At 62.6% G+C, this 57671-nt stretch carries 44 protein-coding genes and 5 tRNA genes (2 of these 49 running past the window's edge); 30 read left to right on the forward strand and 19 right to left on the reverse strand.

All coding sequences use genetic code 11. The annotated features are described in order from the left end of the window. Nucleotides 1-359, reverse strand: partial view of a hypothetical protein gene (locus HU772_RS07245; RefSeq protein WP_186662510.1) — the 5' portion only. 40 nt of this gene lie to the left of the window's left edge; only the first 359 of its 399 coding nucleotides appear in the window; it begins with the start codon at nucleotides 357-359; the stop codon falls past the left edge of the window. Between the two features lie 134 nt (nucleotides 360-493). On the opposite strand from HU772_RS07245, the gene earP reads away from it, so the two are divergent. Next, nucleotides 494-1627 carry an elongation factor P maturation arginine rhamnosyltransferase EarP gene (gene earP, locus HU772_RS07250; RefSeq protein ID WP_186662511.1) on the forward strand — a complete coding sequence of 378 codons (1134 nt, stop codon included), beginning with the start codon at nucleotides 494-496 and terminating at the stop codon, nucleotides 1625-1627. 48 nt (nucleotides 1628-1675) lie between these two features. Continuing rightward, a complete protein-coding gene (efp, locus tag HU772_RS07255; protein ID WP_060483780.1) occupies nucleotides 1676-2245 on the forward strand; it encodes an elongation factor P in 570 nt (189 codons plus the stop codon). A gap of 217 nt (nucleotides 2246-2462) precedes the next feature. Here efp and HU772_RS07260 read toward each other — a convergent pair whose 3' ends face one another. The 3 genes from HU772_RS07260 to HU772_RS07270 all read right to left on the reverse strand — a co-directional run bounded on the left by HU772_RS07260 (nucleotide 2463) and on the right by HU772_RS07270 (nucleotide 4490). Then, a complete protein-coding gene (locus HU772_RS07260; protein ID WP_134693075.1) occupies nucleotides 2463-2891 on the reverse strand; it encodes an organic hydroperoxide resistance protein in 429 nt (142 codons plus the stop codon). A 131-nt stretch (nucleotides 2892-3022) separates the two neighbouring features. Next, on the reverse strand, nucleotides 3023-3478 hold the full coding sequence (locus HU772_RS07265; RefSeq protein WP_186662512.1) for a MarR family winged helix-turn-helix transcriptional regulator: 456 nt from the start codon (nucleotides 3476-3478) through the stop codon (nucleotides 3023-3025). A 55-nt stretch (nucleotides 3479-3533) separates the two neighbouring features. Next, complete coding sequence (locus tag HU772_RS07270) at nucleotides 3534-4490, reverse strand: LysR family transcriptional regulator (protein WP_186662513.1); 957 nt, start codon at nucleotides 4488-4490, stop codon at nucleotides 3534-3536. 116 nt (nucleotides 4491-4606) lie between these two features. Between HU772_RS07270 and HU772_RS07275 the strand changes: the two genes are divergently transcribed. After that, complete coding sequence (locus HU772_RS07275) at nucleotides 4607-5356, forward strand: sulfite exporter TauE/SafE family protein (protein WP_186662514.1); 750 nt, start codon at nucleotides 4607-4609, stop codon at nucleotides 5354-5356. 38 nt (nucleotides 5357-5394) lie between these two features. Here HU772_RS07275 and HU772_RS07280 read toward each other — a convergent pair whose 3' ends face one another. Beyond that, nucleotides 5395-6246, reverse strand: a complete 852-nt coding sequence (locus tag HU772_RS07280) for a LysR substrate-binding domain-containing protein (protein WP_186662515.1) — start codon at nucleotides 6244-6246, stop codon at nucleotides 5395-5397. A gap of 96 nt (nucleotides 6247-6342) precedes the next feature. On the opposite strand from HU772_RS07280, the gene HU772_RS07285 reads away from it, so the two are divergent. Together HU772_RS07285 and HU772_RS07290 are read left to right on the forward strand one after the other, a co-directional pair. Next, nucleotides 6343-6561 (forward strand): DUF1127 domain-containing protein, encoded by a 219-nt coding sequence (locus HU772_RS07285; RefSeq protein WP_028691731.1) that lies wholly within the window; start codon nucleotides 6343-6345, stop codon nucleotides 6559-6561. An 89-nt stretch (nucleotides 6562-6650) separates the two neighbouring features. Then, nucleotides 6651-7919 carry a winged helix-turn-helix domain-containing protein gene (locus HU772_RS07290; protein WP_186662527.1) on the forward strand — a complete coding sequence of 423 codons (1269 nt, stop codon included), beginning with the start codon at nucleotides 6651-6653 and terminating at the stop codon, nucleotides 7917-7919. Here HU772_RS07290 and HU772_RS07295 read toward each other — a convergent pair. Continuing rightward, the gene (locus HU772_RS07295) at nucleotides 7900-9246 is read right to left on the reverse strand and encodes a class II 3-deoxy-7-phosphoheptulonate synthase (protein ID WP_186662516.1); all 1347 of its coding nucleotides are present in this window, start codon (nucleotides 9244-9246) and stop codon (nucleotides 7900-7902) included. The genes HU772_RS07290 and HU772_RS07295 overlap by 20 nt on opposite strands. 117 nt (nucleotides 9247-9363) lie before the next feature. Here HU772_RS07295 and HU772_RS07300 point away from each other — a divergent pair, with 117 nt between their 5' ends. After that, entirely contained in the window at nucleotides 9364-10119 is a 756-nt protein-coding gene (locus HU772_RS07300; RefSeq protein WP_186662517.1) for a spermidine synthase, read from the forward strand. A 432-nt stretch (nucleotides 10120-10551) separates the two neighbouring features. After that, nucleotides 10552-12228, forward strand: a complete 1677-nt coding sequence (locus HU772_RS07305; RefSeq protein WP_186662518.1) for a DEAD/DEAH box helicase — start codon at nucleotides 10552-10554, stop codon at nucleotides 12226-12228. A gap of 112 nt (nucleotides 12229-12340) precedes the next feature. Here HU772_RS07305 and HU772_RS07310 read toward each other — a convergent pair whose 3' ends face one another. Further along, nucleotides 12341-13093, reverse strand: coding sequence for a DODA-type extradiol aromatic ring-opening family dioxygenase (locus HU772_RS07310; protein WP_186662519.1), 753 nt, complete (start codon nucleotides 13091-13093; stop codon nucleotides 12341-12343). 99 nt (nucleotides 13094-13192) lie between these two features. Between HU772_RS07310 and HU772_RS07315 the strand changes: the two genes are divergently transcribed. After that, nucleotides 13193-13843, forward strand: a complete 651-nt coding sequence (locus tag HU772_RS07315; RefSeq protein ID WP_186662520.1) for a thiopurine S-methyltransferase — start codon at nucleotides 13193-13195, stop codon at nucleotides 13841-13843. Nucleotides 13844-14031: 188 nt separating this feature from the next. Here the strand turns inward: HU772_RS07315 and htpX are convergent, their stop codons facing one another. Together htpX and HU772_RS07325 are read right to left on the reverse strand one after the other, a co-directional pair. Continuing rightward, entirely contained in the window at nucleotides 14032-14919 is an 888-nt protein-coding gene (htpX, locus tag HU772_RS07320; RefSeq protein ID WP_134693086.1) for a protease HtpX, read from the reverse strand. Nucleotides 14920-15156: 237 nt separating this feature from the next. Next, entirely contained in the window at nucleotides 15157-16368 is a 1212-nt protein-coding gene (locus HU772_RS07325; protein WP_186662521.1) for a pyridoxal phosphate-dependent aminotransferase, read from the reverse strand. 167 nt (nucleotides 16369-16535) lie between these two features. Between HU772_RS07325 and msrB the strand changes: the two genes are divergently transcribed. Both msrB and HU772_RS07335 read left to right on the forward strand, forming a co-directional pair. Next, complete coding sequence (gene msrB, locus HU772_RS07330; protein WP_134693088.1) at nucleotides 16536-16931, forward strand: peptide-methionine (R)-S-oxide reductase MsrB; 396 nt, start codon at nucleotides 16536-16538, stop codon at nucleotides 16929-16931. Nucleotides 16932-16944: 13 nt separating this feature from the next. Next, nucleotides 16945-17433 carry a glutathione peroxidase gene (locus HU772_RS07335; RefSeq protein ID WP_186662522.1) on the forward strand — a complete coding sequence of 163 codons (489 nt, stop codon included), beginning with the start codon at nucleotides 16945-16947 and terminating at the stop codon, nucleotides 17431-17433. On the opposite strand, the gene HU772_RS07340 is transcribed toward HU772_RS07335, so the two are convergent. Beyond that, a complete protein-coding gene (locus tag HU772_RS07340) occupies nucleotides 17423-19777 on the reverse strand; it encodes a response regulator (RefSeq protein WP_186662523.1) in 2355 nt (784 codons plus the stop codon). The two genes, HU772_RS07335 and HU772_RS07340, sit on opposite strands and share 11 nt — an antisense overlap. Before the next feature lie 156 nt (nucleotides 19778-19933). Between HU772_RS07340 and HU772_RS07345 the strand changes: the two genes are divergently transcribed. Both HU772_RS07345 and HU772_RS07350 read left to right on the forward strand, forming a co-directional pair. Beyond that, nucleotides 19934-20821 carry an ATP-binding protein gene (locus tag HU772_RS07345; protein WP_186662524.1) on the forward strand — a complete coding sequence of 296 codons (888 nt, stop codon included), beginning with the start codon at nucleotides 19934-19936 and terminating at the stop codon, nucleotides 20819-20821. Further along, entirely contained in the window at nucleotides 20822-21304 is a 483-nt protein-coding gene (locus HU772_RS07350) for a GAF domain-containing protein (protein ID WP_186662525.1), read from the forward strand. Nucleotides 21305-21380: 76 nt separating this feature from the next. Here HU772_RS07350 and HU772_RS07355 read toward each other — a convergent pair whose 3' ends face one another. Further along, nucleotides 21381-22148, reverse strand: coding sequence for a hypothetical protein (locus HU772_RS07355; protein ID WP_186662526.1), 768 nt, complete (start codon nucleotides 22146-22148; stop codon nucleotides 21381-21383). Nucleotides 22149-22519: 371 nt separating this feature from the next. On the opposite strand from HU772_RS07355, the gene HU772_RS07360 reads away from it, so the two are divergent. From HU772_RS07360 to HU772_RS07380, 5 genes are all read left to right on the forward strand, one after another. Beyond that, nucleotides 22520-22595: transfer RNA gene (locus tag HU772_RS07360), tRNA-Glu, on the forward strand. A gap of 4 nt (nucleotides 22596-22599) precedes the next feature. After that, nucleotides 22600-22675: transfer RNA gene (locus tag HU772_RS07365), tRNA-Gly, on the forward strand. 92 nt (nucleotides 22676-22767) lie between these two features. Beyond that, nucleotides 22768-22843 (forward strand) — tRNA-Glu (locus tag HU772_RS07370). Nucleotides 22844-22848: 5 nt separating this feature from the next. Further along, nucleotides 22849-22924 (forward strand) — tRNA-Gly (locus tag HU772_RS07375). Nucleotides 22925-23005: 81 nt separating this feature from the next. Next, nucleotides 23006-23081, forward strand: a tRNA-Gly gene (locus HU772_RS07380). 75 nt (nucleotides 23082-23156) lie between these two features. Here the strand turns inward: HU772_RS07380 and HU772_RS07385 are convergent. The 4 genes from HU772_RS07385 to HU772_RS07400 all read right to left on the reverse strand — a co-directional run bounded on the left by HU772_RS07385 (nucleotide 23157) and on the right by HU772_RS07400 (nucleotide 35725). Then, entirely contained in the window at nucleotides 23157-28070 is a 4914-nt protein-coding gene (locus tag HU772_RS07385; RefSeq protein WP_217858762.1) for an RHS repeat domain-containing protein, read from the reverse strand. Nucleotides 28071-28185: 115 nt separating this feature from the next. Then, nucleotides 28186-31827, reverse strand: a complete 3642-nt coding sequence (locus tag HU772_RS07390) for a hypothetical protein (RefSeq protein ID WP_186662793.1) — start codon at nucleotides 31825-31827, stop codon at nucleotides 28186-28188. A 30-nt stretch (nucleotides 31828-31857) separates the two neighbouring features. Beyond that, nucleotides 31858-34227 carry a hypothetical protein gene (locus HU772_RS07395; RefSeq protein ID WP_186662794.1) on the reverse strand — a complete coding sequence of 790 codons (2370 nt, stop codon included), beginning with the start codon at nucleotides 34225-34227 and terminating at the stop codon, nucleotides 31858-31860. 19 nt (nucleotides 34228-34246) lie between these two features. Continuing rightward, entirely contained in the window at nucleotides 34247-35725 is a 1479-nt protein-coding gene (locus HU772_RS07400) for a hypothetical protein (protein WP_186662795.1), read from the reverse strand. A 454-nt stretch (nucleotides 35726-36179) separates the two neighbouring features. On the opposite strand from HU772_RS07400, the gene HU772_RS07405 reads away from it, so the two are divergent. Continuing rightward, a complete protein-coding gene (locus HU772_RS07405) occupies nucleotides 36180-40295 on the forward strand; it encodes an RHS repeat domain-containing protein (RefSeq protein WP_217858763.1) in 4116 nt (1371 codons plus the stop codon). A 5-nt stretch (nucleotides 40296-40300) separates the two neighbouring features. Next, nucleotides 40301-40792 (forward strand): hypothetical protein, encoded by a 492-nt coding sequence (locus HU772_RS07410; protein WP_186662372.1) that lies wholly within the window; start codon nucleotides 40301-40303, stop codon nucleotides 40790-40792. Nucleotides 40793-40893: 101 nt separating this feature from the next. On the opposite strand, the gene HU772_RS07415 is transcribed toward HU772_RS07410, so the two are convergent. Together HU772_RS07415 and HU772_RS07420 are read right to left on the reverse strand one after the other, a co-directional pair. Continuing rightward, nucleotides 40894-41304 (reverse strand): PA2817 family protein, encoded by a 411-nt coding sequence (locus HU772_RS07415; protein WP_186662371.1) that lies wholly within the window; start codon nucleotides 41302-41304, stop codon nucleotides 40894-40896. A gap of 175 nt (nucleotides 41305-41479) precedes the next feature. Continuing rightward, entirely contained in the window at nucleotides 41480-43927 is a 2448-nt protein-coding gene (locus HU772_RS07420; protein WP_186662370.1) for an acyl-CoA dehydrogenase, read from the reverse strand. Nucleotides 43928-44230: 303 nt separating this feature from the next. Here HU772_RS07420 and HU772_RS07425 point away from each other — a divergent pair, with 303 nt between their 5' ends. The 3 genes from HU772_RS07425 (at nucleotide 44231) to HU772_RS07435 (ending at nucleotide 46695) form a co-directional block, all read left to right on the forward strand. Continuing rightward, nucleotides 44231-44854 carry a glutathione S-transferase gene (locus tag HU772_RS07425; protein WP_186662369.1) on the forward strand — a complete coding sequence of 208 codons (624 nt, stop codon included), beginning with the start codon at nucleotides 44231-44233 and terminating at the stop codon, nucleotides 44852-44854. A 132-nt stretch (nucleotides 44855-44986) separates the two neighbouring features. Further along, nucleotides 44987-45919, forward strand: a complete 933-nt coding sequence (locus HU772_RS07430) for an ABC transporter ATP-binding protein (RefSeq protein ID WP_186662368.1) — start codon at nucleotides 44987-44989, stop codon at nucleotides 45917-45919. Then, on the forward strand, nucleotides 45916-46695 hold the full coding sequence (locus tag HU772_RS07435; RefSeq protein WP_186662367.1) for an ABC transporter permease: 780 nt from the start codon (nucleotides 45916-45918) through the stop codon (nucleotides 46693-46695). The genes HU772_RS07430 and HU772_RS07435 overlap by 4 nt, the downstream gene beginning before the upstream one ends. On the opposite strand, the gene HU772_RS07440 is transcribed toward HU772_RS07435, so the two are convergent. After that, nucleotides 46579-47220, reverse strand: coding sequence for a DUF2062 domain-containing protein (locus tag HU772_RS07440; protein ID WP_186662366.1), 642 nt, complete (start codon nucleotides 47218-47220; stop codon nucleotides 46579-46581). The two genes, HU772_RS07435 and HU772_RS07440, sit on opposite strands and share 117 nt — an antisense overlap. A 144-nt stretch (nucleotides 47221-47364) precedes the next feature. On the opposite strand from HU772_RS07440, the gene HU772_RS07445 reads away from it, so the two are divergent. The 8 genes from HU772_RS07445 to murB all read left to right on the forward strand — a co-directional run bounded on the left by HU772_RS07445 (nucleotide 47365) and on the right by murB (nucleotide 54247). Continuing rightward, a complete protein-coding gene (locus tag HU772_RS07445; RefSeq protein ID WP_186662365.1) occupies nucleotides 47365-49578 on the forward strand; it encodes a DNA internalization-related competence protein ComEC/Rec2 in 2214 nt (737 codons plus the stop codon). A 124-nt stretch (nucleotides 49579-49702) separates the two neighbouring features. Beyond that, nucleotides 49703-50338 carry a MotA/TolQ/ExbB proton channel family protein gene (locus HU772_RS07450; protein ID WP_028690976.1) on the forward strand — a complete coding sequence of 212 codons (636 nt, stop codon included), beginning with the start codon at nucleotides 49703-49705 and terminating at the stop codon, nucleotides 50336-50338. Continuing rightward, nucleotides 50335-50769, forward strand: coding sequence for an ExbD/TolR family protein (locus tag HU772_RS07455; protein ID WP_186662364.1), 435 nt, complete (start codon nucleotides 50335-50337; stop codon nucleotides 50767-50769). Before HU772_RS07450 ends, HU772_RS07455 begins: the two co-directional genes overlap by 4 nt. Beyond that, complete coding sequence (gene lpxK, locus HU772_RS07460; protein WP_186662363.1) at nucleotides 50769-51779, forward strand: tetraacyldisaccharide 4'-kinase; 1011 nt, start codon at nucleotides 50769-50771, stop codon at nucleotides 51777-51779. Before HU772_RS07455 ends, lpxK begins: the two co-directional genes overlap by 1 nt. Before the next feature lie 41 nt (nucleotides 51780-51820). Beyond that, nucleotides 51821-52006, forward strand: coding sequence for a Trm112 family protein (locus HU772_RS07465; RefSeq protein WP_011532874.1), 186 nt, complete (start codon nucleotides 51821-51823; stop codon nucleotides 52004-52006). Next, nucleotides 52003-52767, forward strand: coding sequence for a 3-deoxy-manno-octulosonate cytidylyltransferase (kdsB, locus tag HU772_RS07470; protein ID WP_186662362.1), 765 nt, complete (start codon nucleotides 52003-52005; stop codon nucleotides 52765-52767). Before HU772_RS07465 ends, kdsB begins: the two co-directional genes overlap by 4 nt. Further along, complete coding sequence (locus HU772_RS07475; RefSeq protein ID WP_186662361.1) at nucleotides 52767-53231, forward strand: low molecular weight protein-tyrosine-phosphatase; 465 nt, start codon at nucleotides 52767-52769, stop codon at nucleotides 53229-53231. The genes kdsB and HU772_RS07475 overlap by 1 nt, the downstream gene beginning before the upstream one ends. Next, nucleotides 53228-54247 carry a UDP-N-acetylmuramate dehydrogenase gene (gene murB / locus HU772_RS07480; protein ID WP_186662360.1) on the forward strand — a complete coding sequence of 340 codons (1020 nt, stop codon included), beginning with the start codon at nucleotides 53228-53230 and terminating at the stop codon, nucleotides 54245-54247. The genes HU772_RS07475 and murB overlap by 4 nt, the downstream gene beginning before the upstream one ends. 214 nt (nucleotides 54248-54461) lie before the next feature. Here the strand turns inward: murB and rne are convergent, their stop codons facing one another. Further along, nucleotides 54462-57671: the 3' portion of a ribonuclease E gene (gene rne, locus HU772_RS07485; protein ID WP_186662359.1), read on the reverse strand. The gene runs 3 nt beyond the window's last position; 3210 of the gene's 3213 nt are visible here — the last part of the coding sequence; the start codon falls outside the window, past its right edge; it ends in the stop codon at nucleotides 54462-54464.

Below are 57671 nucleotides of genomic sequence, written 5' to 3' on the forward strand. Positions count from 1 at the left end.
GTCGGCGCGGTGCGGTTCTGCTGCAGCCAGAACTGGCACTTGGGGCTGTTCAGGTTGCGAGGGTTGCCCTGGGCGGCCTCGGCGGCTTGCTGCAGCTCTTGCTTGTGCAGGATGTCCTTGTAGTGCTCGAACATCTGCGCCTGGGCGTCGTCGGCCGGTGCCGGTGCCGGTGCGATGGCGGGTTGGACTACCGGCGCAGCGACGGCCTCGACCAGCGGTTGCGCCTGCTCCGGCCACAGGCGCAGGGCCAGCCACAGGCTCAGGGCGATGGCCACGGCGCCGAGCCACAGGCCGAAGGCGACGCACAGGATCAGCTGCACGGGCTTCAAGGTAATCTTCAGATCGCGGGGGCGGGGCATGGCGGCCTCCTGGCAGGCGGTTCGAGGCCGCCATTGTCGCATGGCACGAGGGTTATTTTCAGTGCCAGGCTTTTGTCCACAGGCATTTGCCCGCACAATTCGCGGTCTTTTTTCGCAGGCACCGGAACCTGGCCATGAAACCCACCTGGGATATCTTCTGTGCGGTCGTCGACAACTACGGCGATATCGGCGTGACCTGGCGCCTGGCCCGGCAGTTGGTGGCCGAGCACGACCTGGCCGTGCGCCTGTGGGTGGATGACCTGCAGGCCTTCGTGCGCCTGTGCCCGCAGGCCGATGCCGGGGCGGCGCAGCAATGGCAGCAAGGGGTGGAAATTCGCCACTGGCCTGCGACCTGGCCAGGCGCTGAGCCGGCCCAGGTGGTGATTGGCGCCTTTGCCTGCCAGCTGCCGGACGGCTACGTCGAGGCCATGCTCCGGCAGCCCACGCCACCTTTGTGGTTGAACCTGGACTACCTGAGCGCCGAAGACTGGGTGGAGGGCTGTCATGGCTTGCCATCGCCCCAGGCCAATGGGCTGCGCAAGTTCTTCTTCTTCCCCGGCTTCACCGACAAGACCGGCGGCCTGCTGCGTGAAGCCAGCCTGCTGCCGCGTTGCCAGGCCTTGCGCCAGGCGCCCGGTGAACGCGAGCAGTTCCTTGGCGGGCTGGGCGTCCAGCCCGAGGAAGGCGCGCGGCTGATCTCGCTGTTCGCCTACGAAAACCCGCAACTGGGCAACTGGCTGGATGCGCTGGCCGCTGCTGCGCACCCCAGCCACCTGCTGGTGCCGCAGGGGCGCATCCTCGGGGACCTGGGCACCTGGCTGGGCGAGGCGGAACTGCCTGTGGGCACGCTGCACCGGCGTGGCGCGCTGACCGTGCAGGTGCTGCCTTTCGTCAGCCAGGACGACTATGACCGGCTGTTGTGGAGCTGCGACTTCAACGCCGTGCGCGGCGAGGATTCCTTCGTCCGCGCGCAATGGGCCGGCGCGCCGATGCTGTGGCACATCTATATCCAGGAAGAGAACGCCCACTGGGAAAAGCTCGAGGCGTTCCTCGCCCTCTATCGTCAGGGGTTGTCGCCGGCCGCCGGCCACGCGCTCAGCGCGCTGTGGCGGGCCTGGAACATGGATCAGCCGATGGGGCAGGCCTGGACGGCGCTGCAGCCGCACTGGGAGGAATTGCGCGAACACGCCCGGCAGTGGCAGGCCGCGCAGGCCGCTCGGCCGGACCTTGCCACGAGGCTGGTACAGTTTTACCGAAATTCGCTATGATACGCGGCCTCGATTTTTATAAATCCATCCAGATTCGGATACTTCGTAATGAAAACTGGTAAAGAACTGAAACCCGGTACCGTACTGCGGATCGACAACGACCCGTGGCTGGTTCAGAAAGCTGAGTTCACCAAGTCGGGCCGTAACAGCGCGATCATGAAGACCAAGCTGAAGAACCTGCTGACCGGCTACAAGACCGAAACCGTATACGGTGCGGACGACAAGCTGGACGACGTGATCCTGGATCGCAAAGAAGCGACCCTGTCGTTCATCAGCGGTGACTCGTACACCTTCATGGACACCACCGACTACACCATGTACGAACTGAACGCCGAAGACATCGACGCCGTTCTGCCGTACATCGAAGAAGGCATGGAAGACATCTGCGAAGCCGTGTTCTTCGAAGGCCGCCTGGTATCGGTAGAACTGCCGACCACCATCAGCCGCCAGGTTGTCTACACCGAGAACGCCGCCCGTGGCGACACCTCGGGCAAGGTCATGAAGCCTGCCAAGCTGAAGAACGGTACCGAGATCTCGGTTGCCGACTTCATCCAGATCGACGAGTGGATCGACATCGACACTCGCGACAACAGCTTCAAGGGCCGTTCCAAGAAGTAATCCTTCTTGCGATGAGCACGAAAAACCCGGCCTTGGCCGGGTTTTTTTGTGCCTGATTTCAGGGAGGGCACATTCCCTGTAGGAGCGGCCTTGTGCCGCGAAAGGACCGCAAAGCGCTCCCAGAATTCGCAGGGCGAATCCGCTATTCGCCTGTTCCACTGTCGGGGGCGCTGCGCGCCCCTTTCGTGACACCAGGCCGCTCAGGGCTTGCTTGCGGTTACACAGTCACATGCAAGCGCACATCCACATTGCCACGGGTGGCGTTGGAGTAAGGGCAGACCTTGTGCGCCTTCTCCACCAGCCCTTCGGCATCGGCCTGGGCCAGGCCCGGCAGGTTGATGTGCAGGTCGATGTCGAGGCCGAAACCACCAGGAATCTGGCCAATACCGACCTTGGCAGTGATCGAGGCATCGGCGGGCAGGGCTTTTTTCTCCTGCCCGGCAACGAACTTCAGCGCGCCGATGAAGCAGGCCGAGTAGCCGGCGGCGAACATCTGCTCGGGGTTGGTGCCTTCACCACCCGCGCCACCCAGCTCCTTGGGCGTGCTCAGCTTGACGTCCAGCTTGCCGTCGCTGGAGCGGGATTTGCCGTCGCGACCGCCGGTGGAGGTGGCTTCTGCGATGTACAGCGGAGTGACCTTTTGCATCTTGAGCCTCGCTTGTGTGCTGTGCGCCGTCGGCGCTGAGTGGGTACGGGTTGTAACTTAGCGCGCAATTATTTAGTGCGCAAGTTAAATATTCGACCATTCATCCGAACAGCCACCCTACAGGATAGCCGTCAGAGGTGGTCTTGCAGTTGCGCGCGCAGCGCCAGCAGGTCGGCTTGCAGCTTGTGCAGCTGCTCCGCGCTATGGCCGCTGGCCTGGAGAATGCACTGCGGCACACGGCGGGCCTGGTCTTGCAAGGCGCGGCCCTTGTCGGTCAGTTGCACCAGCACGACGCGCTCATCTTCGCGGCTGCGGCTGCGCTTGAGCAAACCTTCGCTTTCCAGGCGCTTGAGCAGCGGCGTCAAGGAACCTGGGTCGGTGAGCAGGCGCTGGCTGATCTCGCCCACCGTCAGGCCGTCGCGCTCCCATAGCACCAGCATGGCCAGGTATTGCGGATAGGTCAGGCCCAGCGCCTGCAACAGTGGCTTGTAGACCTTGGTCATCAGCAGCGATGTGGAGTGCAGGGCAAAGCAGACCTGGTTGTCCAGCAGCAGTTCGTTGCAGGGGGCTTGGGTATCGGCGTTCATGCAAGTCCTTGGTATCGATGAGTGAGGAAATCTAGCACGCCAAAGCTTGGTGCGCTCACTGCCAGCGCAGCTCGCTTCTCAGGGCCAGGTCCCAGGGGGGCACCGGGCTGAATCGGCTCTTGAGGAATTCGAGCAGCAAGCGGCTGCGAGAGTTCGTTTCATGTTCCAGACGCAGGGCATAAATACCGCTGGTTTCGGGCTCCGGCAGGCCGTTTTGGCAAAACAGGGGGAGCAATTCGCCGCGCAGCAGGTAGTCGCTGATCAGCCAGGTGGGCAGGTGGGCCACGCCCAGCCCGGCCAGGGCGCCGAACAGCAAGGTCTCGGCATTGTTAGCGGCCATGCGCATGCGCGCGGGGCGGTACAGCCGGGCCTGGCCGTCGACGTTGAAGCGCCAGGCAAAGGGCGGCGCCAGGCCATCCCAATCGAGGCCGTCGTGGTCGGGTAGTTCACTGGGGCAGGCCGGCACCCCGCGGCTGGCCAGGTAGGCGGGGCTGGCGCAGGCAATGCGCACCATGTAGGCCAAGGGCGTGGCCACCAGCCGGGTGTCGGCCAGAGGGCCGGCGCGCAGCACTAGGTCGACTTCGCCCAGGTGGCTGCCGTGCAGGTCGACGAAACTGTCGATCAGGCGCAGTTGCACATCGAGCCCGGGGTAGGCCACCAGGAAGTCGGCGATGGCCGGAGCCAGGTGGCGGCGGCCGAAGGCCGCGGGGGCATCGATGCGAATCAGCCCTTCGGGGGCGTTGCTCAACGACACCGCCTCGGCCCGGGCCAGGCGCAGCTCTTCGATGATGCGCCGGGCCCGCTCGGCGAAGGCCTTGCCGGCCGGCGTCGGGCGTACGGCGTGGGTGCTGCGTGAGAACAGGCGGCTGCCGACGGCGCTTTCCAGGCTGTCGATGCGCCGGGCCACGGCGGACGGGGTCAGCGGGTGGCGACGGGCGGCGGCGGAAAAACTGCCGGTTTCCAGCACATCGAGAAACAGGCTCAGTTGTTCGGTGAGGATATCGGGGCTCATGGGGGCTTTGCTTATGCAGAATACGCACAGCCATTGTGCGCTGCTGTGCGTTTCCCCGCCAGCCGCGACTGGGTAGCATGCCGCTCATTCTCTGAAAGCAGGCGGATGAGGCCCGGATGATCGAGTGGTTGATGTACATCGTATTGGGAGCGGCGCTGGGCACCCTGGGCGGCCTGTTCGGCATTGGTGGCGGCTTGATCGCGATTCCGGCGTTGGGGGTGCTGTTCGGCCTCGACCAGCAGTTGGCCCAGGGCACCGCGCTGGTGATGGTGGTGCCCAATGTGCTGTTGGCGCTGTGGCGTTATCACCAGCGCAATCGCATTGAGTTGCGCCACGCCGTGCCGTTGTCGCTGTGCAGCTTCGTGTTCGCCTGGCTGGGGGCGATCTGGGCTGTCGGGATCGATGCGCAGTCGATGCGCCTGTACTTCGTCGGTTTTCTGGTGGTCCTGGCGGTGTGGAACGTGGCACGGATGTTCCTGCCGGTGAGGCCGCCGAGCAACCAGCTGCGCTATCCGTGGCCATGGTTGGGCGTATTGGGCAGCTTTGCCGGGACCATGGGCGGGCTGTTCGGCGTGGGCGGGGCGGTGGTGGCCACGCCGATATTGACCTCGGTGTTCGGCACGACCCAGGTCGTGGCCCAGGGGCTGTCGCTGGCGCTGGCGGCGCCGAGCACCCTGGTGACGCTGTTGACCTATGGGCTGCACCAGAGTGTTGTCTGGAGTGTCGGTATCCCCCTGGCAATCGGTGGTTTGCTCAGCATCAGTTGGGGCGTGAAGCTGGCGCATGCGTTGCCTGAGAAGGTGCTGCGGGCAATGTTCTGCGGGTTCCTGGTGGTGTGCGCGCTGATGCTCGGGTTCGAGCTGTAGCCTGCAAGGGCCGCAAGGCGGCCCCTGGATCCCACCTGTCATTTGAACCCTTCGACGATGTATTCGGCCATGCAATCGGTGATGGGCGAATGCTGCTGGTCGTTGCGCAGCAGCATCACATTGGCCATGTGCAACTGCGGCAAACCATCCTCTTCGCCGAGGATGCGCAGTTGCCCACCGATCAGGCTCTGCAACTGCGCGGTCACCGCCAGGCCGGCGGTGACGATGGCGAAGATCGCCGCCAGGCTCGGGCTGGTGTAGGCGATGCGGTATTCGATGCCCTGGCGCTCCAGGGCATTGCAGGTCCAGCCCCGGCAGAAACAGTCGGTGTTGAACAGCGCCAGCGGCATCGGGCGTTGCTCCTGGGGGCAGAAGCCCTCGGCCGCGGCCCACACCAGGCGCTCTTGGCGCAACAGTTGGCCGACCTCGTTGCCCGGTTCGCGGGTGACGATGGTCAGGTCCAGGTCCTGGCGCAGCATCAGTTGCTTGGACGAGTCGCAGTGCACCTCGACATGGATCAACGGGTAGGCCTGGGCAAAGCGGGTAAGGATGCTCGGCAGGTAGCGCATGGCGTAGTCGTCCGGCGTGCCGATGCGCACCACCCCGACCATGTGCGGCATGCGCAGGGTGTTGAACACTTCGCCATGCAGCTTGAGGATGCGCCGGGCATAGCCGAGCAACACCTGGCCCTCGGCGGTCAGGCGCACCTGGCGGCCGTCGCGCTCGAACAGCTGGCGCTGGAGGATGTCTTCTTCCAGGCGTTTCATCTGCATGCTGACTGCCGACTGGGTGCGGTTGACCACCTCGCCGGCACGGGTGAAGCCGCCTTGCTCGGCGATGGCGACGAAGGTGCGCAGCACCTCGGCGTCGAGGCTCTGATACTGGGACATGGCATCAATCTCCTAGATGCACGGCATCAGAAACATTCGTTGGATTGATCTTAGGCCCAGGCAGAGACTGGAGCCATCCACAAGGAGGGCGTCATGATGAAAGGTCATTTCAACGTAGCTCACCAGCCTGGGTCTACCCTCGGCCACCTGTTGCACGATGCCGGCGGGCGGCTGCTGCGCTGGTACGAGCTGCACCGCCAGCGCGACGAACTGGCGCGCTTGAGCGATGCCACGCTGCACGACCTGGGGTTGTCGCGGGCCGATATCCAGCAGGAGGCCGATCGGCATTTCTGGGAGGATCCGTTGCGCAAGTAGGCAGGTGAAGGCTGTGCTGGGTTCTTCGCGGGCAAGCCCGCTGCCACAGGGCCATGGTGCTTGTGGGAGCGGGCTTGCCCGCGAATGCTATGGTGCAGACACCAGAAGGCTTGCAGAACCACTGTGAGGTACCTCCATTGCCCCTCGAACTGTCTATTCGCCAGGCCCGCCGTCTGGCCCTGTCTGCCCAGGGCTTCGGCAAGTCGCTCGGCGGCCCGGCGACTCTCGCCAGCCTCACCCGTATGTTCCAGCGCCTGGGCGTGGTGCAGATCGACTCGGTCAATGCCTTGGTGCGCTCCCACTACCTACCGCTGTTCTCGCGCCTGGGCGACTACCCGCAGGACCTGCTCGACCAGCTCGCCTGGGGACAGCGTCGCCAGCGCCGATTATTCGAGTATTGGGGCCATGAAGCATCGCTGCTGCCACTGGCGCTGTACCCGCTGATGCGCTGGCGCATGGCCCACGCCGCCGATGGCAAGGGCATCTACCGGCAACTGGCCGAATTCGGCCGCGAGCGGCGCGAGGTGATCGAGCGAGTGCTGGCGGCGGTGCGCGAGCAGGGCGCACTGGGCGCGGGCAGCCTGTCCACCCGCGAGGAGCGCGCCGGCCCCTGGTGGGACTGGAGCGAAGAAAAGCATGCGCTGGAATGGCTGTTCGCCGCCGGCGAGGTCACCGTGGCCGGGCGTCGCGGGTTCGAGCGCCTGTACGACCTGCCCGAGCGGGTGTTGCCGGTGACTATCCTCAAACAGGCCCAGCCCAGCGAGGCCGAAGCGCACCAGGGCTTGCTGCTGCATGCCGCCGGCGCCCTGGGCGTGGCCACCGAACAGGATCTGCGCGACTACTTTCGCCTCTCGCCGCAGCAGAGCAAGGCCGCCGTGGCCGTATTGGTCGAGGACGGGCGCCTGCAGGCCTGCACCGTGCAGGGCTGGAAACAACCTGCCTATGTCGCGGGCGTGCCAAGGATTCCCCGGCGTATCGAAGCCAGCGCCTTGCTCTCGCCGTTCGATTCGCTGGTCTGGGCGCGCGAGCGTACCGAGCGTCTGTTCGATTTTCGCTACCGCCTGGAGATCTACACCCCGGCGCACAAGCGCGTATACGGCTACTACGTGCTGCCGTTCCTGTACCAGGAGCGCATTGCCGCGCGCCTGGACCTGCGCGCCGAACGCGCCCAGGGTCGGCTGGCGGTGCATGCGGTACATGAGGAGGCGCAGGGGCTGGATGAAGCGGGCTATCAGGCGCTGGCCGCGAACCTGTGGCGCCTGGCGGGCTGGCTGGGGCTGGCGCAGGTTCAGCTCAACTGCCCCCGTGCCGAGGGCAGCCGGCTGCGTCAGGCCTTGCTCAGCGGCGTACCTGCTTGAGGGTTTCGGCGATCAGGAAAGCCAGTTCCAGCGATTGATCGGCGTTCATGCGCGGATCGCAATGGGTGTGGTAACGGTCGGACAGGCCGTCCTCGGTGATCGGCCGGGCGCCGCCGATGCATTCGGTGACGTTCTGCCCGGTCATCTCGATATGGATGCCGCCGGCATGGCTGCCCTCGGCCTGGTGCACCTGGAAGAACTGCTTGACCTCGTCGAGGATCTGCGCGAAATCGCGGGTCTTGTAGCCGCTGCTGGCCTTGATGGTATTGCCGTGCATCGGGTCGGAGCTCCACAGCACCCGGCGGCCCTCGCGTTCGACGGTGCGGATCAGCCCGGGCAGGTGGTCGCCGACCTTGCTGGCGCCCATGCGCACGATCAGGTTGAGGCGGCCTGGGTCGTTGTCCGGGTTGAGCACGTCGATCAGGCGGATCAGTTCCTCGGGGTCCATGCTTGGGCCGACCTTGACCCCGATCGGGTTGTGCACCCCGCGCAGGAACTCGACATGGGCACCGTCCAGCTGGCGGGTGCGGTCGCCGATCCACAGCATGTGCGCCGAGCAGTCGTAATAGTCGCCGGTGAGGCTGTCACGGCGCACGAAGGCTTCTTCGTAGTTCAGCAGCAACGCCTCGTGGGCGGTGAAGAAGCTGGTCTCGCGCAGTTGCGGCGCGCTGTCCAGGCCGCAGGCGCGCATGAACGCCAGGGTCTCGTCGATGCGGTTGGCCAACTGATGGTACTTGTCGGCCAGGGCCGAGTTGGCGATGAAGTCCAGGTTCCACTTGTGTACCTGGTGCAGGTCGGCAAAGCCGCCCTGGGCGAAGGCGCGCAGCAGGTTGAGGCTGGCGGTGGCCTGGTGGTAGGCCTGCAGCAGGCGCTCGGGGTCGGGCACGCGGCTGGCGGCGTCGAAACCGATACCGTTGACGATGTCGCCGCGGTAGGCGGGCAGGGTGATGTCGCCTATGGTTTCGTCGTTGGCCGAGCGCGGCTTGGCGAACTGGCCGGCCATACGCCCGACCTTGACCACCGGGCAGCCGGCGGCGAAGGTCATGACGATGGCCATCTGCAGCAGCACCTTGAAGGTGTCGCGGATCTTCGCCGCGGAAAACTCGGCGAAGCTCTCGGCGCAGTCGCCGCCCTGGAGCAGGAACGCGCGGCCCTGGGTGACCTCGGCGAACTGCCGGCGCAGTTCGCGGGCCTCGCCGGCGAACACCAGTGGTGGGTAGCTGGCCAAGGTCTGCTCGACCTTGAGCAGATGCGCGGCATCGGGGTAGGTCGGTTGCTGCTGGATCGGCAGGGCGCGCCAGCTGTCAGGGCTCCAGGGTCGGGTCATCACGGGCTCTATCTATAGTGTCGGTTCGGGCGTGTTGGCCATGGTAACGCTGGCGGCCTGCTTGTTGCACCACTGGCATTGGCGGACAATGCGCGTTTTGCGCAGGCGGTGGTGAGGATGGCGACGGAGCGGGAAGAGCGGCTGCTGGCACGGGTAGAGGATGCCTTTGGCGTCATCAGCGTGTACGAGGTGGAAGATTACCGCTTCCTCGAGTTTGGCGACGCCATCGAGCAGAGCTGCACGTTCATCGCCGATCCCAGCTGGCTGGAATACGACTACACCCGTGCCATGCTGGTCGGCGCGCTGTGCCATGAGCAGCCCGAGAGCGCGTTGTTCCTGGGCTTGGGCGCCGGAACCCTGACCCAAGCCTGCCTGAAGTTTCTGCCGCTGGAGGATGTCGAGGCCATCGAGTTGCGTGCGGACGTGCCGCGCCTGGCCATGGAGTTCATGGGGCTGGACGATGACCCGCGCCTTTATGTACGGGTGGGCGATGCCCTCGAACTGCTGCCCACGTCGGAAAAGGCCGACCTGCTGTTCGTCGACCTGTATACCGATCATGGTCCTGGAGTCGGGCACCTGGCCTGGGGGTTCCTGGAAAACTGCCAGAAGCAGCTTAATCCCGGTGGTTGGCTGGTGATCAACCAGTGGGCGGGGGATGATGGCCGGCCGTTGGGCGCGGCGCTGCTGCGCGGCCTGTATCACCGGCATTACTGGGAACTGCCGGTGAAGGAGGGCAACGTGATCCTGCTGGTGCCGGCTGATCTCGAGCAAACCCTGGATATCGACGGGCTGCGGGCCCGGGCCGAAGCCTTGGCGCCCCGGCTGGGGTATTCGCTGGAGTACCTGATCAAAGAGGTTCGTCCGGCGACCTGAGCGGGTATCGGTGTTGTCTTCTTCGCGGGCAAGCCCGCTCCCACAGCCGAGTTGCTGCCAATGGAAACGACTCGATACCTGTGGGAGCGGGCTTGCCCGCGAAGAGGGCGCCGCGAATATTACGGGAAACGTTTCAGCCGCCTTCAGGCATTCGCCGACTACGCCCCTTTTGCCCTGAAATATTTCTCACGGTTTTTGCCGAATTCGGGTATAGTACGCGCCGGTCTTTTAGCGGACCTCAAAATCAGGTGGTGCAAATCCTCCGAATCCAGCTTCGGCTGCATGTCCGCTAGGCGGACCCTCTCACACGTTTCTTTTTCAATCGTTTTCGCAAATCCCCGCCGCCAAAGCTGCCTGGGTGACCTTCTGGTCTTTCAAGGCATGTGCAGCTTTGGAGCATGGGTCTTTGCGGATGCACCTAGAGGCAGACCCATGACCCAGGAAACCGGCGGATTCGCCGCTCTCGAACTCAATCCGAACATCGTTGCTGCCGTCCTGGCCACCGGCTATGAAGAGCCGTCGGCCATCCAGCAACAGTCGATCCCGATCATCCTCGCCGGTCACGACATGATCGGCCAGGCGCAGACTGGCACCGGCAAGACCGCTGCCTTCGCCCTGCCGATCCTCAACAAGATCGACGTGAGCAAGCGCGAACCGCAAGCCCTGATCCTGGCGCCAACCCGTGAGTTGGCGCTGCAAGTAGCCACCGCTTTCGAAACCTACGCCAAGCAGATGCCAGGCGTTAACGTGGTGGCCGTGTACGGTGGTGCCCCGATGGGCCCACAGCTGCGTGCCATTCGCAATGGCGCCCAGATCGTTGTCGCCACCCCGGGCCGCCTGTGCGACCACCTGCGTCGTGACGAGAAAGTCCTGTCCACCGTTCAGTACCTGGTACTCGACGAAGCGGACGAAATGCTCAAGCTCGGCTTCATGGACGACCTGGAAGTGATCTTCAAGGCCATCCCCGAGTCGCGCCAGACCGTGCTGTTCTCCGCCACCCTGCCGTCGTCGATCCGTTCGATCGCCGAGCGTCACCTGCGCGAGCCCAAGCACGTCAAGATCCAGAGCAAGACCCAGACCGTCACCGCGATCGACCAGGCCCACCTGATGGTCCACGCCGACCAGAAGATCCCGGCCGTGCTGCGCCTGCTGGAGGTCGAGGAGTTCGACGCGCTGATCGCCTTCGTGCGTACCAAGCAAGCCACCCTGGACCTGGCCGCCGCCCTGGAAGCCAAGGGCTACAAGGCTGCCGCGCTGAACGGCGACATCGCCCAGAACCAGCGTGAGCGAGTGATCGACTCGCTCAAGGATGGTCGCCTGGACATCGTCGTCGCCACCGACGTCGCCGCCCGTGGCCTGGACGTACCGCGCATCACCCACGTGTTCAACGTCGACATGCCGTACGATCCGGAGTCCTACGTGCACCGTATCGGCCGTACCGGCCGTGCCGGTCGCGAAGGCCGCGCACTGCTGCTGGTCACCCCGCGTGAGCGCCGCATGCTGCAGGTCATCGAGCGCGTTACCGGGCAGAAGGTCGCCGAGGCCCGCCTGCCGAACGCCCAGGCCGTGCTCGATGCACGCATCAAGAAGCTGACCAACAGCCTGGCGCCGCTGGTGGCCGAGTCCGAGGCCAGCCACGGTGAGCTGTTCGACCGCCTGACCGCCGACCTGGGCTGCACCCCGCGTGCCCTGGCCGCGGCCCTGCTGCGCAAGGCCACCAACGGCCAGGCGCTGGACCTGGCGACCGTCGAGCGCGAGCAGCCGCTGGTGCCGACCTACACCCCGCGTGAGCGTGGTGAGCGTACCGAACGCGGTGAGCGCCCTGAGCGTGGTGATCGCGAGCGTCGTGCGCCAATGCCGCTGGCCGAAGGCCGCGTGCGTTGCCGTACCGCCCTGGGTGCCCGTGATGGTATCGCTGCCAAGAACCTGCTGGGCGCGATCCTCAACGAGGGTGGTCTGGCGCGTGATGCCATCGGTCGTATCCAGGTGCGTGACAGCTTCAGTCTGATCGAGCTGCCGGAAGACGGCCTCGAGCGTCTGCTGTCCAAGCTCAAGGACACCCGCGTGGCCGGCAAGCAGCTGAAGCTGCGTCGCTACCGCGAGGACTGATCCTGGCGCTGCAATGAAAAATCCCCGGCCCTGGCCGGGGATTTTTTTGCCTGCGCCAGACGTGGGTCTGACGCGTTACCTGTGGGAGCGGGTTCACCCGCGAAGAGTCCCGTCAGTCGAACCTATAGATATCCATCCCCAGCGCCCCCAGCGTGAACCCCTGATGCACGATGCCAAACCGTGCCCCGGCCCCCATGGCAAAGAACAAGGGCAGCAAATGCTCGTCACTGGGGTGGTTGCGTACCGCGTTCGGCGCCTGCCGGCGATAGTCCAGCAGCGCTTGCTCGTCCCCCGCCTCCAGTCGTTCCACCACCCAGTCGCGAAACGCCAGTGCCCAGGGTTCGACCGCATCCGGCCCGGCATGCCAGTCCAGTTCGCCCAGGTTGTGGGTGATGCTGCCCGAGCCGAGCAGCAGGATGCCTTCCTCGCGTAGTGTCGACAGTGCCTGGCCAACCTTCAGCTGCAGGGCGGGGCCGGCCTGGCTGGGCAGCGACACCTGAATCACCGGGATGTTGGCTTCTGGATACATCAGTGACAGCGGCACCCAGGCGCCGTGGTCGAACGGCCGCTGCGTATCCAGCCGCGCGCCCAGGCGCTCGGCGACCTGTCGGGCCAGTTCCGGCGCGCCGGGCGCAGGGTACTGCACGGCATACAGGGCCGGCGGAAAACCGTGGAAGTCGTGCCAGGTCTGTGGCTGTGGGTTGCCCATTACCAGCAGCTCGCGGCTTTCCCAGTGCGCCGACACCACCACGATCGCCTTGGGGCGGGGTAGGGCGCGGGCCAGCCCGGCCAGTGCCGGGCCGCTGGCGCCGGGTTGCAGGGCAAGCATGGGGGAGCCGTGGGAAATGAACAGGCTGGGCAGCATGGCGGGATCCTGAGGGGTAAGATGCCCCATCTTCGGTCAGCCAAAGATCGAGATCCAATATAAGTTTTCATAGGCTTTTATCGAAAAACCGGAGGAATCATGGAGCCAGCGTTCTGGCACAAGCGGTGGGCGGATAACCAGATCGGCTTTCATCAGCCCCAGGTGAACCCGTACCTGCAGGCGCACTGGCCGATGTTGGGGCTGGCACCTGGCGCGCGGGTGCTGGTGCCTTTGTGCGGCAAGAGCCTGGACATGCTCTGGCTGGCCGCGCAGGGGTATCAGGTGTTGGGGGTGGAGCTGTCGCGGCGCGCGGTGGAGGACTTCTTCACCGAGCATGGGTTGCAGGTGCAGGTAACGCAGCACGGCGCGTTCGAGAGCTGGCGCAGTGATGAGGTGCAGATCTGGTGTGGGGACATATTCGCCTTGCGTGCCGAGGACCTTGCCGATTGCACGGGGATCTATGACCGCGCGGCCTTGATTGCGCTGCCGCCTGAAATGCGCGAGCGGTACATGGCGCTGCTGGGTGAAACATTGCCGATGGCGTGTCGTGGCGTGCTGGTGACCCTGGATTACGACCAGGCATTGATCGACGGGCCGCCGTTCTCGGTGGCGGATGTCGAAGTGCGGGCAGGGTTTGGTAGTTGGCAGGTCGATGAAGTCGAAGTGCGGGAAATTCTTGGTGAGAGCCCGAAGTTTCTGAAGGCGGGCGTTGCAAGTCTGGTAGAGCGAGTCTATCGGCTACGACGCTGAGCTGGCTTTTACCCTGTAGGAGCGGTCTTGTGCCGCGAAAGGGCTGCGTAGCAGCCCCTGCGATTTTGCATGATGCCAAGACCTGGGGCCGCTGCGCAGCCCTTTCGCGGTACAAGGCCGCTCCTACAAGTGGGCGGCATGGGCAAAAAAAGGGCGACCGAAGTCGCCCTTTTTCGTTGCTGCCGGAATCAACCGCGACGGCGCAGTGCGTCGATACGGTCTTCCAGCGGCGGGTGGCTCATCAGCAGGCCGGCCAGCCCGTGCTTGAGGCCACCATTGATGCCGAAGGCCTTCATGGTGTCGGGCATGTGCACCGGCAGGCCTTGCTCGGAGCGCAGGCGCTGCAGGGCGCCGATCATCGCGTTGGTGCCGGCCAGGTGGGCGCCGGCTTCGTCGGCGCGGAACTCGCGGCGACGCGAGTACCACATGACGATGATGCTAGCGAGAATGCCCAGCACCAGCTCGGCAACGATGGTCGCGACGAAGTAGGCGATGCCGTGGCCTTCTTCGTTCTTGAAGATCACCCGGTCGACAAAGTTGCCGATGATGCGGGCGAAGAACATCACGAAGGTGTTCACCACGCCCTGCACCAGCGCCATGGTGACCATGTCACCGTTGGCCACGTGGCCGATCTCGTGGGCCAGTACCGCGCGCACCTCGTCGGGCGAGAAGCGCTCGAGCAGGCCCTGGGACACCGCGACCAGGGCGTCGTTGCGGTTCCAGCCGGTGGCGAAGGCGTTGGCCTCGTAGGCCGGGAAGATACCCACCTCGGGCATCTTGATGCCGGCTTCGCGGGACAGCTCCTCGACGGTCTGCAGCAGCCACTGCTCGTGGCGGGTGCGGGGCTGGCTGATGATCTGGGTGCCAGTGGTCATCTTCGCCATCCACTTGGAGATGAACAGCGAGACCAGCGAACCCGCAAAACCGAACACGGCGCAGAAGACCAGCAGCTGGCTGAGGTTGAGGTCAACCCCGTTGGCTGCCATGAACCCGTTGAAGCCGAACAGGCTCAGGGTAATGCTTGCAACCAGCACCACCGCGAGGTTGGTGGCTACAAACAACAGAATGCGCATCATGGTTGTTACGTTCTCCTGACGGATGAGTTCGTTGCGTACTGCGGGGTATATAAGGGGGAGGCCGCGCCGATTCAACCGGGCGACTATTTCAAACTGTGTACGGCGGAGTATGGCAGAGGATGCCGGGGGTGCCGTGGGATAGAGCGTTGCAGGATGTAAGGGGTTCGCGCTGCATCGCGGGTAAACCCGCTCCCACAGGTCTTGTGGGCGCTGGTTTACCCGCGAAGAGGGCGGTACTTACTGCGAATAGGTGCGCAGGAAGTTGCCAATCCGGCCGATGGCCTGCTCCAGGTCGTCCACCCGTGGCAGGGTCACCACGCGGAAGTGGTCCGGCCATGGCCAGTTGAACGCCGTGCCCTGGACGATCAGCAGCTTCTCCGACAGCAGCAGGTCGAGGGCGAACTTCTCGTCGTTGAGGATCGGGCAGACCTTCGGGTCGATGCGCGGGAAGGCGTACAGTGCCCCCATCGGTTTCACGCAGCTGACCCCGGGGATGTCGTTGAGCAGCTCGTAGGTGCGGTTGCGCTGCTCCAGCAGGCGGCCCGGCGGCAGCACCAGGTCGTTGATGCTCTGGTAGCCGCCCAGGGCGGTCTGGATCGCGTGTTGGGCCGGCACGTTGGCGCACAGGCGCATGTTGGCCAGCATGTCGATGCCTTCGATGTAGCTCTGGGCGTGGTGCTTGGGCCCGGAGATGATCAGCCAGCCGGAGCGGAAGCCCGCCACCCGGTACGACTTGGACAGGCCGTTGAAGGTCAGGCACAGCAGGTCGGGGGCCAGCGATGCGGTGCTGATGTGCACGGCCTCGTCGTAGAGGATCTTGTCGTAGATCTCGTCGGAGAACACCACCAGGTTGTGCTGGCGCGCCAGCTCCAGCATGCCTTGCAGCAGCTCGCGGGAGTACACCGCGCCGGTCGGGTTGTTCGGGTTGATGATCACCAGGGCCTTGGTGTTCGGGGTGATCTTGGCCTTGATGTCATCCAGGTCGGGGAACCAGTCGGCCTGCTCGTCGCACAGGTAGTGCACCGGCTTGCCGCCGGCCAGGCTCACGGCGGCGGTCCACAGCGGATAGTCGGGGGCCGGGATCAGCACTTCGTCGCCGTTGTTGAGCAGCGCCTGCATCGACATGACGATCAGCTCGGACACGCCGTTGCCGAGGTAGATGTCCTCGATGGTGACGCCTTCGATTGCCTTTTGCTGGCAGTACTGCATCACCGCCTTGCGCGCGCTGAACAGGCCCTTGGAGTCGCTGTAGCCCTGGGCGGTCGGCAGGTTGCGGATAACGTCCTGGAGGATCTCGTCCGGCGCCTCGAAACCAAACGGCGCTGGGTTGCCGATGTTCAGCTTGAGGATGCGGTGGCCTTCCTCTTCCAGGCGTTTGGCGTGCTTGAGCACTGGGCCGCGAATGTCGTAGCAGACATTGGCGAGCTTGTTCGATTTGCTGAACTGCATGATGAGATCCCGAGTGAGAATACGCGCCGCCCTCTATCGAAAGGTTTGAAAGGGCGGGAAGCGGGTGCCAGACTTGCTGCCTGGCACACGAAGCCAACTAATATACGTGCCACCCGCGCCAGGGAAAAGCCGGCGCGAGGTGAAATTCAGCCTGCCGAGGTCCCTCCATGCAAAAGATCGACAAAACCCTGGACGAATGGCGCGCCATGCTCGATCCCGCCCAGTACCAGGTGTGCCGCCTCAAGGGCACCGAGCGGCCGTTCAGCGGCAAGTACAACAGCGAACGGCGTGATGGCATCTACCACTGCATCTGCTGCGACCTGGCGCTGTTCGATGCCAAGGCCAAGTTCGATTCCGGTTGCGGCTGGCCGAGTTTCTATGAGCCTATCGAGGCCGCCGCGATGATCGAGATCCGTGACACTTCCCACGGCATGATCCGCACCGAGGTCACCTGCGCCCAGTGCGACGCCCACCTCGGCCATGTGTTCCCCGACGGCCCGCCACCGACCGGGCTGCGCTACTGCATCAACTCGGTGTGCCTGGATCTCAAACCCCGCGACTGACGGAGCGCCAACCATGGCCGATGCACTGCTGGACATCCCCTGTGTCACCCTGGGCGGCGAGCACAAGAAGCTCGGCGATTTCCCCGGCAAGGCGCTGCTGGTGGTCAACACCGCCAGCCAGTGCGGCTTCACCCCGCAGTACAAAGGCCTGGAGCGCCTGTGGCAGGCCTATCGCGACCAGGGCCTGGTGGTACTGGGCTTTCCCTGCAACCAGTTCGGCAAGCAGGAACCGGGTGATGCCCGCGAGATCGCACAGTTCTGCGAGAGCAATTTCGGCGTGAGCTTCCCGCTGTTTCGCAAGGTCGAGGTCAACGGCCCCGGCGCCCACCCGCTGTTCGCCGAGCTCAAGCGGCGCGCCCCGGGGCTGCTGGGCACGCAGAAGATCAAGTGGAATTTCACCAAGTTCCTGTTTGACCCACGCAGCGGCACGGTCACCCGCTTTGCCCCGACCACCAAGCCCGAGGCGCTGAAGTCGGCGATCGAGCCACTGCTCAAGCGCTGAGCGGCACCCAGTGATCGATCAGCGCCAGTAGTTCCTCGCGGCGAAACGGCTTGGCCAGGTAGTCGTTCATCCCCGCGGCGCGGCAGCGTTCGCGTTCCTCGGGCATGGCGTTGGCGGTCAGCGCGACGATCGGCAGCTCTGGCCAGCGTCCGCCCTGGCGGATGCGCCGGCTGGCCTCGTAGCCATCCATCACCGGCATGTTGCAGTCCATCAGTACCAGGTCGAAGTCCTCCTGCTCCAGGCATTCCAGGGCCTCCACGCCGTGGGCGGCGACCTGGACCTGGCAGCCGAGCTTGCCGAGCATGCCCTTGGCCACCAGTTGGTTCACCGGGTTGTCCTCTACCAGCAGCACCCGCGCGCGTAGCGCCTGCGACGTCGGCACCTCGTGGGGCAGGGGCGCGCTGGGCTCGCCCAGCAGGGTGCGGCGCAGCGTTTGGTACAGGGCATTGCGTGCCAGGGGGCGAGCCAGTTGTTGCAGCGGTGCCAATTGCGCGGCTTGCTCGCTGGGCAGGAAGTTACCGTAGGCCGTCACCAGCAGGATCGGCGCAAGAATGCCCGGGCGCAGGTCGAGCACGTGGTCGAGGTCATCGGTGATCAACAGGTCGACCGTGCTGCCGGCCAACTCGGCGGCGGAGTCATGCCGTGTGTAGTCCAGCCCCCAGCGTGGTAGCAGTTGCCCGAGCAGTTCGGCCAGGCCGCTGCCGGCGTTGCCCAGGGCCACGACGCGCCCGCTCAGCGGCGCCGGCGGGATGGCCTCGGTATGGGTGGGCAGCGGCAAATCGGCGCTGAAACGGCTGCCGAAGCCGGTTTCGGAGTGGATGTTCAGACGCCCCTGCATGGCCTTGCACAGGTTGCGCGTCAGGGCCAGGCCAAGGCCGGTGCCGCCGTACTGGCGGGTGATGCCGGCGCCGGCCTGGGTGAAGGGCTGGAAGATCCGCGCCTGGGCTTCCTCGGGAATGCCGATGCCGGTGTCGCACACTTCCAGGCGCACGCCGCCGACGATGCTCGACAGGCGCACGTCGACGCGGCCAAAGCGGGTGAACTTGAGGGCGTTGGACAGTAGGTTGCTGACGATCTGGCGGACCCGGGTCGGGTCGCCGAGTACCGTGCTTGGGAAGTCCGGGGCGATCAGGCAGGTCAGTTCGACGCTGGGCGCGGCATTCTGCGACAGCAGGTTGGCGGTGTCCTCGACCATCGCGCCGAGGTCGAACGGAATACGCTCGAGCTCCAGCTGCCCGGCATCGAACTTGGACAGGTCGAGGATATCGTTGAGCAGTTCCACCAGTACCTTGCCCGAGTCGTGGGCAATCGACAGTTGCTGGCGCTGTTCGGCGGCCAGGCCGCTGTCCAGGGCCAGGGCGATCATGCCGAGCATGCCGTTGAGCGGGGTGCGGATCTCGTGGCTCATGTTGGCCAGGAACGCCGCCCGTGCCTGGGCCATGTCCAGGGCGCGCTGGCGGGCCTCGTCCAGCTCCTGGTTGGACAGGCTCAGGCGGCTGTTGCTGGCCTTGAGCTCGTCGGTGCGCGCCGAGACGATATCTTCCAGCTCGTTGAGGTACTGGGTCAGGCGGTTCTCGGCGGTACGCCGCTGCTGGATTTCGGTGGCCATGCTGACGAACTGCTGGTTGGCTACCCGCACCAATACGCCGATCTCGTCGTTCTCGTGGCCCTTGGGGCAGTCGACGCGGGTTTGCCGGGGCGTGCGCGCGTCGTTGCCGCTCAATGCGGCGATCACCGTCACCAGGGGTTTGGTCAGCATCAGGTAGAACAGCGCCAGGAGGATGCCGGTGAGTACCAGGCTGCGGGCAAAGCCGTTGACCAGGGTCACTCCGGCGCGGTCGAGGAAGCGGCCGCCGAAGGCGTAGGTGTCGACGTCCAGGTACAGGGTGCCAAGGTAGTCCTTGGGCATGTGGGCCAGGAACAGGCGATCCTGGAACTGGCGCTGCTCGCCGAACAGAAAGTCCGACAGCGGCCGGTAGCGGCTTTGCAGGCGCGGGCGCTGCACATCGGCCAGCACCGTATCGTTGTTGTCGATCAGTTGCGCGCGCAGCACCGCCGGTGATTTCAGCAACCCGCCAGTCAGTTCCTGGGCCAGCTCGGTATCGATGTTGTAGGCGATGCGCGAGGCCGTGTCGTGGCTGATCTTCATCAACGCCTGAATTTCACGGTTGATGGACGCGTCTTCGCTGGCATAATCGATGCCGATCTGGATGAGACTGAGCAATGTTCCCAGGATGAAGCCGACCAGGACTGTCAACCGGGCTTGCTTGTATGACAGGCGATTGGTGAACTTGATATCCATGGGTCCCAAGCCGGTTACTTGCTCCGTGCGCTGCGCAAGCATAGCCGATCAGCCCTGGCTGCTGGCGGGTCTGTCGAACATTCAGCTTTTGCCCGTGCTGGCCCCTTCGCGGGTAAACCCGCTCCCACAGGGGGAGATCAACCCTGTGAGAGCAGAAGGGGCCGCAACGGTACCGAATCTGATTTGCTAGGAGCCATCATGGACGCTCGCTTCACCGCTTTTCTCGACCGCGCCGAATCCGTTCTCGCCCGTCTCGAACCCTTATTGCCCGCGCAACGCCCGAACATCGACTGGGGCCATACCCTGGCTGCTCGCTGGCAGCGCGATGGCCGCAGCGGCTACCTGATGCCGCTGGAAGTCAGCCTGGATATTCGCCTGTCCGACCTGATCGGCGTCGACCAGCAGCGTGACCAGCTGGGCCGCAACACTCACCAGTTCATCAGCGGCATGCCGGCCAACCACGCCCTGCTGTGGGGCTCACGCGGCACCGGCAAGTCGTCGCTGGTGCGCGCGCTGCTGGCCGAACATGCCGGCCAGGGCCTGCGCCTGATCGAAATCGAACGCGACCACCTGGCCGACCTGCCGCGCGTGGTCGAGCAGCTGCAAAAGCTCGAGCAGCGCTTCATCCTGTTCTGTGACGACCTGTCGTTCGAGGCCGGGGAGGGCGACTACCGGGTGCTCAAGAGTGTGCTCGATGGTTCGCTGGAACAGGCGCCGGACAACGTCCTGCTGTACGCCACCTCCAACCGCCGCCACCTGGTGCCGGAGAAACAGAGCGACAACGAAAACTGGAAGATGGTCGATGGCGAACTGCACCCCAACGAAGCGGTGGAGGACAAGATTGCCCTGTCCGACCGTTTCGGCCTGTGGCTGTCGTTCTATCCGTTCTCCCAGGAGCACTTCCTCAACGTGGTCGAGCATTGGATCGGCCAGTTGGCGCGCCCCGCCGGGCTGCGCTGGCAGCGTAACGAAGAACTCGACATCCTCGCCGTGCGCTGGGCCACCGGCCGCGGCAACCGTAATGGCCGCTGTGCCTATCAGTTCGCCCGCTACTGGGTCGGGCTGCAATTGCTGGAGCAGAAGTAAATGATCGACCTCAATGCCAGTGGCAAGGGCCTCGATGGCTACGACTTGCTGGCCGCGCAAGTGCAGGCGCTGTTTGCCGACGAGCGCGACTTCATCGCCAATGCCGCGCAGTTCTCGGCGTTCCTGTTCAACCAGGTCGAGGACCTGAACTGGGCGGGGTTCTACCTCAACCGTAACGAAGAACTGGTGCTCGGCCCGTTCCAGGGCCAGGTGGCGTGCGTGCGCATTCCGTTTGGCCGGGGCGTGTGCGGCGCCGCCGCGGCGACCCGTGAAACCCAGCGAGTCGAGGATGTGCATGCGTTTCCCGGGCATATTGCCTGTGACAGCGCCTCCAATAGCGAGCTGGTGATTCCGCTGGTGAAGGGCGGCCGGCTGATTGGCGTGCTTGACCTGGACAGCCCGAAGTTGGCGCGCTTCAGCGAGGCCGATCAGGCGGGGTTGGAGCGGTTGGTCGAGGTGTTTCTCGAGTTGACCGATTGCTGAAATGAAGAAGGGGCCTGCGAAGGCCCCTTTCTTTATAGGGCTTGTAAAGCGGCCCCAGAACCTGTCAGGTAACGGATCAGTCGTAGATCACCTTCTTCTTCCAGGTCTCGTCCTCGTCGGTCTTCAGACCCTGGGTCAACGCGTTCTGGTCGTTCTCTGCCGGCTCCATCTGGTCCAGCACCTGGGCGTTGGCCCGGTTCAGCAGTTTCTCCAGATAGGTCAGCTGTTCTTCATACTGCTTGGGCTCAGGCTGCTTGCGCAGGTACTGCACGCCGCGCTCGAAGGCCAGGCGCGCCTGGCCTGGCTGGTTCTGTTGCAGCGCCTGCTGGCCCAGGTTATTGAAGAACTCGATGTGCAGCAGCACCAGGATATGGCGAATCTCCTTGACCCAGTACTTGCCTTCGTTGGTGGCCAGGAAGCCCTCCTGGGTGGCACGCACGATCTGGTTGTGCAGCAGTTCCAGCAGGAAGCGCACATCCTTGGCCTTGGCTTCGGTCTGGATCGGCGAGGGCGGGTTGTTCACCGGGATGCGCTCGGCCTGGCTGATCAATCCCTCGAGCTCGGCAATGCGTGCCTTGAGGTCGCCACTGTGCTTGTCCAATGCCAGCTGGCGCTGGTTGAGGTTCAGTTCCAGGCGGGTCAGCAGCAGCTTGAGCGCCGGGGTCATGAACTGGCCGGGGAAGGTTTCGGTGATCTCGCCACAGCGGCGCAGGCGATCGGCCAGTTCGACTTTCAAGCGGGCGCGTTCGAGCTTGCTGTTCTCGACCACGTTGTTGAGGTAGCCGATCACGATCAGTAATGCGATGCCCGCCACGATAAGCAGGGTGATCAGAAGTGGTGTCACCGTTAACGCCTCATGAAGAAGTTTTGCATCTGGTAAAGAGTGTAGTGAGTTCACCCTGGGGCGAACAGTGCAGCCCGGCGGATCTGCTCGGCCTTGTTTCTATGTCGGCCACCCTGCGCAGATCTAGAGGTGGTGGCACATGGCTATGAGCTTGCCGAGGCCGTGTCAGAAAATCAACGCCAATCCCCGGATGCATCCTGCACTACCCCCTGTGGCAACGGGAAGTCATTGATTTAAATAAATTTCTACAAAGGGGTTGACGACCCTGCAAGGCATCCATAGAATGCGCGCCACTTGCAGCGTAAAGCTCACAGCGAAACGCGGCAGGGAGTGAAAGCAAGCAGCACCTTAATGGGTAATGCGAGCAGTGTGTCCCCTTCGTCTAGTGGCCTAGGACACCGCCCTTTCACGGCGGTAACAGGGGTTCGAGTCCCCTAGGGGACGCCATATTGCGGGAATAGCTCAGTTGGTAGAGCACGACCTTGCCAAGGTCGGGGTCGCGAGTTCGAGTCTCGTTTCCCGCTCCAGTTTCTCCGGCACTGCTTCGGCAGGGCAGGAAAAGAAAATCCAGGCTGAATCGTGAGGTTCATGTGCTGGTGCGCTGCAAAGCGTCGGCTTAGTCCCCTTCGTCTAGTGGCCTAGGACACCGCCCTTTCACGGCGGTAACAGGGGTTCGAGTCCCCTAGGGGACGCCATATTTGCGGGAATAGCTCAGTTGGTAGAGCACGACCTTGCCAAGGTCGGGGTCGCGAGTTCGAGTCTCGTTTCCCGCTCCAGTTTCAACGCATCGTTTTCGACGGTGCAGGTGGTGAAGGTCGTCAAGATGCTTCACACCACATGCGGTAACGCTTCACCCTGCGGGAATAGCTCAGTTGGTAGAGCACGACCTTGCCAAGGTCGGGGTCGCGAGTTCGAGTCTCGTTTCCCGCTCCAAATAAAAAACGCCACTTCGTTTGAAGTGGCGTTTTTTTTTGAGCAACAGATCATTGTCCGTGAGCAAAAACTGGCTTATTCCCTGATATCTGTAGGCTTTGGTCTTTCAGCTTGACCAGTGCGTTGAATAGCCAGGCCTACGATGTTGTCAGAGAGTGCCAGCGCCATGGACACGTAACCAACTACCTCGGCCGCCTTGGCCAAGCCGGGATCCTGGGTGAAGTTGGCAGCTGTTTCCACCACGAATGAAGTGGTCTGTACAATGGCCCCCGCTGCAGCCATGCCCGCTATCACGAGTTGCGGTGCCACTGAAGTTACTACAGCCGCGACTGCCGCTAGTGCCGCCGTTGCCCCTGCAACGGTCCCGGCGCTCACCGCTGCGCTGACGCCGGCAACAGTGCTTGTAGCCGCTGCTACTATTGCAGGTGCCGCCGCACCAAGCGTCACGATGGCCGCAACAATGGACAGAGCCGTGAAAAGTATTCCTACACCGAGCGCTATCCATACTCCGTTCCTGCCTTGTTGTTGTTGGCGCATCCAAATTTGCTCGGGAGTAAGTTCCAATCCCCTCTCCCCTCGTTTGGCCAATCCTCGTTCATCGCGCTCTGCCAGGCCGCGGGAGGCCCTCCCGGTCGGGTCGCTGAAGGTAATGGGGTTGCCCTGGCAATAGGCGTAGCAATTGATACCGCCATTGCCGAATGGGCTTAGTGTATCCGGGCTCTGGAAGCGCATCAGTTCGGGATTATAGGCGCGGTGGCCACGACCGAGCAGGTACCAGCCACTGTCGGGGTCAAGGTATTCGCCGTTGAAACCCAGCAGGCTGGCCAGGGCACCGAAGCGCTGGCCGTAGGCGCTGTAGCCTGGATTGCGGTCGGCAGGCTGAGGGCTGTCAGCAATCACGCTGCCGCTGGCGGTGCAACTGAACATCCGAGTCGCTGCGCCAGCACCCGCTTGCTGCTGACCCAGTGGCAGGTCCCCGGCATGCAGCAGATGTGTCTGGGTTTCGCCACGAATGGCCATCCGCAGGCGGTTTTTTTCGAAGTACAGCAAGGTGTCGTCGGTGTTCTCGGCCTGTTTCGTGCGTATCAGGTGGCCGTGGGCATCATAGTGATAGGTAGCAGCTGCGCTTTTCGCTGTTTTGCTCACTTGTACCAGGCGCTTTTCACTGTCGTAGTTCATCGACCGACCTTTTTCGTCGTTGAGCTGGCAGCCATTGGCGTCATAGTCGAACCGCCCGGGAGTGTCGGGCCTGGCGGGTGAGTAAATAACCCGGCTCAGTTGGCAGGGGTCCTCTCCTTCGTACTTGAAGGTGGCGGTATGCTCTGTCTGATCCTTGAGCGTGGTCGTGCGCGAAAGAATGTTGTCCAGTTCATCGTAAGTGAATGCCTGTGCAATGTATTCCTGGTCCTGCTCATTTCTCGGCAGGTCGCGCCCCGAGCACAGGTGCGTCAGGAGGCGGCCACGCTCATCGTAGGTGAAATCCTCTTTCAGAAGGCTGGTTTTGCCTTCCTCCAGATGGCGCAGCTCAAGTAGATTCCCCAGGGCCCATTTCTGGGTGATCGAGCGTTCCGGTTGAGCGCCGCGTTTGAAGGTGCGCTTCTTTTCTCGGCCTTGATCGTCATAGGAGAAGGTGGTGGTGAGCTTTTCCTGGGTTTGCAAGTCCACCAGCTCTACGCGCTCCACCTGCCCGAGTGTGTCATAGTGAAAATTCGATTCCAGGTTGCCTTGTGTGGTCTTTTTCGGACGGCCATGTTCATCATAGGTGAACGTGCTGTCGGGGCCATTTTCGGTTTTTTGCCAGCACAGGCGGCCGTGTAGCGATATGCCCTGGCGGGTCGTGTAGAGCGGCTTGTCCCGGTCGTCGCTCCAGCGTTCCAAGGTAACGCGGTTGTTCCAGTCGTACTCGTAGGTGCGGGTACCGTGTTGATTAATGGCCTTCTCCAGGCGTGCGCTGGTTTTGTTGAACGTGAACTCGGCATCGCCTTCGGGAGCCTTGGCCAGCTTCGGGGCGTCGGTCAGCTGGAGGTCATAGTCGAAGCTGATTGTGTCGCCTTTCGCCGAAATGTGCCTGTCGGGTCGAGTCATGCCTGCCGGATAGAAAAGCTGCTCTGTTCGGCGACCTGTCGTTTTGCTTTCAAGGCGATCGAGGCCATCGAAAGTCTGGCTGCCGAGTGGACGATGAGTGCCGGAATTTCCGATGTGTATCGCGACAGGAAGCTCTTTGCGGGTATGTTCGGCATAATCGCGGGTCACCTGCGTGCCGTCGGCCAACGTCGTTTGGGTCACGCGATCCCAAGCGTCGAAATCGAAACGTATGGAGTGGAAGCGTTCGTCGGTTTGCAACTTGCAGTTGCCCAGTCCATCGTATTCGTAGTTCTGCTCGGCATAAGGGTCCCCGTTCGCCAGCAGGCGCTGGGTTTTGACGGGTTTGTCGAAGCCATTCAACCAGGATTCCTTTTTGCCGCTGATCGGGGCTACGCCATTTGCCATTACCCCTTGGCGCCAGGCTTTTTCAATATGTCCTTTGTGGGCCGTACTCCCGGTCGGCTCGATGAACCTGTGTTGCTGTACACCATCGGCGCCTGTCACGCAGCATTCCTCGCCCCAGCTGTTGTAGGCGAAGGTGCGTGTCAAGGGCAAGGCGATTGGAGGTGGGGTGGGGGCGCTTTCTGTTGGCATCTGCGGGAGGTAGTCGATCAGCGTTTCGCTGACCTTCTGGCCGAAGGTGTTATAGACGATGGAAACGGTTTCCATCGGCGTATCCGGTTTGTTCTCGTCGATGTGGCTACGGCATTCGCGTACCGGCCTGCCCAGGCCATCCACATAGGTGGTGGTGATGACGCCGCGGACGTTGGTCATGATCTGCTTGGTTTCAGTGCTGTTTGCACCGCAGAGTGTGTAGTCGTAATGGCGTGTCGCTTTGAATTCATCTTCGTCCGGAGCGACGATCTCGTCCGTTACCCGGCGCAACTCATCGTACTGGGTAAGAATGCGTACGCCGTTGTTGTCTTCGAACAACACTGGCTCGCCGGTAAGCAGTGAATGGGTCAATGTCATGGTCTTCTGCCGCGACTCCTCCGGGCTGCCGTCCTCCTTGTGGTCCCACCCGGTCACGGTCTGGAAGGTCGTCAGCAGAGGCTCGTCATCGAGCAACTTGCGCTGCAGAAGCTTGATCCTGCGTTGCAGTGCCTTGACGTGCGCCGGGAGATCCACCGGTGCGCTGACACGCTTGCCCGGTGCTTCCTCGCAGTCATAGCAGTAGGCGGTGACGGTGGGCTTGCCGTTGAGGGTGACGGTTTCGGACTCTACCCTGCCATGGGTCTGGGACTGGGAGGGCGTATCGAAATAGGCGTAATCGGTCGCCTGCACCCCATCGCCCGATTCGGTCTCACTCAGCGACAGCACCTCGCGCTTGATCCGGTGCCAGGATTTTGGCCCGTTACCGGGCAGCGCAGCGGCCTTCTCGTAGCTGTAGTGCTGGTACAGCGTCGGCGCATCCTTGTGCGCGGCGGTAGGGTCGGGAATCCGTGCGGTGCGTTTCAGGCGTGGCGTGAAGTAGTTGGGGTCGCGCGGATCGGCGCCCTCGCCGCCGGTCGCATACCACTCGTAGGCCTTGGTCAGGCCAAGCACCGGCTTGTCGATGCGTGGATCGCCATGCACCTGAGCCTCGCTCTCCAGGTTGCCGTCTGGCTTGTACAGGCGGATGTCCCCTTCGAGGTAAGACATGCCGCTGTTGCGCTTCCAGGTGCGCGTGGTGATCCCCGGCAACTGGCAATAGGCGTGGTCCTCATGGAAATAACCGCCGTTGCTGTAATAAGCCGTTTCAGTCATTTCGGTGGAGGTGACTTGGGTCTTGGTATCGGTGTGGGTGGTCTCCTCGCGGGCCAGCAGGTGGAAACGGTTGTACTCGCGCTCGATCTTGTGCTCCTCGCCCTGCTTCGTGCGTGTCTCGGTCGAGCCGTAGGCGTAGGTGCCCACCGAACTGAACAAGTAGTCCAGGCCATAGTCCGGCTTGTTGTGGGTCAGGTTGGCACCCAGGAAGTTGTTGCCCGCCCTGTACCCATTGCCCTTGCTCAGCGCATAGGCATAGACAATGGTCAAGGTGTCGTGTTGCCCGCTGCTGGGCTTGATGACATGCTGCAAGACCCGGGGCAGGTAACCGCCCCCGGCTTTCTCGGGCACGCGATGATGATTGCTGGCAACGCGGCTGTGGGTGATGACCTCATTGGCGCCGATGGGCGTATCCACTTCCTTGATGACGTGTAATTTTTCGATCTCCTCATACTGGTAACGCCAGGACGCCGCCTCCGTGGTGGGCAGCACCACGCGGCTCACGCGCTTGAGGTTGTCCAGCTGCAGGTGGTAGCTGGCCTTGGCGTTGCCACTGTCGTTGGGGTTGAGGTGGATGTCGAGGCCATCGGTCTGGCGGTCGATCCGCAGCACGACCTTGTCGTTGTGATCCTTGATCAGCGCCAGGCGGGGGTGAATCTTGTTGTCTTTGTCCCTGAACTGCAGGTATTCAAGCTTGAGCACGTGGCCTTTGTCGCCATAGACCTCTTGCGGCAGGGCCAGATCACTGCCGGGCTGCTTGACCAGGCGTTCTACCAGGCCCGAGCGGTGTACCAGGCGGTAGTTACCGCCACCCTCGTCGAAAAGCCGGAAGTCATCGATTTTCTGCTCGCGCATCAATAACCGGCTGCCCTCCGAGCCGGTGCGGCGGAAGCTGCCGCCGCTGTGCGCCGAGATGACCTGGGTGGCGGTGTCGTACTGCGACAGCTGCAGGTTCCAGCCGAGCCCGTAACCGGAGTCGAACGGGTTGAGGGGGCTGAAGAACAGCGCCAGGGGCAGGTCGGGGCCTTGCAGGGCATTGACCTTGGCCTCGAGCAGGCTGATGGAAACCGTGTACTGGCCCGTGCGCGGGTCGACACCGCCTTGCAGATAGCCCATGAAGTTGAAGGCGTTGGAATGCAAAGAAGTACTGGTGGACATAGGTCGAGGCTCCTTGAAAGGCATAAGGAAATGAACATCAAATAAAAATGTACCTAAGCGCACAAACACGACGAGGGCAACACCACTACACCTGACACTTAAATCAGCACAAACTCTAATCCTTGAAATCGTCAGCTATAATTTCCTTGATACCCAATACGTCGCGCCGCCGCACCCCCTCGCCCGAATACTCCACTTTCACGCCAGTGGTATTCCCCTGGGTATCGCGCAACTCAAATACCAAGGGCGCCTTGAACTTTTCTACATACTTACTTTTTGCACCAGAGAAGCTCAGCGAGCTTACACGATAGTTAGAAATTACCAAGCCACTTGCAGGCAGCCAGTCTGTGACTACTTCGTCGCTCGCCAGCGTTGTGAACTGACTATGCAATTGAGGTAGATTTTCATCAAAACACATAGATGTCGGTTTTTTTCCGCCATAGGGAGTGAAGACAAAGCCTGTATAACTGGCCATTATTTCAAGCGAGCTTTCATTTTCCCAAGTAACCATGCTCTCACGCCGCTCTGACGTGTCACCACCATGAAAAACGTTGCATTCTAAATATTTACCAGGGCCGCTCAGTGTCCAGTAATCTGTCGATTTATAGTTAAAATCATAGTCCTCGTCGTTAGGATCCTTAACAATTGGCTTGATTTGCTTAACCTTCAAATCAAATCTCCCCTCCGCCTCCGGCTTATGCTCGCGCAGTGTCACAATGACTTCGTCGCCCCCCCCTTGCTCATGCGGACTGTAGTACCAGCAACCATAGCGGTCCCGGAACCCCGCATAGAATGTTCCGTACGTCTCGCCGTGGGCACGGCTGTGTAGAAAAATGCTTTCCTTCTCGTCGATCTGCCCCCCGCCCGCAGCAGCCAGCCCTTGCGGCTTGGCCTGGTCATACTCGTTCGGCGCATCAGCCACCGCCCACTGCACGCCAACTTTATCGAGCCTGTCCTGCTTAGGCTCCAGGCAAGGGACGGCCTGATGAGTAGAAGTGGAATACAGTTGCAAGGTCTCCAGCTCATCCCGGCCGATAGATTCAATACCTTCGGCCTCGACATTGACCACGATTTCCAACTGCTGATAGCCGTTGGGGTACATGCTGCCATTACCACCAAATGCCGCTGCCTTTACCGTGAAATCCTTGATTGTTTGCCACGCAGCTCGCTCGCTCGGTCGATTGTGTACGAGGCTGGCCCCTTCGGCGATGACACTCCCAAGCCCCATAACCGTGGCGTGCACGGTATCGCTACCGGCAATCGCTGTTCCCGCGGTATACAGCCCTGATTTGGTTATCGTGCCCTTACCAGAAGTATGGCCTTCTGTTCGAGTCACCGACCACGTGACGGCCGATGGCGCCACCAACGGGAAGGTGAACTGAACATCACGCAGCGGCGTTACCTCGACGCCGCTGACTGGAATCAGGTCGAACTTCGGTGGCTCCTGCGCGGTACGCGCCACATCCGCCTTGCGTAACGCGCGGCCACGATTCACCTGCGCCCGTCGCACAGCCGGGAAGCTGTCCAGCGGCAGCGGCAGCACAATATGCCCTTCATGCACCTGCCCCCTGCGCTCAAAAGTTGCCACTATCAGTACAAAATGCTCGGCAGTTGCCGGGTCGGGCAGGTACATCCCCTCGTCGGTGACCTTACCAGGCCCTGTCCAGGACCAATCGGGCGTAATCGACGCGTCTCCATAGAACGCTTCCAGCTGCAATCCTTGCGCGTTACGCTGAGCTACGGCAGGCACAACTTCCAGGCCTGGGTCGTTGTGCACACCGAGCAAGACGCCCCTCTGGGTCTCGCCGGTCAAGCGGTTAAGCACTGCGACCTGATCGATCACATACGTCTTGTCGTCCTGCTGCGGACCGACCGTGAATACCGATTTGCTAGCGTCCTCTGCGTCTGGCTTGACTGTGCCACTCTGGCCTTCAACCGGGTCGACAATAGACCATTCGAGCTCCCCTGCCTGAGCACTTGCGACCGACAGATCGACTCGGGTCTGGGACTCATGTCCACGTATAAGCTGCACGAACAATGGCGTCATCAACAGCCCCACACTGTTCACACAGACCAACGCCGAACTTCGCCAGCCACTGACAGGGTGGGTCGCCACTACCTTGACCCGCAAGGTCGCCCCTTCGAACTGACTGGACAAGGGGGCAACATAGACACCTGGGCTCTTGAGTTCTCCCACAGCGCCGCTGTAACCGGGCAACGGCTCGATGTCCCAACGCAGTTTAGTGCCGTCATCAGGCTGAACCGTGAAGGTATGCTCCTGTCCTGATGCCAGTTGCGCTTCCTGCTCGACGATCTCGAAAACACCAACGGCATTGTCAAAGCCCCCAACCACAACCAGATTGTTGGGTGCGGCGCCTATTTGCCAGCGCAGGCTACGGCTGTCGAACAGTCGCAGGAACGGCAAGAGTTGCTCAGCGATACGAATCTGAAAGCGAGCATTGACAGCCTCCAGGTAGCGCAAACGGATAAAGGTCTCGATGGCCGCAGTCATGTCCTCCTGCAACGTCTCAGGCAACCCTGCAAAACACATAGAGCGCAGACCTGCTTGCTCGCTCCAGCGCGCCTGCAGCAGCTCTTTTTTCTGCTCGTCTTCCGAAAGCTGCAAGCCGTACTCCAGCAGTGGCTCGATCTCCACCTCATGCGGGACACTCACACCACCCATTACGCTGTAGCGGAAATTGACCTTGAACCTGGGCTGCCAACGCATGATCGCCTGGTCAGAGGAAAACTCGACCTTTAGCGCTTTGTTCCCGGTGGCCGCTGGCAATACCACGGGGTCGAAGTCATAGCTGATGTTCCGGCTGCTATAAGCCCCACCCGCAAGATGCAGCTCGCCCGCAGTTGCCGTGATGGAAGCCAAGGGCTGGCCGTTACTGGCCTGGTAGCTGAACCCCCCCTCCTGAAGCGCCGTCATGATACTTTGCCCGAACGCCACCCTGTGCAGCAGATGTTGCGACACCAGTACCGTGCAACGCTGTTTGGCGCCCTCCAGCCCGGCCAGGTAGGGGAAGGCGTTGCCGCCCACCGGTACCTCGCCCTTGCCGCCATGTTCGAGCTGCACAAACAGCAACAGGCTCTGTCGCGCCGGCCCGTCGTCGGCGGGAGCATCTGTACTGCTCTGCACACGCACCTCCAGGCGAGCGACCCGGCGCAGCGGGTTTTGCCCTGAAGGCTGCAGCAAGGCAAGGTCCAACTGCGCGGATGGCTCGGCCAAATTGCTGAGCATAGCGCCCAGTTCCCTGCCAGCGGCCGTGTCCTCGATGTCGCCCCCCCCCAAGGTCAACTCATGACCGGAGCCGGCGCGCAGGTCAGTGTTCAACGTTCCGCCCGCCAAGGTGATCGGCACCTCGAAACTGGGTTTGAGCGCATTCAGCGGTGTATGCGCGCTAAGCGACATCACATCGACGGAGTTTCTGGTCAGCAAATGGACCCCCCCTTCCATCGACACGCTCATTTTGATCCGGTTGTCGACGTAGTTGCTCGCGTCTGCCTCCAGCTTGGGGCTGGCAAGCCGGTAGCCGTCAAGATGATGCAGCAAGGGAGAGTTGGGTATCTCGACCTTGCCTTCCAGGCCGCCAGGCGCTTCACCCCCTGCGAACTTGCGCAACAGCGCTTGCAACACGTGGTCGTTAACCAGCTCGATCGGTAGCGCGACGATCATGTCCCAGCCAAGCATGTCGGCATTTTCGGAACTGGCCATCCATGTTTCGACCACCTTGGGAATCGTAGTATTCATGTGTGCTTCCTCGTTCACGCCTGAGCAGACTTATTCAGGCAAGGCATAGCGATGTAACGGCAGAGGCAGGATGACCACGCCGCGTACCCGTATTGGTTCACTGGCCGGACGCTTGGCGTCGTATTCTCTGATTTCGAGCTCGACCAGAGCGAATGGCGCATCCGAGGCGGGGTCCGGTTGGTACGTCGCCCTCACCTCGCCATCGACAGCAACGACACACCCAGGCCCCTTCACTGCCCATTCGACTTCATCTTCGGGATAAAGCTCGTGGCCTGGAACGCTCAGTTCCGCTGACCCTGCAGATTGATCGACCTTCACCTGAATTGTCTGCGGGTTGCTCATCAGGGTGATCAGATAAGCCGTGAAGGTAGCGCCGGACACGGGGTCGCTTACCACTACCGGGTCGATCACGTACGCCTGCCTGCCCTTGGCGGGTGCGGTGTACTTGACCGTTTTACCTGTGGCCAAAGCGAACTGGCCGGCTTGCGCGGTCCACCGCAGCGTATCGGGGTTGGCCGTCGCCGCGCTGGCGACCAGCGGTATTTCATCGCCTGGCTTACAGAATCGAACAAGCGGCGAGATCAACAGGTTTTCTCGGATCACCGTGGCCAGGCTGTAGCTCACCGCGCCGGTTGCCGTGGTGGCCTTGATCCGCTCACGCCACAAGGAGTCCTTGAGCTGGTCGGGCGAAGGCGCGGTGTAAAGCCCGGATCGCTCGTCGATGCGGCCTAACGCTGGCCCTGGTATTACTGGTTCGACATCCCACGTCACCCCCGATTTGCTCTGCGCCTCGAACTGCCGTTGTGCGCCGCTGCCAATGATCGGCCATGCCGGTGATACCTTCGGCGCATCCGCCGCCACGTTCACCTGCGCGAAGCGCGCCACATCGCAAGGTCCGCGAGTAAGGATCCCGAGCATGGATTCACCGAAGCCGAGCTCGATCAGGCTGTCGACCCATTCATTGACCGGCGTATCGATCAGCATCTGCTCATCAAGGTTGGCCACTGCCTTCCGGGCATAGTCCTTCATGTGAGCAGTACAGCGACTCAATACCGCCAGTGCGCTTCCTGACGGATCGGGATCGTGGTTGTACCTATATATCTTTTCAAGATAGGCCATGAGCTCCCGATCGAATTGCGCTGCATCGGGCGCTTCGAATACGCCATCTTCACGCACCACCCTTGCAGGTATTTCATCCACAACATCCACAACCTTGTAATGAGTGGTGTACTGGTACCTGAGCGTATGTGAATACGTACGTTTGGCATCTGCATCACTGCGCCCCCCCATCATGTCAATCTGGATGCTGACATCGATGTTCCAGGTCAGGTCCGCCCCTGTTTCCGTCAGGGCAATGACGAAATCCTGGTCCTTACAGTCGTCTGCGCGCTGCAAGGAAGGCACATGGGCGGCGTCTTTCAGTTTTCCAGGCGGCGTATTGATACTGACCCATATATCCCACCCCAAAACACCTTGATCAATAGAGTCTTCGAGCGGATCCATTTCAATATAGGCGTCGGGTACCGCCAGCCAACCCAGTAACTCATCGTTATAACAAATCCTCGGCGAGGATCCGAAGCGCTTCTGCAGCAGCGGTACCAGGGCCAACAGCATGACCCTGCGCGTGCTGAGCAACACCGTCGCATCGTAATCCGGATAATCGCTGGGTAGCAGATACTGGAAGCCAGCCCCACTGTGCGGGGGCTCCCCTTTATGATCAGGTTTGAGGCTGATGAAAATCACCACCGCGCCAGCCTGTTCGCCGTCATGCTCATCGTCAAACTGAGTACGCAAGGCAAACGAGTAGGGACGCAAGTGCTCTGGCGCATCGTTATTTAGTTGCCCCAAGACGTAGGCGCGCTGTGCGGGGTCCAGTTTTTTGAACAGTGCCTTGAACAGATCGCCACTAATGATGCGAACCTCTTCATCATCATCAATATCTATCGAAAAATTTTCACTATTACTCAGATCCAACAACAGACGGCCATCTTCTTCGATCAGCCCACCCGCCTCTTTCAACAATACATCAAGCGTGAGCACTGGCCCATGCAACGGCGTAATCGCCTCCAGGCTGTAGACTTGCCAACCATTGGGGATAGCAGAAATTGTCACCAGGCGCCCAGCAATGACGACCATGTTCAAGCGCGCGCGCGAGTCATCAAGCCCCCGGTCAGCAAACGACAGGCGTGGCCAGTCCAATAAAAAGTCATGCATGTAATAGGTCAATACGCCATTGACCACTACCGGTGCAGAAAAAGTGGGCAAGTAGCTGCCATCGGTGAAGCTCTTTATGTAGACATGTTCAAGTAGATGATTCACTTTACCGGCGTGCAAGGCTGCCACAACATCCCAGCTGAACACGCGACTCTTGATCTTTAACCATTCGATCAGCTTGTACAAATTAGCCACACCCACCTCACTACTCAGTTATCACGATGTCAACATCAGTAAAGCTAAAGTACCTACCTTCGCCATTATCGAAATTCACTTCACATGTAAAACGAATGGTCTTGCCTTTCTGCTGATCGATAGCCAAATAACTCAGACTGCCACCGATGCTTTCATCTTTAAGATCATCCTCCGTGACCGGCCTTTTCACCAAATCGTATTGGCGATCGCTTATATACGCCCTTATCCACACAAGTTGACCCGGCGCCATCAGCGGCCAAGCGCCGATCTTGACATCCACGTTGTTCCCATCCAAACGCGCAAGTGATAAACCTTTGCTGCCGCCGGCAGCCGGGACCTGTATCCTAGGGAAATTGTTTGCTATATCGTCGCCCGACACCTTGAACGTGACTGGCGTTTCACCTGAATAGACACGCTCACCCACGCCCACCGAGTAATAGGCCTTCACCTCCGGCCTTTCCAATAAAACGCCCAGCTGTTTCGGACTAAAGTAAAACACAAAATAATTTTCTCGCACCGCGTACGCCGTGGATTCTGCAAAGCTGGTTCTGACTGTTTCCGCCCCTGAGCCTGTTACAGTCCCAAGATGTACAACTATCGGAGTGTTCGAGGTAGCGTCACTGATAGGCACGCGGACCTCGTACCCCATCCTTAATAGCCGGAAACTCTGGACATTTGAAGCTATTGGGTCCTCAAGCGTTCGCGTACTTTCCACATTGAACAGCAACGCATGCGTTCTAAAAGAACGATTGGCGCCAGCATACTGAATCCTCAACGACCGCCTACCTGTGTTAGCGCCAAGCCAACTTGCAGGCACCTTGAGTTGCAACGGGGCTCCTGACGGTACTGGTCCAAGCCTCGCCCAAGTCGCCACACCATCGTCCGCGTCAAATACGACAACGCTATCACCGAGCTTTGCCTCACCAGCGTCGGAGGCTATCAGGGCGACAGCGTCTACCCATTCATCGGCAAACAGCGTGTGCTGGGTGACATCCTTGAAGTGCGGCGCTCGCAAAAAATGTGATTCCTTTGCCCCACGCTCAATAAAAATATTCTGAATCAACGAAGACGCTATCTCTACTTCGTCACGAATCAAGCGAACAAACAACCCGACATAACAGCCCACCAGATCAATCGGCTGCTCAAAGTTGCTACGCGGCACTTTGAACAGCACTGGCTTTGCCACGTCCTCGCCACCTATGTTTTCCGTAAATTCTTTCGGCGTAAACGGATCCCCCTCATAGGGATATGCCTCGAGCATCAGAATTAACTGATCGCCTGCTGCCATGCCGAGATAAGGCATGACGGCAACAGGAAGGTTCTCTTCGACTTCATTAAGATCTAGCGTCAACCGAGGCCTGGGTGGACTCACTTCGCGATTCTCACGAATATCCAGACAACACGGAACAACGACTTGTTCGTCCAAGCGAGGATACACTTGAACCAACTGCTGCAGATCAGGGGCGTTAAAAGTCGCTAGACGTTCCATAAAAAGCTCCTACATTCTATTCGGCTCGGCGCCGACATGTCTCGATGAGGCTGTTTTACGGTAGAAATTACTCTGTGAAAACTGGTAAATTTACCAGGTACCCCTTCGAGATCACTGACAGTAATCTCGCACCCAATCACGTACCCGACAGCTATTGTCCTGTCTCGGAAATAAGCTGTTCACTTTTGGCGGCGTCTTGGGCGCCCGGCCCGCGTTGCCACTCGCCAAAAGAGAACATATCTCCGAAACAGGACACTAGGCTCTGTACGAAAAGCCTTGATACTCGGTGATGCTGCGTTGAAAACAGCCTCGGAATGCTCATTTACAACCCGTAAAGTCGTACGCGACTCCGACCGTTCCTCGGCTGTTTTCGCCTTGCCTGACCTTCGTCTCAAGACTTTTCATACAGACCCTAGCCAGTGCCAGGATAGGGTTCATAAAGGAGCCTCGACCGATGTCCACCAGTACTTCTTTGCATTCCAACGCCTTCAACTTCATGGGCTATCTGCAAGGCGGTGTCGACCCGCGCACGGGCCAGTACACGGTTTCCATCAGCCTGCTCGAGGCCAAGGTCAATGCCCTGCAAGGCCCCGACCTGCCCCTGGCGCTGTTCTTCAGCCCCCTCAACCCGTTCGACTCCGGTTACGGGCTCGGCTGGAACCTGCAGCTGTCGCAGTACGACACCGCCACCCAGGTCATCTCGGCGCACAGCGGCGGCAGCTTCCGCCGCACCGGCTCGGAGGGCAGCCGGTTATTGATGCGCGAGCAGAAAATCGATGACTTCCGGCTTTTCGACGAGGGTGGCGGTAACTACCGCCTGGTACACCGCTCGGGCCTGGTAGAACGCCTGGTCAAGCAGCCCGGCAGTGATCTGGCCCTGCCGCAAGAGGTCTATGGCGACAAAGGCCACGTGCTCAAGCTTGAATACCTGCAGTTCAGGGACAAAGACAACAAGATTCACCCCCGCCTGGCGCTGATCAAGGATCACAACGACAAGGTCGTGCTGCGGATCGACCGCCAGACCGATGGCCTCGACATCCACCTCAACCCCAACGACAGTGGCAACGCCAAGGCCAGCTACCACCTGCAGCTGGACAACCTCAAGCGCGTGAGCCGCGTGGTGCTGCCCACCACGGAGGCGGCGTCCTGGCGTTACCAGTATGAGGAGATCGAAAAATTACACGTCATCAAGGAAGTGGATACGCCCATCGGCGCCAATGAGGTCATCACCCACAGCCGCGTTGCCAGCAATCATCATCGCGTGCCCGAGAAAGCCGGGGGCGGTTACCTGCCCCGGGTCTTGCAGCATGTCATCAAGCCCAGCAGCGGGCAACACGACACCTTGACCATTGTCTATGCCTATGCGCTGAGCAAGGGCAATGGGTACAGGGCGGGCAACAACTTCCTGGGTGCCAACCTGACCCACAACAAGCCGGACTATGGCCTGGACTACTTGTTCAGTTCGGTGGGCACCTACGCCTACGGCTCGACCGAGACACGCACGAAGCAGGGCGAGGAGCACAAGATCGAGCGCGAGTACAACCGTTTCCACCTGCTGGCCCGCGAGGAGACCACCCACACCGATACCAAGACCCAAGTCACCTCCACCGAAATGACTGAAACGGCTTATTACAGCAACGGCGGTTATTTCCATGAGGACCACGCCTATTGCCAGTTGCCGGGGATCACCACGCGCACCTGGAAGCGCAACAGCGGCATGTCTTACCTCGAAGGGGACATCCGCCTGTACAAGCCAGACGGCAACCTGGAGAGCGAGGCTCAGGTGCATGGCGATCCACGCATCGACAAGCCGGTGCTTGGCCTGACCAAGGCCTACGAGTGGTATGCGACCGGCGGCGAGGGCGCCGATCCGCGCGACCCCAACTACTTCACGCCACGCCTGAAACGCACCGCACGGATTCCCGACCCTACCGCCGCGCACAAGGATGCGCCGACGCTGTACCAGCACTACAGCTACGAGAAGGCCGCTGCGCTGCCCGGTAACGGGCCAAAATCCTGGCACCGGATCAAGCGCGAGGTGCTGTCGCTGAGTGAGACCGAATCGGGCGATGGGGTGCAGGCGACCGATTACGCCTATTTCGATACGCCCTCCCAGTCCCAGACCCATGGCAGGGTAGAGTCCGAAACCGTCACCCTCAACGGCAAGCCCACCGTCACCGCCTACTGCTATGACTGCGAGGAAGCACCGGGCAAGCGTGTCAGCGCACCGGTGGATCTCCCGGCGCACGTCAAGGCACTGCAACGCAGGATCAAGCTTCTGCAGCGCAAGTTGCTCGATGACGAGCCTCTGCTGACGACCTTCCAGACCGTGACCGGGTGGGACCACAAGGAGGACGGCAGCCCGGAGGAGTCGCGGCAGAAGACCATGACATTGACCCATTCGCTGCTTACCGGCGAGCCGGTGCTCAATGCCGACGACAACGATGTGCAGATCCACTACGAGTACGATCAGTTGCGCCGGGTAACGGCCGAAACCGTGGCACCTGACGATGACGCCTTCAAGGCGACACGCCATTACACCTACACCTTGTGCAGCAAACTCGGCGATCAGGCGCAGCAGACCCGGCAGGATGTCAACGAGGTCATCACCCTTACCACGCTTGACGGCCTCAATCGTGTGGTGAAGGAAGAGCGCCAGGACAAGGACTTTGACGCTGGCAACTTCCGTTTGCTGTACACCGCCGTCTACAACACGCTTGGGCAATTGACAGAGCAGACCGAGTACGACTGGCATGAGAAGACTCTTGTGCCCCTGAAATCGACATTCGAGTACGACATCCGGGGCCAGCAGCGCGCGGTGACGGGGCCCGACAACGTCAAGCTAGTCGAAGAGACCGATCCGGTCGGCACGGCTGAGAGCAAGGGCAGGCGAGTGCTGACGTGGCGAGAGGAAGGCACTGGAGCGAATCCGAAGAAAACCGGCGTTACCGAGACTTGGTTCAATCGGTTCGACGAGCCGGCTCGGATTGAGCGGCGCGATCTGGGCAATCGCCGGCTCAGCCTGCAGGTCAATGGCCACGATGGTCTCGGTCGGCTGGTTGAGCAGGTCGTGGGCGATACGGTCAAGCGGACTACGAAGTTTGCCTATGACCACTTCAATCGAAACCTCGATACGACACTGCCTGACGGCGCCCTCGTCACGCGAAAATATGCAGATCACAGCAGTGAGGACCTGCCGATCAGTATCACCGTGCAGGAATCCGCCGTGGCCGAAGCGAAGGAGCTGGGTACCCGGGGCTTCGATGGGTTGGGCAGGATAGTAGTGTCCATAACTGGAGGTCGGGAGCAGACGTATGTCTATGATGCGGGTGTACGAAAAGCCAAGATCATGACAACGCCGGAAGGCGAGATTCATTTTACCTATGAGCTCAAGCTCAGCGAGAACCCCGTATCGCGCGTGCTGGGCGCCACTGCTGGCGGGCTTGCGGTGGTCTACGACTACGACAAGAAGAATGCACGCCTGAACGGCTGGACCATGCCGCCGGAAAGTGAGCGTCCCTGGCAGAAGCTCGAGCGCAAGTATTACCAGACTGGCCAGATCAAAAGCGAAACCTGGACACAGCACGCCAATGGTGATGAAGGCGCTCCACCGATAGGTGAATCGCAAGCCCAGCACTATGTTTACAGCCACCGAGGGCGCTTGCTCAGCTACACCGATGTCCTGGGCCAAATCCAGACCAACGACTACTACCCTACCGGGCAGTTGCAAAAGACCACGTTGAAGGACAAGACCGGCAAGGTGTTGCTGGAAACTGACTTTACCTACTACGAACTTGGGCAGCTCAAGTCGCACACCACGCATGACCGTGAGGCTGGGCAGTCACTGGCCACCGAGTTGACGTACGACGAGTTCGATCGTGAGACCGAGCGCAAGTTCACGGCTGGGTCGATGGTGCAGACGCTGGCACAGACCTACGATGACGTGGACGCAATGAAGAAGCGTACGTTGTCCGAGGGGGGCGTGAACCTGCGGGTCGAGGATTATGAGTACGACAAGCGCCAGCGCCTGGAGAAATATACCTTCACCGGCCGTAATATTGACAACGACCCCTACCAGCCACAAGACCCTTATGGCAACTATATTACCGGGCAGCAGTTCACCTTCGATGCCTTGGACAATATCACTAAGGTGGTGACTGTGTTTGTCGGTGGCTCAAATACGGCGACCTATCATTTCGAGGGCAAGGACCCGGCGCAGTTGAGCAGAATCACCAATAAAGCCACAGGCTCGACGGCGCGCACGTTGAACGGCTACCCGGAGGAAATTGTTCTGGAGTATGACGGAAATGGCAACCTGGTTGTCGATGAGCAGGGGCGTGCGCTCACGTACAACGCGCTTAATCAGTTGTTGTCCGTGAGCGAGGGTGGAAAAGCAATTGCCTCGTACCTCTATAATCCGCAAAACATTCTGATGGCCGCGGATGAAGAGCAGCGTTTCTATCTGGGCGATGAATTGACCGCGCTCAAGACCCGCGATGGAGGAACGCGCATCAGTACTTCGCCGGCGGGGCCGTTGGCTGAAACGACAGTGTCGCAGGGGCAGGAGTGATGGCGATGAAATATATAGTATTGAGTGTAACAATGCTGTTGAGTACGGCGCTGGCAGCTGCTTCAGGTACCCAGCTTCCGCACGAAAATACAGTCGGGGGTCAGCGTGTAGAAGGGAATGTCATAATTTACGATAAAGAGTTGAGGAGGTCTTGCTCGCTCCAGCCTATAGCGGGAGTGAACGAGGTGTACAGATTTGGCTCCGGCAAGACCTGTACATCACTACCCAGTGATGAAGCCTATTATTTTAAAATAGACGGGGTGCCGTCCGCGGTGCTCGTCACTTTTTACGATTCCCCCGACTGTTCCTCCGATGTTGGTAATTTCGCCTTCATGGTGCGTACAACGCAAAGCCCAACAACGCTTAACGAAATACTGCTCAGTGATGCCCACGAGAAACCAGCGGGGACAATACTTGGCCCCGGGCTAAGATTGGAGTGGAAGACAGGGTCAGGGCAAGTGGGAGGCAAGCTGTCCTGTGTAAGAATAGAGCACTGATTATGTGAATATTGTTCAACTGCTGGGGAAATTAAGCAGACACAACCAGTGATGAGCCAGAAGCCCATGGCACGCCACGTAGTGCCATGGGCATTTTCCTGTCAGTGAGACGTATCTCCGTTTGCGCGCTGGGCACGTTGCTTTTCCAGGTGCCATTCGAAGGTTTCACCTCGTTGCTCAGCAAGGTAACGACGTTCTTCCAGTTCCTGGTACAAGGCCAGCTCTTCATCCGGCATGAAATGCAGGCAGTCGCCGGCAAAGAACCACAGCAAGTCGCGCGGCACCAGGTGGGCGATCTGCGGGTAGCGCTGGATCACCTGGCAGATCAGGTCCTGGCCCAGGTACTGGCTTTGCAGCGGGTCCTGGGGCAGCAGGGTGAGCAGTTCGTCGAAGCGCTCGAGGAACAGGGCGTGGCTTTCCTCCGGGACCTGTTCGGCTTCCCCCAGCGCGGCCAGGATGGTGCGCAGGTGGTGGAGCAGTTGCAGGTGGTATTCCAGGTGGGGGTTGGCCATGGCGGCGCTCCTCGGTGGTTGAAACGGGGGGGCGGAGTATACGCCGGTTTTGTACAGGCTGGCAGCGCAGTAGCCTGTACTGGCGTTATCGCGGGGCAAGTCGCATCGGCGCACCGCCGCGTTGCGTCAATAGCCTGTGGGAGCGGAATTGCCCCGCGATGCGGTCGACGAATGCTCAGCGCACTTTGCCAGCCTCGGGCAGCAGCACTGCCTTGTCGAACGCATCCACATCGATCACCACCCGCCGTGCCTGCTCAGCCTGGCGCAGGCGCTGACCTTCCTCCGCTTGCAATACGCCGGCTTCGATGGCGGCGTCGATCAGCGACTGCCCTGGTGCCGCCTGCACGTTGCCTTCCTTGACCGCCTGATGCAGCGCCTTGTGCAGCGGGGCAGCATCGTCCAGCAGGTCGCAGGCTGTCTGCAGCGCGGCCACCGGGTCGCCGTCGGCTTGAGGCCTGAAGCAGCCCGCCAGCAGCTCTTCCAGTGCCGGGTCGCCCTTGCTGCGGCCGATCAGCGCCGCTACCTCGGCATCCAGTTCATCACTGGGCCCGGTATGCCGACGACCGAACGGGAACACCAGCACCCGCAGGGCGCAGCCCAGGAAACGGTTGGGGAAGTTGTCGAGCAGTGCATCGAGAGCCTTTTCCGCTTGGCCCAGGCTTTCCTCCAGCGCCCAGCGCAGCAACGGGCGCAGGTACTCGGGCGAGCCGAGGTCGTGGTAGCGCTTGAGCGCGGCGCTGGACAGGTACAGGTAGCTGAGCACATCGCCCAGCCGGGCGCTCAGGCGTTCGCGGCGCTTGAGCGCGCCGCCGAGTAGCATCATCGACAGGTCGGCCAGCAGGGCAAACGCCCCCGCCTGGCGGTTCAGCGCGCGGAAGTAACCCTGGCTCAAAGCATCGCCCGGAACCTTCTCGAAATGCCCCAGGCCCAGGCCCAGCACCAAGGTGCTGGCGGCGTTGCCGGCGGCGAACAGGATGTGCTGCAGCAGCAGGTCGTCGAACTCGTTCAACGCCTGGTCGTGGTCCTCGCGCCCGGCCAGGGCCATTTCCCTAAGCACGAACGGGTGGCAGCGGATCGCGCCCTGGCCGAAGATCATCAGGTTGCGCGAGAGGATGTTGGCCCCTTCGACAGTGATGAAGATCGGCGCGCCTTGCCAGTTGCGGCCCAGGTAGTTGTTCGGGCCCATGATGATGCCCTTGCCGCCGTGCACGTCCATGGCGTGCTGGATGCATTCGCGGCCGCGCTCGGTGAGGTGGTACTTGAGGATCGCCGACAGCACCGAGGGCTTTTCGCCCAGGTCCACGGCCTTGGCGGTGAGCAGGCGGGCGCTGTCCATCAGCCAGGCGTTGCCGCCGATGCGCGCCAGGGATTCCTGGATGCCTTCGAAGGCCGCCAGCGGCACGTTGAACTGTTCACGAACGCGCGCGTACTGGCCGGTGACCAGGCTGGTGTACTTGGCCGCGCCCGTGCCCACGGCCGGCAAGGAGATCGAGCGGCCCACCGACAAGCAGTTCATCAGCATCATCCAGCCCTTGCCGAGCATGGCCTGGCCGCCGATCAGCAGATCCAGCGGGACGAACACGTCCTTGCCGCTGTTGGGACCGTTCATGAATGCCGCGCCCAGCGGCAGGTGGCGCCTGCCGATCTCGACGCCGGGGGTGTCGGTGGGGATCAGCGCCAGGCTGATGCCCAGGTCTTCTTGCTCGCCCAGCAGATGGTCTGGGTCGTAGGCCTTGAACGCCAGGCCGAGCAGGGTGGCGACCGGGCCCAGGGTGATGTAGCGCTTTTCCCAGTTCAGGCGCAGGCCGATGACTTCCTCGCCCTGCCACTGGCCCTTGCAGACGATGCCGGTATCGGGCATGGCGCCGGCATCCGAGCCGGCCAGCGGGCCGGTGAGGGCGAAGCAGGGGATCTCTTCGCCGCGGGCCAGGCGTGGCAGATAGTGGTTGCGTTGTTCGTCGGTGCCGTAGTGCAGCAGCAGTTCGGCCGGGCCCAGGGAGTTGGGCACCATCACCGTGGAGGCCAGGTCGCCGCTGCGGGTGGCCAGTTTCATCGCCACCTGGGAATGGGCATAGGCCGAGAAGCCCTTGCCACCGTATTCCTTGGGGATGATCAGGGCGAAGAAGCCGTGCTGCTTGATGAAGTCCCAGGCTTGCGACGGCAGGTCGAGGTCCTGGCCGATCTGCCAGTCGCTGACCATGGCGCACAGCTGCTCGGTGGGGCCGTCGATGAACGCCTGTTCTTCCTCGCTCAGCTTGGGCGCGTCGTAGCCGAGCAGGGTGTTCCAGTCGGGGCGTCCGCTGAACAGGTGGCCGTCCCACCACACGGTGCCGGCGTCAATGGCTTCGCGCTCGGTCTGCGACATTGGCGGCAGGGTGCGCTGGAACCAGCTGAACATCGGCGTGGTGAACAACTTGCGGCGCATCTCCGGCAGGACGAAGAAGGCGGCCTTGAGGGCGATCACCACCCAGATCAGCGTCAGCAGCCAGCCCGGCGCGCTGCTGAACAGGCCCATGAGCAGGGTGTAGGCGGCGATCGCCGCGAGGATCTGCAAGGGCGCCAGGCGCCGATGCAGGAGATACGCGGCGCCTAGCACCAGGACCAGCAACCACAACAGCAACATGATTCTTCCTCCTTGGAAGCGGGGCGGATGGCCAATCCACAGAGCTTAGACGCGCTGGGGCAGATGGCCTGCCTAGGAAATGACAGGGCGGGGCGTTGGGAGTTCGTTCGGTGACTGTCGATGGATCCTGCGGCCGCTTTCCGACCGGTTCGACGCCTCGGCAAGGTCGCTCAGGAGTGCGCGTGTCCCTGTAGGAGCGGCCTTGTGCCGCGAAAGGGCTGCGCAGCAGCCCCTCGGTTTCACTGGCACTCTCCACTTCGTGGAGTAGACTGTCCGACCTCTCGCATACATAAGGACGTTGCCATGCTGAAGATCTGGGGTCGCAAGAATTCGAGCAATGTACGCAAGGCGTTGTGGATTGCCCATGAGCTGGGCCTGGACTTCGAGGCCATCGACGCCGGTGGCGCCTTTGGCGTGGTCAACGAGCCCGACTACCGTGCCCGCAACCCCAATGGCCTGGTGCCCATGCTCGAAGATGGCGACCTGGTGCTGTGGGAATCCAACGCCATCGTCCGTTACCTGTGCGCCGAATATGGGGCCGAGCAGGGCTGGTACCTCGAGGATCCGCGCCAGCGCGCCTTGGCCGACAAGTGGATGGACTGGAACACCTCGTCCTTGGCCGGGCCATTCCGCCCGTTGTTCTGGGGCATGCTGCGCACCCCCGAGGAGCAGCGCGACTGGGTGGCGATCAACGCCGCGCACAAGCAGTGCGCCGAGTTGCTGGCCATCGCCGACGCGACCCTGGCCAAGCAGCCCTACCTCTCCGGCGAGCAGATCGGCATGGGCGACATTCCCCTGGGCAGCTTCATCTATGCCTGGTTCGAAATGCCCATCGAACGCCCGGCCATGCACCACCTCGAAGCCTGGTATGAACGCCTCAAGCAGCGCCCGGCCTACCAGGCGGCGGTAATGACCGCGCTGACCTGAGGGCACTTCGATAGTCATTATCAATAGATGTGACTGTACTTGTGCGGCCAGCCCTTGCACCATGGCCGCACGCACTGCGCCAGTGACTTCGCCTGGCGTGTCCTGAACCTTTTTTTCGGTACCTGACCCGCTATGAGTTCCGCCCTGTCCATTCGACAGCTGACCAAGACCTACGGCAACGGTTTCCAGGCCCTCAAGGGCATCGACCTGGACGTCTCCGAAGGCGACTTCTTCGCCTTGCTCGGCCCTAACGGCGCGGGCAAATCCACCACCATCGGCATCCTCTCGACCCTGGTGAACAAGACCAGCGGCACGGTCAACGTGTTCGGCCACGACCTGGACCGCGAGCCTGCGGCGCTCAAGCGCTGCCTGGGCGTGGTGCCCCAGGAGTTCAACTTCAACCAGTTCGAGAAGACCTTCGACATCGTCGTGACCCAGGCCGGCTACTACGGCATCCCGCCCAAGCTGGCCAAGGAGCGCGCCGAGCAATACCTCACGCAACTGGGGTTGTGGGACAAGCGTGATGTGCAGTCGCGCTCGTTGTCCGGCGGCATGAAGCGCCGGTTGATGATCGCCCGAGCGCTGATCCACGAACCGCGCCTGCTGATCCTCGACGAGCCCACCGCCGGGGTGGACATCGAGCTGCGCCGTTCGATGTGGAGCTTCCTCACCGAGCTCAACCAGAAAGGCATCACCATCATCCTCACCACCCACTACCTCGAAGAGGCCGAGCAGCTGTGCCGCAACATCGGCATCATCGACCACGGCACCATCGTCGAGAACACCAGCATGCGCCAGTTGCTGGGCAAGCTGCATGTCGAGACCTTCGTCCTCGACCTCAAGCACGACCTGCCTGCCGCGCCTGAGCTACAGGGCTACCCGTGCCGGTTGATCACCCCGCATACCCTTGAGGTGCAGGTGGACAAGGACATCGGCATCACCGCGCTGTTCGGCCAGCTGGCGCTGAAGCAGATCGAGGTGCAGAGCCTGCGCAACAAGACCAACCGACTCGAGGAGCTGTTCGTGTCCCTGGTGGAAAAGAACCTGTCGAAGGTGGCCGTATGAGTGTGGAACTGCGCACTAACTGGGTCGCCCTGAACACCATTGTCTACCGCGAAGTGCGGCGCTTTTTGCGGATCTGGCCGCAGACCCTGCTGCCGCCGGCGATCACCATGGTTCTGTATTTCGTGATCTTCGGGAACCTGATCGGCCGGCAGATCGGTGACATGGGCGGTTTCACCTACATGGAGTACATCGTGCCGGGGCTGATCATGATGTCGGTGATCACCAACTCCTATGGCAACGTGGTGTCGAGCTTCTTCGGCAGCAAGTTCCAGCGCTCCATCGAGGAACTGATGGTATCGCCGGTATCGCCGCACACCATCCTCGTCGGCTATGTGCTGGGCGGCGTGCTGCGCGGGCTGGCGGTGGGAGTGATCGTGACGATTCTCTCGATGTTCTTCACCCACTTGCAGGTGCATCACCTGGGCGTGACCATCGTCGTGGTGCTGCTGACCGCGACCATCTTCTCGCTGCTGGGCTTCGTCAACGCGGTGTTCGCCCGCAACTTCGACGACATCTCGATCATCCCGACCTTCGTGCTGACGCCGCTGACCTACCTGGGCGGGGTGTTCTATTCGATCAACCTGCTGCCGCCGTTCTGGCAGACCGTGTCGCTGGCCAACCCGGTGCTGCACATGGTCAACTCGTTCCGCTACGGCATCCTAGGGGTGTCGGACATCAGTATTGGCACGGCGATCAGCTTCATGCTGGTGGCCACCGCTTTGCTCTATGTGCTGTGCGTGCGCCTGCTGGTCAGCGGTCGCGGCATGCGTGCCTGAGCTGCGGGGGAGGGCACAGCGGCACTGGCGCCGGCGCCACTGCCGGCCCACCCACCAGCGCCAGTAGCCCATGGTGGTGAAGTAGGCGAGTATGCCGAGCACCACTCCGCACACCACCGAGCCCAGCAGGAACGGTTGCCAGATCGTTGCCAGCTGGTCGGTGACCCAGTCGACGGTGATCTCCTCGGGCAACGTGCGCGGCGGTACCTGCATCAGCCAGGCGCCGGTCATGTAGGTGACGAAGAACACCGGTGGCATGGTCAGCGGGTTGGTCAGCCACACCAGGCTCACCGCGATCGGCAGGTTGCCGCGCACCGGAATGGCCAGCGCGGCGGCCAGCAGCATCTGCATGGGAATGGGGATGAGCGCGGCGAACAGACCGACACCCATGGCCCGGGCCACCGAATGGCGATTCAGGTGCCAGAGGTTGGGATCGTGCAACAGCGTGCCGAAAAAGCGTAAGGACTTGTGTTCGCGGATGCTGGTCGGGTCCGGCATGTAGCGTTTGAACAGACGGCGCGGCATGTGGGCTCCCGGCGGGGTTGAAGGGCGTCAGTATGCCTTGATTGAAGCGCAGCCTCGTTCAGAGTTTGTGACAATTGATTAGCAGGATTTCCCTCCCAATCGACTAAGCCTCAGGGGCGTTTTTCGTTTCTGGAGCTCTATCTCATGCGCACAGGGATGCTGGCGTTCGCCCTCGGGCTGTTGAGTCTGCGATTTCTCCCGGCATTGCCGCCGGACGGATGGTTGTTGGCCCTGTTGCTGTGCGGCCTGGCGTGCCTGCGCAGCCGGGGCTGGCCGCTCGGTTGTTGGGTGCTGGGCCTGTGCTGGGCCTGCTGGTCGGCGCAGCAGGCGTTGGATGATCGCCTGGCCCCCGCGCTGGAAGGTCGAACCCTGTGGCTGGAAGGGCGGGTGGTGGGGTTGCCGACGCGCACCGAGCAGGGTGTACGTTTCGAGCTGGCGCAGCCACTGTCACGCCGGGCCGCGTTGCCCAAGCGTTTGCAGCTGAGCTGGTTCGCCGGCCCCGAGTTGCGCGCCGGCGAACGTTGGCGGCTGGCGGTCAACCTGCGCCGGCCCGCGGGCTTGCTCAATCCCCATGGCCCGGATCGCGAAGCCTTGTTGCTGGCGCAGCGCATCGGCGCGACTGGCACGGTCAAGGCCGGCGAGCGTCTGGGCGCGGCGCCGCCCGGCTGGCGTGATGCCCTGCGCCAGCGCCTGCTGGCCGTGGACGCCCAGGGGCGAGAAGCGGCGCTGGTGGCCTTGGTGCTCGGTGATGGGGGAGGGTTGGCGCGTCAGGATTGGCAGGTCCTGCAGGCCACCGGCACCGTGCATCTGTTGGTCATTTCCGGTCAGCACATCGGTTTGCTGGCCGGGCTGATGTATGGCCTGGTGGCCGGGCTTGCGCGCCTGGGGGCCTGGCCATCGCGCCTGCCCTGGCTGCCCTGGGCTTGCGCCTTGGCGATGGCGGCTGCGCTGGGTTACGGCTGGTTGGCCGGGTTTGGCGTGCCCGTGCAACGGGCGTGTCTGATGCTGGCCGTGGTATTGCTCTGGCGCCTGCGCTTTCGCCATCTGGGGGCGGGGCTGGCGCTGTTGCTGGCACTGCTGGGCGTCTTGCTGATCGAGCCGCTGGCCAGTTTGCTGCCAGGGTTCTGGCTGTCGTTCGCCGCGGTGGCGGTGCTGGTGTTGTGCTTCTCGGCCCGTCTTGGTGGCTGGCGGCCGTGGCAGGCCTGGACGCGAGCGCAGTGGGTGATTGCCGTGGGGTTGTTGCCGTTGCTGCTGGCGCTGGGGTTGCCGATCAGCCTGACGGCGCCGTTGGCCAATCTGCTGGCGGTGCCCTGGATCAGCCTGGCTGTGTTGCCACTGGCGTTGCTGGGCACGGCCATGTTGGCGGTGCCTTGGCTGGGGGAGGGCATGTTGTGGCTGGCAGGGCTTGCCCTGGATGGCCTGTTCCAGTGCCTGGCGTGGGGCGCGCGGCGCCTGCCCGCCTGGGTGCCCGAGCCTTTGCCGTTGTGGGCCTGGCTGTTGGTCGCGCTGGGCGCGCTGCTGGTATTGCTGCCGCGCGGCGTGCCTTTGCGCATGCCGGGCGCGGTGCTGTTGCTGGCGCTGTGGGCGCCGCGTGAGCAGGTGCCCCATGGTCAGGTGCAAGTATGGCTGCTTGATGTGGGGCAAGGGTTGGCGGTGCTGCTGCGTACCCGCCGGCACGCGCTGCTGTATGACGCTGGGCCGGCCCTGGGCGCTAGCGACCTGGGTGACAGCGTGGTGCTGCCGACCTTGCGCCGGTTGGGGGTGAAACAGCTGGACCTGATGCTGATCAGCCACGGCCACGCCGATCACGCTGGCGGAGCCGGGGCCTTGAGGCGGGGTCTGCCGGTCAAGCGGGTAATGGCGGGCGAGGTAGCGGGGCTTGCGCCCGCGCAGCGCTGCGCCAGTGGCGAGCGCTGGCAATGGGATGGCGTCGACTTCGAGCTGTGGCAGTGGGCTCAGGGGGCTTCGAGCAACGATCGCTCTTGTGTGCTGCGGGTGGTTGCCAATGGCGAGCGCCTGCTATTGGCGGGCGACATGGAGGCCGGCGCGGAGCGGGCCTGGCTGGCGGCTAGCGAGGACCTGCGGATCGATTGGTTGCAGGCGCCGCACCATGGCAGCCGCACATCGTCCACAGAACCGTTCATCAAGGCGCTGGTACCGCGGGGGGTGATGATTTCCCGTGGGCGACACAATGGCTTCGGGCATCCTCATGCGCAGGTAATCGAACGGTATCGGCGACATGGGGTGGTAGTGCATGACACGGCGGTGGAGGGGGCGTTGCGGTTGGTGCTGGGGAATCATGGTGAGGTTGAGGGCGTGCGTGGGCAGCGGCGGTTCTGGCGCTCTATCGAGGATTGAGCCGGGGGCTGCAAAGCAGCCCTGGAGCTCGCCAGGCCAACCCAGGATTTCCCTGACCTCCGGCAGATGAGGCCTGGGCTTGCCTATGGTAGAGTGGCGGCCTTTTTCCGAGGGGATGCTTACTGTGTGGGAATTGGTCAAGTCTGGTGGCTGGATGATGCTGCCGATCATCCTGAGCTCCATCGCCGCCATGGCGATCGTCGTCGAACGCCTGTGGACTCTGCGTGCCAGCCGTGTCACTCCGCCGCACCTGCTGGGTCAGGTGTGGATGTGGATCAAGGACAAGCAACTGACCAGTGACAAGCTCAAGGCCCTGCGCGCCGATTCGCCGCTGGGCGAGATCCTCGCCGCGGGCCTGGCCAACTCGCGCCATGGCCGCGAAATCATGAAAGAGTGCATCGAGGAGGCCGCCTCGCGGGTCATCCACGAGCTGGAGCGCTACATCAGCACCCTCGGCACCATCGCCGCCATGGCCCCTTTGCTGGGCCTGCTGGGCACCGTGCTGGGCATGATCGACATCTTCAGCGCCTTCATGGGCTCGCAGATGACCGCCAATGCCGCGGTGCTGGCCGGCGGTATTTCCAAGGCTCTGGTCACCACCGCGGCCGGCCTGATGGTCGGTATCCCGGCGGTATTCTTCCACCGCTTCCTGCTGCGCCGCATCGATGAGCTGGTAGTGGGCATGGAGCAGGAGGCGATCAAGCTGGTGGAAGTGCTGCAGGGCGACCGTGAAGTGGAAGTGGCCGGAGGCAAGGCGTGAAGTTCCGGCGCAACCGTCAGCGCGAGAACGTCGATATCAACCTGGCATCGTTGATCGATGTGGTGTTCGTGCTGCTGCTGTTCTTCGTGGTCACCACCACCTTCACCCGCGAGACCCAGTTGCGCGTCGAGCTGCCCGAGGCCAGCAGCGCCGAGCAGCCGCCGGCCGACCAGGGCAAGCTGGTGGAAATCACCATCAGCGCCGATGGCGTGTACTCGGTGAACAACCACCTGCTGCCCAAGAGCGACCTGGCCACCCTGACCGAGGCGCTCGAAAAAGAGTCCGGTGGCGACATCACCCTGCCGCTGGCCATCAGCGCCGACGGCAAGACCCCGCACCAGGCCGTGGTCACCGCAATGGATGCGGCCGGCAAGCTCGGCTTCAGCAAGTTGCGCATGACCACCGTCGAGGCCGCGCAGGGCAATCCCTGATGGCCTTCGCCGACCGTCTGCTCGCTGCCTGGTACGCCGGGCACCCGGCCCTGGCCTTGTTGCGTCCGCTGGAAGCCCTGTACCGAAAGGTGGTTATGGGCAAGCGCGCGCGTTTTCTCAGTGGCCAGAGCGCCAGCTACCGCGCTCCGGTGCCGGTGATCGTGGTGGGCAACATCACTGTGGGTGGCACCGGCAAGACACCGATGATCCTCTGGCTGATCGAACACTGCCGTCGCCAGGGGCTCAAGGTCGGCGTGGTCAGCCGTGGTTATGGCGCCAAGCCGCCGCACTATCCTTGGCGTGTCGCCGCCGAGCAGGCGGCTGGGCAGGCCGGTGACGAACCCTTGCTGATCGTCCAGCGCACCGGTGTGCCGCTGATGATCGACCCAGACCGCTCCCGCGCCGTGCAGGCGCTGCTGGCCAGTGACGCGCCCGACCTGATCCTCAGTGACGATGGCATGCAGCATTACCGGCTGGCCCGTGACCTGGAACTGGTGTTGATCGATGCCGCCCGGGGCCTGGGCAATCGCCGTTGCCTGCCGGCCGGCCCGCTGCGCGAGCCCGCCGAGCGTCTGGGTGAGGCGGACGCGGTGCTGTTCAACGGCGCCGAGGCCGACCGCGACGATGGTTTCGCCTTCCGCCTGCAGCCTTCGGCATTGATCAACCTGCGTAGCGGCGAGCGCCGCGACCTCGACCTGTTCCCTGCCGGCCAGGCGCTGCACGCCGTGGCCGGTATCGGTAACCCGCAACGTTTCTTCAATACCCTGCTGGGGCTAAACTGGCAGCCGGTGCCGCATCCCTTCGCCGACCATGCGCCCTACAGTCGCGAGGTGCTGTCGTTCAGCCCCTCGCTGCCATTGGTGATGACCGAGAAGGACGCGGTGAAATGCCGGCCATTCGCCGCCGACGACTGGTGGTACCTGGCCGTCGATGCCGTGCCGTCACCTGCGTTCAGCGCCTGGTTCGACGCCCAGCTCGACCGCCTGTTGCCCGGCCGTCCCCGGCCCTGAGCCTTTTTCATTTTCCGGCCATTGGCCTCAAGGAAACCTCCATGGACACCAAACTGCTCGATATCCTGGCCTGCCCGATCACCAAGGGCCCGCTCAAGCTCAGCGCCGACAAGACCGAGCTGATCAGCAAGGGCGCGGGCCTGGCCTACCCGATCCGCGACGGCATCCCGGTGATGCTGGAAAGCGAGGCGCGTACCCTGACCGACGAAGAGCGCCTGGACAAATGAGCCTGGACTTCACCGTGGTGATTCCCGCCCGGTTGCGTTCCACGCGCCTGCCGGGCAAGCCATTGCTGCCGATCGCCGGCAAGCCGATGGTCCAGCATGTGTGGGAGCAGGCGCGCAAGAGCGGCGCCGCGCGGGTGGTCATCGCCACCGACGATGCCAGCATCGTCGAGGCCTGCCAGGCGTTCGGCGCCGAGGTGCTGCTGACCCGCGCCGAGCATGAGTCGGGCACCGATCGCCTGGCCGAAGTCGCCGTCCAGTTGGGGTTGGCCGCCGACGCCATCATCGTCAACGTGCAAGGCGACGAGCCGCTGATTCCCCCGGTGATCATCGATCAGGTGGCGGCCAACCTGGCCGCGCATCCGCAAGCCAGTATCGCCACCCTGGCCGAGCCGATCCACGCCCCGGAAACCATTTTCAACCCCAACGCGGTCAAGGTGGTCAGCGACAAGCACGGCCTGGCCCTGACCTTCAGCCGCGCGCCGCTGCCCTGGGCCCGCGACACTTTCGCCAAAAACCGCGACCAGCTGCCGGAGGGCGTGCCTTACCGCCGCCATATCGGCATGTATGCCTACCGCGTGGGCTTCCTCCAGGACTTCGTCGCCTGGGGCCCGTGCTGGCTGGAGCAGACCGAATCGCTGGAGCAGCTGCGCGCTCTGTGGCACGGCGTGCGCATCCATGTCGCCGACGCCATCGAAGCACCGGCTGTGGGTGTGGATACCCCTGAAGATCTGGAGCGCGTACGGCGCTTGCTGGAGGCTTGATGCGCGTCCTGTTCGTCTGCCTCGGTAATATCTGCCGTTCGCCAACCGCCGAAGGTGTGTTGCGTCACCAACTCGAGGCCGCGGGCCTGGGTGATGTGGTGCAGGTAGCCTCTGCCGGTACCGGCGACTGGCATGTCGGCAAGGCGCCCGACAGCCGCACCTGCAAGGCTGCCTTGGCCCGTGGCTATGACCTGTCGCGTCAGCGCGCGCAGCAGGTCAAGGCGGGGCATTTCAATGAGTACGACCTGGTCCTGGCCATGGACAAGAGCAACCTGGGCAACCTGCAGGCGCTGCGCCCGCACAACGCCAAGGGCGAGCTCGACCTGTTCCTGCGCCGCTATGGAGCGGCCTTGGAGGAAGTGCCGGACCCTTACTACGGCGGTGCCGAAGGTTTCGAGCAGGTCCTGGACCTGATCGAGGTGGCCTGTCGCGAGCTGGTCGTGGAAATCAAGGGGCGGTTATGACGGCGCACTGGCAGGAGCGGGTGTCGCTCAAGCCCTACAATACCTTCGGCATCGATGTCAGTGCTCGCTTCTTTACCCAGGCCCATGATGACCAAGAGGCGCGCCAGGCACTGGCCCAGGCCGCCGAGCGCCAGGTGCCGGTGCTGGTGATCGGCGGTGGCAGCAACCTGCTGCTGTCCCGTGATGTCGAGGCCCTGGTGCTGCACATGGCCAGCCGTGGCCGGCGCCTGCTCAGCGATGATGGCGAGCGGGTGGTGGTGGAGGCCGAGGCCGGCGAGCCCTGGCATCCGTTCGTGCAGTGGAGCCTTGCGCAGGGCTTGTGCGGGCTGGAGAACCTCAGTCTGATCCCTGGCACCGTGGGTGCTGCACCGATGCAGAACGTCGGCGCCTATGGCGTGGAGATCAAGGACGTATTCGCCGGCTTGACCGCGCTGGACCGCGAGACCGGCGAGTTGCACGATTTCTCGCTGGAGGACTGCGCGTTCGGCTATCGCGACAGCCTGTTCAAGCGCAACCCCGGGCGCTGGCTGATCCTGCGCGTGCGCTTTGCCTTGAACCGTACCTTGCAGGCACACCTGGACTATGGTCCGGTGCGTCAACGCCTGGCGGAGCAGGGCGTCGAGCAGCTAACCGCGCAGGCGATCAGCGACGCGATCTGCAGCATTCGTCGGGAAAAGCTGCCGGATCCGGCCGAGCTGGGGAATGCCGGGAGCTTCTTCAAGAACCCTGTGGTACCTGCCGCGTTGGCCGAGCGTATTCGTGCCGCGCATCCTGGCGTGGTGGCCTATCCCCAGGCCGATGGCCAGGTGAAGCTGGCCGCTGGCTGGCTGATCGAGCAGGCGGGGTGGAAAGGCTATCGCGATGGCGATGCCGGCGTGCACCGCTTGCAGTCGCTGGTGCTGGTGAACTACGGCCAGGCGAGCGGGGCACAGTTGCATGGGCTGGCGCGGCGGATCCAGGCGGATATCCTCGAACGCTTCGGGGTCGAGTTGGAGATGGAGCCGAACCTGTACTGATCAGGCGGCCGACGCGCAGCCTGGGGGAGCGGCTATAGCCACGAAGCAAGCGACGCGGTGGATGGCACCGGCTTTGCCGGTGTTCGCGGCTAAAGCCGCTCCCACAGGTCCCTGCTAGATCAATAGGCTGTGTGCGAAGCCGCTGCCATCCACCCGGCAAAGAAAAAGCCCCGCCAGTTCGCACTGGCGGGGCTTTTTCATTCAGCCGAGGCTATCAACCGTGATGAGGCTTGTGCTCGTCAGCGGTTTCCAGGGCTTCGGCCGGGGCAGCCTGGGCGGCGGCCAGGGCGGCGGCGGCTTCGGCTTCACGCTTGCGGCGACGCACTTCACGCGGGTCGTTCGGCGCGCGGCCGTTCGGCAGCATGATGGTCGACGGCTCGACCGGCGCTTCTTCGGCAACCACGACTGGCGCAGGCTCGGCCACCGGGGCTTCGACCACTTCAGGCTGGGCTTCGACGATTTCCACCGCTGGGGCAGCAGGCTGCTCAGCGACAGGTGCCAGGGTCTCGATCACTTCGGCAACCGGTGCCTGCGCGATTTCACCGGCTTCCACCGCAGGGGCTTCCACGACCTCTGCAGGCTCGGCGGCTGCCTCGACAACGGCGGCTGGCTGCTCGACTGCGGCTTCTTCTGCCACGGGTTGTGGCGCCACTTCGACCACGGGCTCGATGCTTGGCTCGACGGCGGCCACAGGCTCGCTGACAGGCTGCTCGACGACCGGGGCGATGGCGACCTGCTCGGCCACGACTTCGGTGATTTCCACCTGGGTCTCGGCGACAGCGGCGCTGGCGCGCTCGGCCTGCTGGTTGGCTTCGGCCTCGGCGTCGGCGCTGATGTTGCTGGTGGCAACGGCAGCGATGACGGCAGTGCCGGCGGCCAGTTCGGCACCCAGCTCGGTGGCCTGGTGCTGTTGTGGCAGCTCTTCGCCGGCGTCTTCGTCGCTGCCTTCGATCAGCTCGCCATTGGCGTTGCGTTGGCGCTCACGACGGTTGCTGCGACGACGCTGGCCACGGGAGCGGCGACGTGGACGCTCGCCATCGGCGCCTTCCTGCTCGTCCTGCAGCAGCTCTTCGTTCGGCAGTTGCTCCTCGGCGAGCTCGACGGCTTGTTCGGCAGCCTGCGCCTCTGGGCGCAGCTGGCGCTCTTCGCGTGGGGCGCGTTCCTCACGTGGTGCACGTTCTTCACGAGGAGCACGTTCTTCGCGTGGTGCGCGCTCTTCACGAGGAGCACGTTCTTCGCGTGGTGCGCGCTCTTCACGAGGGGCACGTTCTTCGCGTGGTGCGCGCTCTTCGCGAGGAGCACGTTCCTCACGTGGTGCGCGCTCTTCGCGTGGCGCACGTTCTTCACGGGCTACGCGCTCTTCACGTGGCGCACGTTCTTCACGCGGGGCGCGTTCTTCACGGGCGGCCGGTGCGGCGTCCAGCGGCTCGCGCAGTTCGCGCACGCGCTCTTCGCGGTTGCCGCGGCGGTCTTCACGCGGCTGGCGCGGTTGGCGCTCTTCGCGTGGCGCGCGTTCTTCACGCGGCTGACGCTCTTCACGCGGGGCACGCTCGCTGCGCTCTTCGCGTGGCTTGCGGTCTTCCTCGCGACGGCCGTTGCGGTTGCGGCTTTGCTGGCGACCGTTGCGACGCTCTTCATTGCGTGGCGAGCGCTCGGTGGCTGGCTTCTCGGTGGTTGCGGCCGGTGCGGCGGCTGGTTCGTCCTTGCCGGCGAACAGGCTGACCAGCGACTTGACCAGACCCTTGAACAGGCTTGGCTCGGTGGCGACGGGGGTGGCGACCGGCGCGGCTGGGGCCGGCTGTTCTTCAGTGGCGGTCGGAACCGGTGCGTTGGCGCGGGCCGGCGCGGTCTTGACCGCGGCTTCCTGGCGCACCAGGGTGCGGGTGGCGGTCGGCTGCGGAGCTTCTTCGGTTTCGGCCGAGGCGATCTCGTAGCTGGATTGGTTGTTCAGCACGTCCGGGTTGTCGTCGCGCAGGCGCTGGACTTCGAAGTGCGGGGTTTCCAGGTGATCGTTCGGCAGGATGATGATGCGCGCGCGGGTACGCAGTTCGATCTTGGTGATCGAGTTGCGCTTCTCGTTGAGCAGGAAGGCGGCTACCGGGATCGGCACCTGGGCACGCACTTCGGCGGTGCGATCCTTCAGCGCTTCTTCTTCGATCAGGCGTAGGATCGCCAGCGACAGCGACTCGACGTCACGGATGATGCCGGTGCCGGAGCAGCGCGGGCAGACGATACCGCTGCTTTCGCCCAGGGAAGGGCGCAGGCGCTGGCGGGACATCTCCAGCAGGCCGAAGCGCGAGATGCGGCCGACCTGTACGCGGGCACGGTCGGCCTCGAGGCATTCACGCACGCGCTCTTCGACGGCGCGCTGGTTCTTCGCCGGGGTCATGTCGATGAAGTCGATGACGATCAGGCCGCCGATGTCGCGCAGGCGCAACTGGCGGGCGATCTCTTCGGCCGCTTCCAGGTTGGTCTGCAGGGCGGTTTCCTCGATGTCGCTACCCTTGGTGGCGCGCGCCGAGTTGATGTCGATGGAAACCAGGGCCTCGGTGGGGTCGATGACGATCGAGCCACCGGACGGCAGGTCGACGACGCGCTGGAAGGCGGTCTCGATCTGGCTTTCGATCTGGAAGCGGTTGAACAGCGGCACGCTGTCTTCGTACAGCTTGACCTTGCTGGCGTACTGCGGCATCACCTGGCGGATGAAGGTCAGGGCTTCTTCCTGGGCGTCGATGCTGTCGATCAGCACTTCGCCGATGTCCTGGCGCAGATAATCGCGGATGGCGCGAATTATGACGTTGCTTTCCTGGTAGATCAGGAACGGCGCGACGCGGTCTTGCGAGGCTTCCTTGATGGCGGTCCACAGCTGCAGCAGGTAGTCGAGGTCCCACTGCATTTCTTCACTGCTGCGGCCAAGGCCGGCGGTGCGCACGATCAGGCCCATGTCGCCGGGAACGGTCAGGCCGTTCAGCGCTTCGCGCAGTTCGTTGCGCTCTTCGCCTTCGATGCGGCGGGAGATGCCACCGGCGCGTGGGTTGTTGGGCATCAGCACCAGGTAACGGCCGGCCAGGCTGATGAAGGTGGTCAGGGCGGCGCCTTTGTTGCCGCGCTCTTCCTTCTCGACCTGGACGATGACTTCCTGGCCTTCGCTCAGGACTTCCTTGATGTTGACCCGGCCTTCAGGGTTTTTCTTGAAGTATTCGCGGGAGATTTCCTTCAGCGGCAGGAAGCCGTGACGTTCGGAGCCGAAGTCGACGAAGGCGGCTTCAAGGCTGGGCTCGATCCGGGTGATCTTGCCTTTGTAGATGTTGGCCTTTTTCTGCTCACGGGCGCCGGACTCGATGTCCAGGTCGTAGAGGCGTTGGCCGTCCACCAGGGCTACACGCAACTCTTCGGGTTGAGTTGCGTTAATCAGCATTCTTTT

The sequence above is a fragment of the Pseudomonas xantholysinigenes genome (genome assembly GCF_014268885.2).
In the GTDB taxonomy this organism is placed as follows: domain Bacteria; phylum Pseudomonadota; class Gammaproteobacteria; order Pseudomonadales; family Pseudomonadaceae; genus Aquipseudomonas; species Aquipseudomonas xantholysinigenes.

Coding starts and splice junctions, on each gene's coding strand:
- HU772_RS07415 (WP_186662371.1), bottom strand. CDS start 41,304: ATGGCCAACCCCCACCTGGAATACCACCTGCAACTGCTCCACCACCTG.
- HU772_RS07285 (WP_028691731.1), top strand. CDS start 6,343: ATGAAAGGTCATTTCAACGTAGCTCACCAGCCTGGGTCTACCCTCGGC.
- efp (WP_060483780.1), top strand. CDS start 1,676: ATGAAAACTGGTAAAGAACTGAAACCCGGTACCGTACTGCGGATCGAC.
- HU772_RS07260 (WP_134693075.1), bottom strand. CDS start 2,891: ATGCAAAAGGTCACTCCGCTGTACATCGCAGAAGCCACCTCCACCGGC.
- HU772_RS07420 (WP_186662370.1), bottom strand. CDS start 43,927: ATGTTGCTGTTGTGGTTGCTGGTCCTGGTGCTAGGCGCCGCGTATCTC.
- HU772_RS07390 (WP_186662793.1), bottom strand. CDS start 31,827: ATGAATACTACGATTCCCAAGGTGGTCGAAACATGGATGGCCAGTTCC.
- HU772_RS07315 (WP_186662520.1), top strand. CDS start 13,193: ATGGAGCCAGCGTTCTGGCACAAGCGGTGGGCGGATAACCAGATCGGC.
- HU772_RS07350 (WP_186662525.1), top strand. CDS start 20,822: ATGATCGACCTCAATGCCAGTGGCAAGGGCCTCGATGGCTACGACTTG.
- HU772_RS07310 (WP_186662519.1), bottom strand. CDS start 13,093: ATGCTGCCCAGCCTGTTCATTTCCCACGGCTCCCCCATGCTTGCCCTG.
- lpxK (WP_186662363.1), top strand. CDS start 50,769: ATGGCCTTCGCCGACCGTCTGCTCGCTGCCTGGTACGCCGGGCACCCG.
- HU772_RS07265 (WP_186662512.1), bottom strand. CDS start 3,478: ATGAACGCCGATACCCAAGCCCCCTGCAACGAACTGCTGCTGGACAAC.
- HU772_RS07340 (WP_186662523.1), bottom strand. CDS start 19,777: ATGCTTGCGCAGCGCACGGAGCAAGTAACCGGCTTGGGACCCATGGAT.
- HU772_RS07345 (WP_186662524.1), top strand. CDS start 19,934: ATGGACGCTCGCTTCACCGCTTTTCTCGACCGCGCCGAATCCGTTCTC.
- htpX (WP_134693086.1), bottom strand. CDS start 14,919: ATGATGCGCATTCTGTTGTTTGTAGCCACCAACCTCGCGGTGGTGCTG.
- HU772_RS07300 (WP_186662517.1), top strand. CDS start 9,364: ATGGCGACGGAGCGGGAAGAGCGGCTGCTGGCACGGGTAGAGGATGCC.
- HU772_RS07435 (WP_186662367.1), top strand. CDS start 45,916: ATGAGTGTGGAACTGCGCACTAACTGGGTCGCCCTGAACACCATTGTC.
- HU772_RS07445 (WP_186662365.1), top strand. CDS start 47,365: ATGCGCACAGGGATGCTGGCGTTCGCCCTCGGGCTGTTGAGTCTGCGA.
- msrB (WP_134693088.1), top strand. CDS start 16,536: ATGCAAAAGATCGACAAAACCCTGGACGAATGGCGCGCCATGCTCGAT.
- HU772_RS07430 (WP_186662368.1), top strand. CDS start 44,987: ATGAGTTCCGCCCTGTCCATTCGACAGCTGACCAAGACCTACGGCAAC.
- HU772_RS07475 (WP_186662361.1), top strand. CDS start 52,767: ATGCGCGTCCTGTTCGTCTGCCTCGGTAATATCTGCCGTTCGCCAACC.
- kdsB (WP_186662362.1), top strand. CDS start 52,003: ATGAGCCTGGACTTCACCGTGGTGATTCCCGCCCGGTTGCGTTCCACG.
- HU772_RS07290 (WP_186662527.1), top strand. CDS start 6,651: ATGGTGCAGACACCAGAAGGCTTGCAGAACCACTGTGAGGTACCTCCA.
- HU772_RS07410 (WP_186662372.1), top strand. CDS start 40,301: ATGAAATATATAGTATTGAGTGTAACAATGCTGTTGAGTACGGCGCTG.
- HU772_RS07295 (WP_186662516.1), bottom strand. CDS start 9,246: ATGACCCGACCCTGGAGCCCTGACAGCTGGCGCGCCCTGCCGATCCAG.
- HU772_RS07385 (WP_217858762.1), bottom strand. CDS start 28,070: ATGTCCACCAGTACTTCTTTGCATTCCAACGCCTTCAACTTCATGGGC.
- HU772_RS07335 (WP_186662522.1), top strand. CDS start 16,945: ATGGCCGATGCACTGCTGGACATCCCCTGTGTCACCCTGGGCGGCGAG.
- earP (WP_186662511.1), top strand. CDS start 494: ATGAAACCCACCTGGGATATCTTCTGTGCGGTCGTCGACAACTACGGC.
- HU772_RS07275 (WP_186662514.1), top strand. CDS start 4,607: ATGATCGAGTGGTTGATGTACATCGTATTGGGAGCGGCGCTGGGCACC.
- HU772_RS07425 (WP_186662369.1), top strand. CDS start 44,231: ATGCTGAAGATCTGGGGTCGCAAGAATTCGAGCAATGTACGCAAGGCG.
- HU772_RS07270 (WP_186662513.1), bottom strand. CDS start 4,490: ATGAGCCCCGATATCCTCACCGAACAACTGAGCCTGTTTCTCGATGTG.
- HU772_RS07465 (WP_011532874.1), top strand. CDS start 51,821: ATGGACACCAAACTGCTCGATATCCTGGCCTGCCCGATCACCAAGGGC.
- HU772_RS07325 (WP_186662521.1), bottom strand. CDS start 16,368: ATGCAGTTCAGCAAATCGAACAAGCTCGCCAATGTCTGCTACGACATT.
- HU772_RS07405 (WP_217858763.1), top strand. CDS start 36,180: ATGTCCACCAGTACTTCTTTGCATTCCAACGCCTTCAACTTCATGGGC.
- HU772_RS07305 (WP_186662518.1), top strand. CDS start 10,552: ATGACCCAGGAAACCGGCGGATTCGCCGCTCTCGAACTCAATCCGAAC.
- HU772_RS07440 (WP_186662366.1), bottom strand. CDS start 47,220: ATGCCGCGCCGTCTGTTCAAACGCTACATGCCGGACCCGACCAGCATC.
- HU772_RS07400 (WP_186662795.1), bottom strand. CDS start 35,725: ATGGAACGTCTAGCGACTTTTAACGCCCCTGATCTGCAGCAGTTGGTT.
- HU772_RS07280 (WP_186662515.1), bottom strand. CDS start 6,246: ATGTCCCAGTATCAGAGCCTCGACGCCGAGGTGCTGCGCACCTTCGTC.
- murB (WP_186662360.1), top strand. CDS start 53,228: ATGACGGCGCACTGGCAGGAGCGGGTGTCGCTCAAGCCCTACAATACC.